General features: G+C 68.2%; 60 protein-coding genes, 1 tRNA gene and 1 other RNA gene (1 of these 62 only partly in view). 28 read left to right on the plus strand and 34 right to left on the minus strand.

Annotated elements, in window-relative coordinates:
- Positions 1-1,011 (minus strand): SPFH domain-containing protein (locus tag EP28_RS10290; protein ID WP_049983951.1); only part of this gene is annotated, 1,011 nt, incomplete at its 3' end.
- Positions 1,012-1,147: 136 nt separating this feature from the next.
- On the opposite strand from EP28_RS10290, the gene EP28_RS10295 reads away from it, so the two are divergent.
- Positions 1,148-2,449 carry an O-acetylhomoserine aminocarboxypropyltransferase/cysteine synthase family protein gene (locus tag EP28_RS10295; protein ID WP_049983952.1) on the plus strand — a complete coding sequence of 434 codons (1,302 nt, stop codon included), beginning with the start codon at positions 1,148-1,150 and terminating at the stop codon, positions 2,447-2,449.
- 150 nt (positions 2,450-2,599) lie between these two features.
- On the opposite strand, the gene mdh is transcribed toward EP28_RS10295, so the two are convergent.
- Positions 2,600-3,514, minus strand: a complete 915-nt coding sequence (mdh, locus tag EP28_RS10300; protein ID WP_049983953.1) for a malate dehydrogenase — start codon at positions 3,512-3,514, stop codon at positions 2,600-2,602.
- 221 nt (positions 3,515-3,735) lie between these two features.
- Here mdh and EP28_RS10305 point away from each other — a divergent pair, with 221 nt between their 5' ends.
- Both EP28_RS10305 and EP28_RS10310 read left to right on the plus strand, forming a co-directional pair.
- Positions 3,736-4,329, plus strand: coding sequence for a DUF7474 family protein (locus tag EP28_RS10305; RefSeq protein WP_049983954.1), 594 nt, complete (start codon positions 3,736-3,738; stop codon positions 4,327-4,329).
- 119 nt (positions 4,330-4,448) lie between these two features.
- Entirely contained in the window at positions 4,449-6,221 is a 1,773-nt protein-coding gene (locus EP28_RS10310) for a sensor histidine kinase (protein WP_049983955.1), read from the plus strand.
- A 10-nt stretch (positions 6,222-6,231) separates the two neighbouring features.
- On the opposite strand, the gene larB is transcribed toward EP28_RS10310, so the two are convergent.
- Positions 6,232-7,017: a nickel pincer cofactor biosynthesis protein LarB gene (larB, locus tag EP28_RS10315; protein WP_049983956.1), complete on the minus strand. Its 786-nt coding sequence runs from the start codon at positions 7,015-7,017 to the stop codon at positions 6,232-6,234.
- A gap of 183 nt (positions 7,018-7,200) precedes the next feature.
- On the opposite strand from larB, the gene EP28_RS10320 reads away from it, so the two are divergent.
- Entirely contained in the window at positions 7,201-7,368 is a 168-nt protein-coding gene (locus EP28_RS10320; protein ID WP_004047560.1) for a DUF1931 family protein, read from the plus strand.
- A 121-nt stretch (positions 7,369-7,489) separates the two neighbouring features.
- Here EP28_RS10320 and rpiA read toward each other — a convergent pair whose 3' ends face one another.
- The 3 genes from rpiA to EP28_RS10335 all read right to left on the minus strand — a co-directional run bounded on the left by rpiA (position 7,490) and on the right by EP28_RS10335 (position 10,789).
- Entirely contained in the window at positions 7,490-8,254 is a 765-nt protein-coding gene (gene rpiA / locus EP28_RS10325; protein ID WP_049983957.1) for a ribose-5-phosphate isomerase RpiA, read from the minus strand.
- Between the two features lie 150 nt (positions 8,255-8,404).
- Positions 8,405-9,532, minus strand: a complete 1,128-nt coding sequence (locus EP28_RS10330) for an ORC1-type DNA replication protein (RefSeq protein ID WP_049983958.1) — start codon at positions 9,530-9,532, stop codon at positions 8,405-8,407.
- A gap of 147 nt (positions 9,533-9,679) precedes the next feature.
- On the minus strand, positions 9,680-10,789 hold the full coding sequence (locus EP28_RS10335; protein WP_049983959.1) for a THUMP domain-containing protein: 1,110 nt from the start codon (positions 10,787-10,789) through the stop codon (positions 9,680-9,682).
- Between the two features lie 87 nt (positions 10,790-10,876).
- Between EP28_RS10335 and EP28_RS10340 the strand changes: the two genes are divergently transcribed.
- Complete coding sequence (locus EP28_RS10340) at positions 10,877-11,434, plus strand: TATA-box-binding protein (RefSeq protein ID WP_049983960.1); 558 nt, start codon at positions 10,877-10,879, stop codon at positions 11,432-11,434.
- Positions 11,435-11,528: 94 nt separating this feature from the next.
- Positions 11,529-11,903, plus strand: coding sequence for a DUF7473 family protein (locus tag EP28_RS10345; protein WP_049983961.1), 375 nt, complete (start codon positions 11,529-11,531; stop codon positions 11,901-11,903).
- Positions 11,904-11,979: 76 nt separating this feature from the next.
- On the opposite strand, the gene EP28_RS10350 is transcribed toward EP28_RS10345, so the two are convergent.
- Positions 11,980-14,196, minus strand: a complete 2,217-nt coding sequence (locus tag EP28_RS10350; protein ID WP_049983962.1) for an ATP-dependent DNA helicase — start codon at positions 14,194-14,196, stop codon at positions 11,980-11,982.
- 181 nt (positions 14,197-14,377) lie between these two features.
- Here EP28_RS10350 and EP28_RS10355 point away from each other — a divergent pair, with 181 nt between their 5' ends.
- From EP28_RS10355 to EP28_RS10380, 6 genes are all read left to right on the plus strand, one after another.
- On the plus strand, positions 14,378-14,878 hold the full coding sequence (locus EP28_RS10355) for a TrpY family transcription regulator (RefSeq protein WP_049983963.1): 501 nt from the start codon (positions 14,378-14,380) through the stop codon (positions 14,876-14,878).
- A gap of 237 nt (positions 14,879-15,115) precedes the next feature.
- Entirely contained in the window at positions 15,116-16,147 is a 1,032-nt protein-coding gene (gene radA / locus EP28_RS10360; protein ID WP_049983964.1) for a DNA repair and recombination protein RadA, read from the plus strand.
- A 524-nt stretch (positions 16,148-16,671) separates the two neighbouring features.
- On the plus strand, positions 16,672-18,390 hold the full coding sequence (locus EP28_RS10365) for an ammonium transporter (protein WP_155118469.1): 1,719 nt from the start codon (positions 16,672-16,674) through the stop codon (positions 18,388-18,390).
- 143 nt (positions 18,391-18,533) lie between these two features.
- A complete protein-coding gene (locus EP28_RS10370; protein WP_049983965.1) occupies positions 18,534-19,871 on the plus strand; it encodes a glutamate-1-semialdehyde 2,1-aminomutase in 1,338 nt (445 codons plus the stop codon).
- 185 nt (positions 19,872-20,056) lie between these two features.
- Positions 20,057-21,706 carry a thermosome subunit alpha gene (gene thsA, locus EP28_RS10375; RefSeq protein ID WP_080506137.1) on the plus strand — a complete coding sequence of 550 codons (1,650 nt, stop codon included), beginning with the start codon at positions 20,057-20,059 and terminating at the stop codon, positions 21,704-21,706.
- 314 nt (positions 21,707-22,020) lie between these two features.
- On the plus strand, positions 22,021-22,677 hold the full coding sequence (locus EP28_RS10380) for a lactate utilization protein (protein ID WP_049983966.1): 657 nt from the start codon (positions 22,021-22,023) through the stop codon (positions 22,675-22,677).
- Positions 22,678-22,698: 21 nt separating this feature from the next.
- Here the strand turns inward: EP28_RS10380 and EP28_RS10385 are convergent, their stop codons facing one another.
- From EP28_RS10385 to EP28_RS10400, 4 genes are all read right to left on the minus strand, one after another.
- Positions 22,699-23,241 (minus strand): KH domain-containing protein, encoded by a 543-nt coding sequence (locus EP28_RS10385; protein ID WP_049983967.1) that lies wholly within the window; start codon positions 23,239-23,241, stop codon positions 22,699-22,701.
- A gap of 110 nt (positions 23,242-23,351) precedes the next feature.
- Positions 23,352-24,305 (minus strand): serine/threonine-protein kinase Rio1, encoded by a 954-nt coding sequence (gene rio1, locus EP28_RS10390; RefSeq protein WP_049983968.1) that lies wholly within the window; start codon positions 24,303-24,305, stop codon positions 23,352-23,354.
- An 88-nt stretch (positions 24,306-24,393) separates the two neighbouring features.
- Positions 24,394-24,942, minus strand: a complete 549-nt coding sequence (gene hjc / locus EP28_RS10395) for a Holliday junction resolvase Hjc (RefSeq protein WP_049983969.1) — start codon at positions 24,940-24,942, stop codon at positions 24,394-24,396.
- 93 nt (positions 24,943-25,035) lie between these two features.
- Positions 25,036-25,587 (minus strand): NADPH-dependent FMN reductase, encoded by a 552-nt coding sequence (locus EP28_RS10400; protein WP_049983970.1) that lies wholly within the window; start codon positions 25,585-25,587, stop codon positions 25,036-25,038.
- Positions 25,588-25,678: 91 nt separating this feature from the next.
- On the opposite strand from EP28_RS10400, the gene EP28_RS10405 reads away from it, so the two are divergent.
- The 3 genes from EP28_RS10405 to EP28_RS10415 all read left to right on the plus strand — a co-directional run bounded on the left by EP28_RS10405 (position 25,679) and on the right by EP28_RS10415 (position 28,281).
- Complete coding sequence (locus EP28_RS10405) at positions 25,679-27,082, plus strand: phosphohexomutase domain-containing protein (RefSeq protein ID WP_049983971.1); 1,404 nt, start codon at positions 25,679-25,681, stop codon at positions 27,080-27,082.
- Between the two features lie 119 nt (positions 27,083-27,201).
- On the plus strand, positions 27,202-27,945 hold the full coding sequence (locus EP28_RS10410) for a DNA polymerase sliding clamp (RefSeq protein WP_049983972.1): 744 nt from the start codon (positions 27,202-27,204) through the stop codon (positions 27,943-27,945).
- A 72-nt stretch (positions 27,946-28,017) separates the two neighbouring features.
- A complete protein-coding gene (locus EP28_RS10415) occupies positions 28,018-28,281 on the plus strand; it encodes a GIY-YIG nuclease family protein (protein WP_049983973.1) in 264 nt (87 codons plus the stop codon).
- A 65-nt stretch (positions 28,282-28,346) separates the two neighbouring features.
- On the opposite strand, the gene hisG is transcribed toward EP28_RS10415, so the two are convergent.
- The 7 genes from hisG to EP28_RS10450 form a co-directional block, all read right to left on the minus strand.
- Positions 28,347-29,237, minus strand: coding sequence for an ATP phosphoribosyltransferase (gene hisG, locus EP28_RS10420; RefSeq protein WP_049983974.1), 891 nt, complete (start codon positions 29,235-29,237; stop codon positions 28,347-28,349).
- Between the two features lie 233 nt (positions 29,238-29,470).
- Positions 29,471-29,544, minus strand: a tRNA-Lys gene (locus EP28_RS10425).
- A gap of 48 nt (positions 29,545-29,592) precedes the next feature.
- Positions 29,593-30,273, minus strand: a complete 681-nt coding sequence (locus EP28_RS10430; protein WP_049983975.1) for a DUF7119 family protein — start codon at positions 30,271-30,273, stop codon at positions 29,593-29,595.
- A 105-nt stretch (positions 30,274-30,378) separates the two neighbouring features.
- A complete protein-coding gene (locus EP28_RS10435) occupies positions 30,379-30,579 on the minus strand; it encodes a dodecin (protein ID WP_049983976.1) in 201 nt (66 codons plus the stop codon).
- A gap of 174 nt (positions 30,580-30,753) precedes the next feature.
- The gene (locus tag EP28_RS10440) at positions 30,754-31,092 is read right to left on the minus strand and encodes a DUF7116 family protein (RefSeq protein ID WP_049983977.1); all 339 of its coding nucleotides are present in this window, start codon (positions 31,090-31,092) and stop codon (positions 30,754-30,756) included.
- Positions 31,093-31,204: 112 nt separating this feature from the next.
- Positions 31,205-31,450, minus strand: a complete 246-nt coding sequence (locus EP28_RS10445; protein ID WP_049983978.1) for a DUF5816 domain-containing protein — start codon at positions 31,448-31,450, stop codon at positions 31,205-31,207.
- A 105-nt stretch (positions 31,451-31,555) separates the two neighbouring features.
- On the minus strand, positions 31,556-31,930 hold the full coding sequence (locus tag EP28_RS10450; protein ID WP_049983979.1) for a HesB/IscA family protein: 375 nt from the start codon (positions 31,928-31,930) through the stop codon (positions 31,556-31,558).
- 125 nt (positions 31,931-32,055) lie between these two features.
- On the opposite strand from EP28_RS10450, the gene EP28_RS10455 reads away from it, so the two are divergent.
- On the plus strand, positions 32,056-32,775 hold the full coding sequence (locus tag EP28_RS10455) for a DUF8054 domain-containing protein (RefSeq protein ID WP_049983980.1): 720 nt from the start codon (positions 32,056-32,058) through the stop codon (positions 32,773-32,775).
- Between the two features lie 143 nt (positions 32,776-32,918).
- On the opposite strand, the gene hisD is transcribed toward EP28_RS10455, so the two are convergent.
- The 3 genes from hisD to EP28_RS10470 form a co-directional block, all read right to left on the minus strand.
- Complete coding sequence (hisD, locus tag EP28_RS10460) at positions 32,919-34,196, minus strand: histidinol dehydrogenase (protein WP_049983981.1); 1,278 nt, start codon at positions 34,194-34,196, stop codon at positions 32,919-32,921.
- Positions 34,197-34,266: 70 nt separating this feature from the next.
- Entirely contained in the window at positions 34,267-34,476 is a 210-nt protein-coding gene (locus tag EP28_RS10465) for a hypothetical protein (RefSeq protein WP_049983982.1), read from the minus strand.
- 4 nt (positions 34,477-34,480) lie between these two features.
- Positions 34,481-35,446, minus strand: coding sequence for a phytoene/squalene synthase family protein (locus EP28_RS10470; RefSeq protein WP_049983983.1), 966 nt, complete (start codon positions 35,444-35,446; stop codon positions 34,481-34,483).
- 277 nt (positions 35,447-35,723) lie between these two features.
- On the opposite strand from EP28_RS10470, the gene EP28_RS10475 reads away from it, so the two are divergent.
- Positions 35,724-36,137, plus strand: coding sequence for an EamA family transporter (locus EP28_RS10475; protein ID WP_155118470.1), 414 nt, complete (start codon positions 35,724-35,726; stop codon positions 36,135-36,137).
- 83 nt (positions 36,138-36,220) lie between these two features.
- On the opposite strand, the gene EP28_RS14675 is transcribed toward EP28_RS10475, so the two are convergent.
- The 3 genes from EP28_RS14675 to EP28_RS10485 all read right to left on the minus strand — a co-directional run bounded on the left by EP28_RS14675 (position 36,221) and on the right by EP28_RS10485 (position 37,672).
- Positions 36,221-36,349: an HVO_2523 family zinc finger protein gene (locus tag EP28_RS14675; RefSeq protein WP_255358276.1), complete on the minus strand. Its 129-nt coding sequence runs from the start codon at positions 36,347-36,349 to the stop codon at positions 36,221-36,223.
- A 96-nt stretch (positions 36,350-36,445) separates the two neighbouring features.
- Positions 36,446-37,003, minus strand: coding sequence for a hypothetical protein (locus tag EP28_RS10480; RefSeq protein ID WP_049983985.1), 558 nt, complete (start codon positions 37,001-37,003; stop codon positions 36,446-36,448).
- A gap of 93 nt (positions 37,004-37,096) precedes the next feature.
- A complete protein-coding gene (locus tag EP28_RS10485; RefSeq protein ID WP_049983986.1) occupies positions 37,097-37,672 on the minus strand; it encodes a cysteine hydrolase family protein in 576 nt (191 codons plus the stop codon).
- 74 nt (positions 37,673-37,746) lie between these two features.
- On the opposite strand from EP28_RS10485, the gene EP28_RS10490 reads away from it, so the two are divergent.
- Positions 37,747-39,582, plus strand: a complete 1,836-nt coding sequence (locus tag EP28_RS10490) for an Hvo_1808 family surface protein (RefSeq protein WP_049983987.1) — start codon at positions 37,747-37,749, stop codon at positions 39,580-39,582.
- A 64-nt stretch (positions 39,583-39,646) separates the two neighbouring features.
- Positions 39,647-40,813: a nicotinate phosphoribosyltransferase gene (locus EP28_RS10495; RefSeq protein WP_049983988.1), complete on the plus strand. Its 1,167-nt coding sequence runs from the start codon at positions 39,647-39,649 to the stop codon at positions 40,811-40,813.
- Positions 40,814-40,819: 6 nt separating this feature from the next.
- On the opposite strand, the gene EP28_RS10500 is transcribed toward EP28_RS10495, so the two are convergent.
- Complete coding sequence (locus EP28_RS10500; RefSeq protein ID WP_049983989.1) at positions 40,820-42,340, minus strand: phytoene desaturase family protein; 1,521 nt, start codon at positions 42,338-42,340, stop codon at positions 40,820-40,822.
- Positions 42,341-42,442: 102 nt separating this feature from the next.
- On the opposite strand from EP28_RS10500, the gene EP28_RS10505 reads away from it, so the two are divergent.
- Positions 42,443-43,507 carry a Brp/Blh family beta-carotene 15,15'-dioxygenase gene (locus EP28_RS10505; RefSeq protein WP_049983990.1) on the plus strand — a complete coding sequence of 355 codons (1,065 nt, stop codon included), beginning with the start codon at positions 42,443-42,445 and terminating at the stop codon, positions 43,505-43,507.
- A gap of 122 nt (positions 43,508-43,629) precedes the next feature.
- Here the strand turns inward: EP28_RS10505 and EP28_RS10510 are convergent, their stop codons facing one another.
- Positions 43,630-44,232, minus strand: a complete 603-nt coding sequence (locus EP28_RS10510) for a TIGR00296 family protein (RefSeq protein WP_049983991.1) — start codon at positions 44,230-44,232, stop codon at positions 43,630-43,632.
- A 196-nt stretch (positions 44,233-44,428) separates the two neighbouring features.
- On the opposite strand from EP28_RS10510, the gene rnpB reads away from it, so the two are divergent.
- Positions 44,429-44,791, plus strand: an RNA gene (gene rnpB, locus EP28_RS10665) — RNase P RNA component.
- Positions 44,792-44,858: 67 nt separating this feature from the next.
- Here the strand turns inward: rnpB and EP28_RS10515 are convergent.
- Positions 44,859-45,113: a DUF7967 family protein gene (locus EP28_RS10515; RefSeq protein WP_049983992.1), complete on the minus strand. Its 255-nt coding sequence runs from the start codon at positions 45,111-45,113 to the stop codon at positions 44,859-44,861.
- Between the two features lie 176 nt (positions 45,114-45,289).
- Here EP28_RS10515 and EP28_RS10520 point away from each other — a divergent pair, with 176 nt between their 5' ends.
- Positions 45,290-45,532, plus strand: coding sequence for a ferredoxin (locus tag EP28_RS10520; protein ID WP_049983993.1), 243 nt, complete (start codon positions 45,290-45,292; stop codon positions 45,530-45,532).
- Positions 45,533-45,829: 297 nt separating this feature from the next.
- Here the strand turns inward: EP28_RS10520 and hemB are convergent, their stop codons facing one another.
- The 3 genes from hemB to EP28_RS10530 form a co-directional block, all read right to left on the minus strand.
- Positions 45,830-46,810, minus strand: coding sequence for a porphobilinogen synthase (hemB, locus tag EP28_RS10525; RefSeq protein WP_049983994.1), 981 nt, complete (start codon positions 46,808-46,810; stop codon positions 45,830-45,832).
- 139 nt (positions 46,811-46,949) lie between these two features.
- Positions 46,950-47,114 carry a DUF6757 family protein gene (locus EP28_RS14420; RefSeq protein WP_196219635.1) on the minus strand — a complete coding sequence of 55 codons (165 nt, stop codon included), beginning with the start codon at positions 47,112-47,114 and terminating at the stop codon, positions 46,950-46,952.
- A gap of 102 nt (positions 47,115-47,216) precedes the next feature.
- Positions 47,217-48,014, minus strand: coding sequence for a PHP domain-containing protein (locus tag EP28_RS10530; protein WP_049983995.1), 798 nt, complete (start codon positions 48,012-48,014; stop codon positions 47,217-47,219).
- Positions 48,015-48,157: 143 nt separating this feature from the next.
- Here EP28_RS10530 and EP28_RS10535 point away from each other — a divergent pair, with 143 nt between their 5' ends.
- Positions 48,158-48,442, plus strand: coding sequence for a DUF5789 family protein (locus tag EP28_RS10535; protein WP_049983996.1), 285 nt, complete (start codon positions 48,158-48,160; stop codon positions 48,440-48,442).
- 59 nt (positions 48,443-48,501) lie between these two features.
- On the opposite strand, the gene EP28_RS10540 is transcribed toward EP28_RS10535, so the two are convergent.
- A complete protein-coding gene (locus tag EP28_RS10540) occupies positions 48,502-49,551 on the minus strand; it encodes a DUF5784 family protein (RefSeq protein WP_049984022.1) in 1,050 nt (349 codons plus the stop codon).
- Positions 49,552-49,745: 194 nt separating this feature from the next.
- On the opposite strand from EP28_RS10540, the gene EP28_RS14200 reads away from it, so the two are divergent.
- Positions 49,746-49,913, plus strand: coding sequence for a DUF5786 family protein (locus EP28_RS14200; protein WP_230455336.1), 168 nt, complete (start codon positions 49,746-49,748; stop codon positions 49,911-49,913).
- 139 nt (positions 49,914-50,052) lie between these two features.
- Here the strand turns inward: EP28_RS14200 and EP28_RS10545 are convergent, their stop codons facing one another.
- Together EP28_RS10545 and EP28_RS10550 are read right to left on the minus strand one after the other, a co-directional pair.
- Positions 50,053-50,721, minus strand: coding sequence for a DUF7530 family protein (locus tag EP28_RS10545; RefSeq protein ID WP_049984023.1), 669 nt, complete (start codon positions 50,719-50,721; stop codon positions 50,053-50,055).
- On the minus strand, positions 50,718-51,677 hold the full coding sequence (locus EP28_RS10550) for an NAD(P)H-binding protein (protein WP_049983997.1): 960 nt from the start codon (positions 51,675-51,677) through the stop codon (positions 50,718-50,720). The genes EP28_RS10545 and EP28_RS10550 overlap by 4 nt, the downstream gene beginning before the upstream one ends.
- A 142-nt stretch (positions 51,678-51,819) precedes the next feature.
- Here EP28_RS10550 and EP28_RS10555 point away from each other — a divergent pair, with 142 nt between their 5' ends.
- From EP28_RS10555 to EP28_RS10570, 4 genes are all read left to right on the plus strand, one after another.
- A complete protein-coding gene (locus tag EP28_RS10555) occupies positions 51,820-52,734 on the plus strand; it encodes an MBL fold metallo-hydrolase (protein WP_049983998.1) in 915 nt (304 codons plus the stop codon).
- A gap of 99 nt (positions 52,735-52,833) precedes the next feature.
- The gene (locus EP28_RS10560) at positions 52,834-53,439 is read left to right on the plus strand and encodes a PspA-associated protein PspAB (protein WP_049983999.1); all 606 of its coding nucleotides are present in this window, start codon (positions 52,834-52,836) and stop codon (positions 53,437-53,439) included.
- A gap of 40 nt (positions 53,440-53,479) precedes the next feature.
- Complete coding sequence (locus EP28_RS10565; RefSeq protein ID WP_049984000.1) at positions 53,480-53,971, plus strand: hypothetical protein; 492 nt, start codon at positions 53,480-53,482, stop codon at positions 53,969-53,971.
- The gene (locus tag EP28_RS10570) at positions 53,968-54,600 is read left to right on the plus strand and encodes an IMPACT family protein (protein WP_049984001.1); all 633 of its coding nucleotides are present in this window, start codon (positions 53,968-53,970) and stop codon (positions 54,598-54,600) included. Before EP28_RS10565 ends, EP28_RS10570 begins: the two co-directional genes overlap by 4 nt.
- A gap of 173 nt (positions 54,601-54,773) precedes the next feature.
- Here the strand turns inward: EP28_RS10570 and EP28_RS10575 are convergent, their stop codons facing one another.
- On the minus strand, positions 54,774-54,996 hold the final stretch of the coding sequence (locus EP28_RS10575) for a DNA-directed DNA polymerase II small subunit (RefSeq protein ID WP_049984002.1). It continues 1,337 nt past the right edge of the window; only the last 223 of its 1,560 coding nucleotides appear in the window; its start codon lies off the right edge, out of view; it ends in the stop codon at positions 54,774-54,776.

A 54,996-nucleotide genomic window follows, 5' to 3' on the forward strand; every position in this document is an offset into this window, starting at 1 on the left:
GCTCTCTAATCCCTCCATCTGTTGGACGTCGGAGCCGGAGAGGGCCTTGCCGTAGCGGCCCACCAGGCTGGTGAGTTCCTGCGGGAGGACGAACGTGGTGGACTCGCCCTTGCCGATCTCCTCTAGGGTCTCCATCCCGCGCTCGATGATGGCGCGTTCGCCCATCGACTCCGCGGAGCGAGCCCGGAGGACGGTCGATATCGCGTCACCCTGCGCTTCGAGGATCTGCGACTGCTTTTCGCCCTGCGCCCGGATGATGTTCGACTGCTTGTCACCCTCCGCCTGCTCGACCGCGGAGCGACGCTCTCCCTGCGCCTCCAAGATCATCGCGCGGCGGCGGCGCTCCGCGCCGGTCTGTTGTTCCATGGCGCGTTGGACCTCCTGTGAGGGACTTACCTCGCGGACCTCGACGGCCTCGACGCGGATCCCCCACTCGTCGGTCGGCTCGTCTAACTCCTCGTTGATCCGGTCGTTTATTTGGTCGCGCCGCGAGAGCGTGTCGTCGAGTTCCATGTCGCCGAGGACCGCGCGCAGCGTGGTCTGTGCCAGGTTCGAGACGGCCCGCTTGTAGTCGTCCACTTCGAGAAACGCCTTCTTCGCGTCCATCACCTTGATGTAGACGACCGCGTCCGCGGTGACCGGCGAGTTGTCCCGCGTGATCGCCGACTGGCTCGGCACGTCGATCGTCTGCGTCCGCATGTCGAACGGGTACGTGCGGGAGACGAACGGCGGGATGACGTGGACGCCCGGTTCGAGCAGCTTCCGGTACTCGCCGAACACCGTGAGCGCCTCCTTCTCGTAGGCGTCGACGATCTCGACGGCGCTGACGACGGTGACGACCGCGAGAAGCAGCGCGAGCGCGGCGACCCCGAAGGCGAGGCTCTGATTGAGGAGGGCGAACCCGACGACGACCGCGACTCCGAGCGCGAGGTACTGCCAGACGGCGTCGGGGATCGCCCCGACCGCGTCCGACATGTCGACGGCGTCGCCGCGCGGACCGTTGGTTCCCATGCGCGACGTTACGGCCGGACGCTGTTAACCGTTGGCACGAGACGCGGAGACCGCTCACACTGCGAGCCGATCCGAGATAGCGGAAACACCGGCGACTGCGGGCGGATTTAAGAAGTCGGCGCGTGCAGGTGAGGTTATGCCGACAGACGACGACTCCCCCCGCGAGTTCCGCACCCGAAGCGTCCACGCCGGTTCCGCTCCCGACCCGGCCACCGGCGCGCGAGCGACGCCGATCTACCAGACGACCTCCTACGAGTTCGAGGACGCGGAGCACGCCGCCCGGCTGTTCGCGCTAGAGGAGGCGGGCAACGTCTACTCGCGGATCATGAACCCGACGAACGCCGCCTTAGAAGAGCGGATCGCCTCGCTCGAAGGCGGTGTCGGCGCGGTCGCGACCTCGTCGGGCATGGCCGCGCTCGACCTGGCGACGTTCATGCTCGCGTCCGCCGGCGACAACGTGGTTTCCTCGTCGGCGTTGTACGGCGGCACCTACACCTACCTCACGCACTCCGTCGAGCGGCGAGGGATCACGACGCGGTTCGTCGATCCGCTCGACTACGAGGGGTACGCCGATGCCATCGACGAGGACACCGCGTACGTCCACATCGAAACGATCGGCAACCCTGCACTCGTCACGCCCGACATCGAGCGGATCGCCGACGTCGCTCACGACCACGGCGTTCCGCTGTTTGTCGACAACACGTTCGCGACGCCGTACCTCTGTCAGCCGTTGGAGCACGGCGCGGACCTCGTCTGGGAGTCGACGACGAAATGGCTCACCGGCAACGGCACCACAGTCGGCGGAATCTTAGTCGACGGCGGCTCGTTCCCGTGGGCGGAGTACCCCGAGAAGTTTCCGGAGATCGCGAAGGACAACCCCGCCTATCACGGGATCAACTACGTCGACGCCTTCGGCGAGGCGGCGTTCACCTTCGCGGCGGTCACCCGCGGGCTGCGCGACCTAGGCGACCAGCAGTCGCCGTTCGACGCGTGGAACACGCTCCAGCAGACGGAGTCGTTCCCGCTGCGGATGGACAGACACTGCGAGAACGCCGGAATCGTCGCGGAGTACCTCGACGAGCACGACGACGTGGCGTGGGTGAATTACCCCGGCTTGGAGAGCCACGAGACCCACGCGGAGGCGACGAAGTACCTCGAGGGAGGGTACGGCGGCATGATCACCTTCGGGCTGGAGGGCGGCTACGAGGCCGCGAAGGGGACCGTCGAGAACGCCGATCTGGCCTCGCTGCTCGCGAACGTCGGCGACGCGAAGACGCTCGTCATCCACCCCGCCTCGACGACCCATCAGCAACTGACCGAAGAGGAACAGGAGGCCGCCGGCGTCACCGGCGACATGGTGCGGCTCTCGGTCGGCATCGAAGATCCGGCCGACATCGTCGCTGACCTCGAAGCGGCGATCGAGCGCGCGACCGCCTGATCGCCCGAGAGCCTGAACGGGCGGTCACGCGCCGGGAAGAGAATCAGGCAAAAACGGAGTCAGATAAAAACGGAACCGGACAAAAACGGAGTCAGATAAAAACGGAACCGGACAAAAACGGAACCAGAACCGAACGTCTCGTGCTCCGGCTTACGCGATCGTCTCGTACTGCTCGGAGAGCTTCTCTGCGGCGTCGTCGAGCAGGTCGGACTCATACTCGTCGAGGTCCCACTCGACGACCTCCTCGACGCCGTTCGATCCGAGCTTCGCGGGGACGCCGATCGCGGTGTCGTCGTAGCCGTACTCGCCGTCCAGCACGACGGAGCAGGGGAGCACCTCGCCGGTGTCGCGCAGGATGGCCTCGACGGTGTGGGCGACGCCGGTTGCGGGACCCCACTGGGTCGCGCCCTTCCGGCTGATCACGTCCATCGCCGACTCCTGGAGGTCTTCGAGGATCGCCTCTTTCTCGTCGGCGTCGAATGCGGGGTCGCGACCGTTCACGCGAACCTTCGAGAACACCGGTGCCTGCGCGTCGCCGTGCTCGCCGAGGATCGTCGCTTCCACGTTCTTGACGGGCGCGTCGAACCGCTCGGAGAGGACGTAGCGGAAGCGCGCGGAGTCGAGCCGACCGCCGAAGCCGACCACCTTGTGGCGGTCGCGGTCGCCCGCCTCGTAGAGGTGGCGGTTCAGGAGATCGACCGGGTTGGAGGTGGTGACGGTGACGAAGTCGTCGTTGTGCTCGGCGAGCGAGGAGCCGATGTCCGCCATTATCGGCGCGTTGTCGCCGGCGAGATCGATCCGCGTCTGCCCCTCCTTGCGCGGGATGCCGGCCGTGATCACGACGACGTCCGAGCCGGCGGTGTCCGCGTACTCGCCCTGCCGGACGGTCGTGTTCGAGTCGTAAGCGATCCCGTGGTTGGTGTCGGCCGCCTGCCCGATGGTCGTCTCGCGCTGGTCCGGAATGTCGACGAAGACGAGCTCGTCGACCACGTCGCGCAACGCGAGGTTGTATCCGGCCGCCGCTCCGACGGTCCCCGCCGCACCAACAACGCTGACTTTTGTCATACGGTGTATAATCGCGTCTGGCTGTCGAGTAAACGTTTCGGAACCGTGGGCGCGCGCCGGCGCGGACGCACTCGGGTGCCGGCGTGGATGCGTCTCAGAATGCCGGCGCAGACGCACTCGGATGCCGGCACGGACGCATTCGTGACGCTTGTCCGCGCACGGCGGTCCTAGCGGACCGTCGTCGCGAAACCACTAACTTCGGCGGCGTCCCAGTTGCGCTCGTGCCGACGTTCCGCTACCCGTGTCCCGGCTGCCGAACGACCAACAGCCTCCACGACGTCGACTGCGATTTCGAGGGGGTGAACTGGCCGACCATCGAGAAGGCGTACACGGATCTCCTGACGGTGCTCACGGCCGAGCGCGAGGGGCTGACCGAGTCGGCCCTGCGCGAGGCGGTCCACGGCGAGTGGGGCGGACTCCACAAGGCCGCACTGGGTGCGCTCGAACGCGACCAGCGAGTCGTCGAGGACGGCGACAGGCTCCGGCTGCTCACCGCCGCGGAGTTCAAAGAGCGCGTCTCGGAGCCGACCCGCGATCCGATGCGGACCGTCTACGAGCACGGCTCCGTTCCGGGCTGTCACGACAACGCCGTCTTCGCGATGGTCGCGTGGTACGAGATGGTCGGGCTCTCGTGGCCGGAGACCCGCGAGAACGTGATCGAGTGGCTCCGCGAGTCGGGGGCGTGGGACCGGGGCGGCTTCGAGGAGTCGACGCCGGAGGAGTTGGTCGACGGGAAGCGCCACGTATACGACGAGGGATACGGCTGGAAAGAGAAGGGACAGGCCGCGAAACGCGTCATCGAGCGCCACCGCTGAGACCTGCCAGCGAGCGTCGCCACCGAGTCCCGCCGTCGCGTGTCCTCGGCGAGGGCGTCACCGTCCGACCACGCGCGGCCGCGATAGCTTTACCCGCCGCGTCGCACTCGTAATCGACCATGCTTGACGCCGTCCCCGCGTGGCCTGCAGTCGGGTCCGTCGCCGGCGGCGCGGGGGCGCTCTGGCTCGCGTGGGCGATCCGCGAACACCGCGGTCGGCCCGGGGTCGACTGGTTCCTCGGCGTGTTCCTCGCGCAGGCGGTCTGGTGTCTCTCCTACGGGGTCGGGCTGCTCGTCGCGGCCCCCCTGCTCCGGATCGCGCTGGAGACGGCGATGTGGCTCGGGATCGTCTGGACGGGCGTCGGCTTCCTCGGCTTCGCGCTGGAGTACACGGGCCGAAGCGACGTCGTCCGCGGCCGGCTGTTCGGGAGCGTCGTCGCCTTCGGCGGCCTCTCCACGCTCGCGCTCCTCACGAATCCGCTCCACGGCTGGTTCTGGACCGAGTTCCGCGCCGCACCGGTCTTCGGCGTCGAGACCGTCGCGTACGCGCTCGGCCCGTGGGGGTACCTCGTCGTCGCCGTCGAGACCGTGCTCGTCGCGAGCGCCGTGTTCCTGCTCGTCGACACGCTGCTCAGCTACGGACCCCTGTACCGCCGCGAGACCGCGGCCGTCGCGCTGAGTTCGCTGCCGCCCGGCTTCGCGCTTGTCGCGTGGGCGCTGGAGGTCGGCCCGGTCCCGCAACTGCAGTTCGCGCCGATCCTGTTCGTCCCGCACGTCCTGCTCGACGCGTACGCGTTCGACCGCGCGGAGATGTTCGACCGCAACCCGACGACCAGCCGCGCCGCGGAGCGGACCGCGGTCGACGACCTCGCGGATCCGATCGTCGCGCTCGCGCCCGACGGCCACATCGTCCGGCTCAACCCGGCGGCGGAGTCGCTGCTCGGCGTTGACGCCGCGACGGCCCGCGATGCCCCGCTCGACGCGTTCCTCGACACCTCGATATCGATCGGGGGGGACGGGGGCGAGGTCGAGTCCGTCGTCGACGGACGCCGCCGCACGTACGCGGTGTCGACCGCGCCGCTCGCCGACCCGAACGGCACCCGCGTCGGGCACACAGTCGTCTTCTCGGACGTGACCGAACGGGAGCGGCGTCGCCAGCAGCTGACGGTGCTCAACCGCGTGCTCAGGCATAACCTCCGGAACGACGCTGGCATCGTCCACGGGTACGGCGAACTGCTCGCGGAGCGACTCGACGACCCCGAACTCGCTCGCATGGCGGACGCGATAGAGCGGCGCGCCGGGGCGCTCGCCGCCCTCGGAGAGAAGGCAGGGACCATCGAAGACGTGCTCGACGACGGGGAGGCGACCGAGGTGAGCGTCGGCGACGTCGTCGCGTCGGTCGTCGCCGACGCCCGCGACCGCGACCACGACGCCGCGATCGAGTTCGCGAGGAAAGCCGACGAGGATGACGGCGACGATCGGACGGTTCGACTCAGACGGGACGCGCTCCGCGCGATCGCAGAGAACGCCGTCGAGAACGCCGTCGACCATCACGACGGGGAGGGCGTCGAACGTGACGACGGGGGGCCGTGGGTCCGAGTGTCGCTCCGACGAGAGGGATCGAGGGACTGCTCGGGTGTGGAATCCAGCGGAGGAGGTGGCGGCGGACGGTGGGTGCTCACCGTCGAAGACGACGGACCGGGAATCCCGGGTCACGAGGTCAGCGCGGTCGAATCGGGACGAGAGACGGCGCTCGAACACGGCTCGGGGCTCGGGCTCTGGGTCGTGGCGTGGGCGGCCGACGCGATCGGGGCCGACGTCGACTACGCCGACCGCGACCCGCGCGGGACGACGGTGACGGTGACGATCCCGGTCGGCGAGACGGAGCGGTGAATGCGAGGGGTCACGCGTCGCGGGCCGCGTCGACAGCCCGTGCGATGAGGCCGGCCTGCGCGCCGGCGACGAAGCCCGCGTCGACGTTCACCGTCGTGAGCACCGAACAGGACTGGAGCGCGCCGGACAGCGCCGCGATCCCCTCGCCGCCGAGCCCGTAGCCGGTCGAGACCGGCAGCGCGATCACCGGCGCGTCCACGAGGCCCGCGACGACGGTCGGTAACGCTCCCTCGCGACCGGCGGCGACGACGACGACGTCGGCCTCGCGGATGCGGTCGCGCTGGTCGAGGACTCGGTCGAGGTTCGCGACACCGACGTCGTCCACGCGATCGACGGTCGCGCCGACCTCGCGGGCGACCACGGCCGCCTCGCCGGCGACCGCGGCGTCGGCCGTTCCGGCGGCGACGACGGCGACGGTCGCGGCGAGCGACGGCAGGTCGAAGTCGGCCGCGTGGACGACGACGGTCCCCGTCCGCTCGTCGTGGTCGACGCTCGGTGGGGCCTCCGTCGACCGCCCGATGAGACCTCCGTCGACCTCGGTCCGGATCGCGGCGGCGTCGGCGTCGGCCGCTCGGGTCACGAGCGCCCGCCCGGTGGTCTCGACCGCTGTCGCAGCCAGCGCCGCGACCTCTGCGGGCGTCTTCCCCTCTGCGAGGATCGCCTCCGGAATCCCGCGACGGCGCTCGCGGGCGGCGTCGAACCGTCCGGCCCTCGTGGTCGCGTAGCCCGCCAGCCGCGATTCGGCCTCCGAAACGCCGATCTCGCCGGCGTCGAGCGCTTCTAGCGTGTCGCGCATACCGTCCGTCGGTGACGAACGGTGTCGAAGCTATCGATCGGGACCGAACCGCCGCTCGCCGTCGCGCCTCTCACAAGGTTTATCAGTGTTCAGTTATGGATATCGCCGCGAACCGCCCGCACGGCGTCCCTCGCGGGCGAATTCAGGAACGCTTATTAACGGTCGACGGATAGCGTCGAGCGCATGGCAGACCTTATTGTCAAAGCGGCCGTCAAGGAAGCCCTGGACGACAAGAACGTCGCTTCGGACTTCTACGACGCGCTGGACGACGAAGTGGACGAGCTGCTCGAAGACGCTGCACGCCGCGCCGAGGCTAACGACCGGAAGACGGTCCAGCCTCGCGACCTCTAAGACGGACGCGTTTGCGGTCCGTCGATTATTTTGTCGTGCCGATCCGCACCCGCGAGCGACGCGAGCGGCGCGACCGTCCGCGTACGGGGCCGGTCGCGTCTGGTAATCACGCGGCGGCCGATCACCGCGTCACGACCCGCACGCCCGACTCGGTCCCGACGTGGATCTCGTCTGCGAGGTCGACGAAGAGGCCGTGTTCGACGACCCCCGGCGTCTCGGAGAGCGTCGCCGACAGCGCACCGGGGTCCGCGATGTCGCCGAACGCGCAGTCGACCACGAGGTTTCCGTTGTCGGTGACGACTGGCCCGTCCTTCCGCTCCGCCGCGCGAAGCTCCGGGTCGCCGCCGGCCGACCGTACCGCCTCGGCGACGACCGACCGGGCGGCCGGGAGCACTTCGACCGGAACGGGCCGATCCAGCACCGCCGTCTCCTTCGAGGGATCGGCGACGACGAGAAACCGGTCTGCGGCCGCGTCGACGAGTTTCTCGCGGGCGTGAGCGGCACCGCCGCCCTTCACGAGCGCGTTCGCCGAACCGAGGGGGCCGGTGCCGTCGGCGTTTTCGCCGGCGCTGTTGCCGGTCTCGGCGGGGGTGAGCACCTGATCTGCGCCGTCTATCGCGAGGTCGATCCCGGTGGCGTCCGGACCGACCGCCCGGTCGAGTTCCACGAGCGGGATCCCCTGGTCGGCCGCGAGTTCGCGGCTCGCGAAGGAGGTCGGGACGCCGCGCACGTCGAGACCGGCGTCGACGCGCTCTCCGAGCCGCCGGATCGCGTGCGCGGCCGTCGAGCCGGTTCCGAGCCCGACCACGTCGCCGTCGTCGACCGCCGCCGCCGCCGACTCGCCGGCTCGGCGCTTCGCCGCGTCGCTCCCGCCGCTCGTCTTCATGAGTCCAGAGTCGGCGGGGGTGATTGAAAAGGCGTCGGCGCGCGGCGGAGCGGAACCGGGCGGGCAGAGCGGAGCGGGGCAGGGCGGGGCGGAACAGAGCGGGACAGGGCGGGGCGGAACAGAGCGGGACAGGGCGGAGAGGCGAGCGAATCACTCCAGCCGGTCTACCACCGCCTCGGCGTCGTACGCGAGCGAGATCTCGCGGGAGCGTCCGCGGCCGTCCACGTCGGCGTACTCGGCGTCTATCACGCCGAGCTGATCGAGCTTGTTGACGATCTCGGAGTAGCGGGTGTATCCGAGGCCGGTCGCGTCGTGGAACGCCTCGTACACCTCACCGGCGCATTTCCCGTCGTGTTCGGCGAGCACGCGGACGAGGTCGCGTTCGGACTCGGAGATACCCCGAAGCGACCGCGAGAGGTGGACGTGCTTCGATTTGTCGTACGCCGACTCGACGTCGTCCGTGGAGATGGTCTTCGAGGCTCGCATCTCGGCGTTGAGTCCGGCCCGGCGGAGCAGGTCGATCCCGACGCGGAGGTCGCCGCTGTCGGCGGTGAGATCGGCGACGCGCTCCAGTTCGCCGTCGCCGATGACGCCGTCGTGGAAGCCGCGTTTGGCGCGCTCGGAGAGGATGTCGTAGATCTCCGCCGCGCCGTACACTGGGAAATACACCTCCTCGGGGCGGAACACCGACTGCACGCGGGTGTCGAGGCCGTCGATTACGTCGAGACCGAGATCGGAGGACACGACGATGACGCCGATCTTCGCGCCGGAGTGCGCCTCGTGGGCGCGCAAAAGCGAGTAGAGCGTGTCCGAGGCCTCGTTCTCATAAAAGAGATAGTTCACGTCGTCTAAGGCGACGACGAGGACGTCGTCTTCCTCGACGAGCCGGTCCGTAATCTGGCCGAACAGCTTCTTGAAGGAGATCCCGGAGGAGGGGGGCTCATAGTCGAATATGCCCTCGAAAAGCCGCGAGAAGACGGCGTAGCGGGTCGAGTCGACCTGACAGTTGACCCGAACGGTCCGGACGTCGGTGCGGGTGCCGAGCTCGCCGAACAGCTTCTGGACGGCGGTGGTCTTGCCCGTCCCGGGCGGGCCGCGCACCACCGTGTTGAGCGGGCGGGAACCCCGGACCGCGGGGCGGAGCGCGTATTTCAAACTCTCCAGTTGGCTCTCGCGGTGCCGGAACGTCTCGGGGACGTGATCGATCTCGAAGACGGACTCGTCGCGGAACACCGACTCGTCCCACGACAGCATGTCGCCGCCGGCGTCCCCGGTCATGCCCACACCACGTCAGGCCGTCTACTTAATCGTTGCCCGCAGGGACGGTGAAACTGAAGCGGGCCGTCTGGAGGACTCATCGTCGGGTTTCCGGCGGGGTGACGTTCACTCTCGGGACGGTCTCACGGCCCGGAATCCCCGGGCAGTTCACTCGCGGTCGAGCGCGAGCACGTGCCGGGTCAGCGACCGGTGAACTCGGCGTTCGAAGGCGGCGTCGACCGTCCAGCCGGCCGCGCGCGCCTCGGCGCGCCAGTCCCTGTCTGCGATCACGACCGCGCGGGGAGCGACCCGCGCGGCCTCCGCGAGCGCGCCGGAGACGAGGTCTGCGAGCTCGTGGCGAGCGATCTTCGACTGCCGGCCGTACGGCGCGTCGAAGGCGACCCCGTCGACGGCGTCGGCGCGCACCGGCAGATCGGTGGCGTCGCCGCGCGCGACGTGCCACGCGGGATGGTCAGCCCCGTCGTCGGGCGCTCGTGTGCCACCTCGGTCGCGCTCGTCACCTCGGAGACCGGCGGACGCGCCGAGGTACTCGCGGAAGTTCCGACGCGTCCCGCGGACCATCTTCGACTGCGCGTCGCAGGCGACGACGTCGGCACCGACGAGTCCGGCCTCAAGCGGCAGCCCGCCCGTCCCGCACATCGGATCGAGGAGGGTGCGCCCGGATGCTGCACCCGCGAGGTTGGCGTACGCCCGGGCGTCCGCCGGGGCCATGCTCCCCGGCTGAAAGAACGGTCTGTCGGTCGGTTTCGGGGCGAAGTCGCGGTCGGCCTCGGTCGCCACCCATCCCAGCGCACAGACGGACGCGTCGCCGCCATCCGCACCCGCGACCGCCGCGTGGTCGGCGCGCTCGCCGGCGGCGAACAGCGCGCGGAGGACGTGGTCTGGGTCGTCGAGGTCGACCGCGAAGCCGCGGTCGACGAGGACGCCGCCGAGCGCGCGTTCGGCCGCGCCCGTCGAGACGCCGGTCGTGTTCCTGACGTTCCGAGCCCTGACGGCCACCGTCCCGGTCCGGTCGATCGGCGCGGCCTCCAGCGCGGCGACCGCCGCGTCGAGGTCGGCGTCGGTTCGGGCGACCGCCTCGTGGGCCGCGCGCGTGTACGCGAGCCGCCGAACCGGCGACGCGTTCGCCCCCCCGGCGCTGCCGAGGCTCCCCGCGCTCGCGATTCCCGGCGCGAGGAGGTCGACGCCGGCGGCCGCGGTCGACGCCTCGTACGCGGCGAACGCGTCCTCCTCGCCCGCGAGTTCGAGCCAGTACACGCCACGGCGTCCGGCGGCCGGTCGCAAGAGCGTAGCGGTTCAGACTAGCCACCTTTTTATTCATTTCGAGCGTTCGTCGAACCAGTGATGGCCGACCCGAAGGAGACGATCACGATCGAGAACGTCGTTGCCTCCACGGGGATCGATCAGGAACTCGATCTCCAGCGCGTCGCGATGGATCTCGAAGGTGCCGACTACGACCCCGAGCAGTTCCCCGGGCTCGTCTACCGGACGACCGATCCGAAGTCGGCCGCGCTCATCTTCCGGTCCGGCAAGATCGTCTGTACCGGGGCGAACTCCATCGACGCCGTCCACGAGAGCCTCGACATCGTCTTCGAGGAGCTCCGCGCGCTACAGATCCCCGTCGGCGACCCCGAGATAACGGTACAGAACATCGTCACCTCCGCCGACCTCGGCGAGGACCTCAACCTGAACGCGATCGCGATCGGCCTCGGACTCGAACACATCGAGTACGAGCCGGAGCAGTTCCCCGGTCTCGTCTATCGGATCGACGACCCGGACGTCGTAGCGCTGCTCTTCGGCAGCGGGAAGCTGGTCATCACCGGGGGGACGAGCCCCGACGACGCGGCCGCCGCCGTCGACGTGATCACCGAGGAACTGGACGGACTCGGCCTGCTCGGCTGAACGCGCCGCGGGAGACACCCGAGTCAGCGGTCACGTCGAGACCGAGGCCGCGTTGAGACCGAGATCACTTTTAGTGGTGGTGCGTACACCGGCCATGAGCCTTCAGGCGGTTCCGCTTCAGGCGGTCACGCCGATATCGGTGTTGGGCACGACGCTCGTGTTCGCCGCGTTCCTCTCGGTCACCGCACACCTCGCCGCGCGGAACGTCCTCGGCGACGTCGACCCCCGGCGAGCGCTCTACATCGGCCCCCTTCCGGCGGTGATCGGCGTCGTGGGCGGGGCGTTCTCGATCACCGAGGCGCTTCTCGTCCCCCTCGCGCTCCTCGTCGACGGCGGTATGTTCGCGTGGAGCTACGACCAACCCCGCCGCGCGGTCGTCATGATGACGGTGATCCACGCGGTGATCACGACCCTCCTCGGAATCATCGTGCTCGGGATCGGCGTGCTTCTGGCGTCGATGCCCGGGTGAGACGGTGCCGGTGCGGTCGCAGCGTCGGCGCGGTCGCGGCCTCGGCGCGGTCACACCAGATGGCCGGCCCGTCGTCTCACGGCTCCGGCGGCGGCCCGTCGTACGCGTCGTGGTCGCCGTAGAAGTTCAGCATCGCGAACTTCAGCTTCGTCGGATCGACGTCGATCAGTTCCTCGCGTTCTTCGGGCGGGAACGACCCGCGGACCGAGTACTTCCCCATGTCCGCCGTCGTGTAGCGGCGGTCGGCGAGAATCCGGACCCCGAAGTCGTCGGGGCCGCGGACGACCCGTCCGAGCGCCTGTCTCGTCTTGCGGATCGTCGGGACCTCGACCGCGTACGTCCATCCCGGATCGCGGCTGCGGCCGCGGTCGGCGAACGCCCTGCCGTACGCCGCCTGAACCGCCTCCATCCGGTCCGAGAGATGGGGATAAGGAACGCCGACGACGGCGACCGTCCGGGCGTCGTCGCCGTCGAAGCTCACTCCCTCGGCGAGCGTTCCCCAAAGCGAGGTGAAAAGCGTCGCGTTCTCGCTCGAAACGAACCGCTTGCGGAGCTGCTCTTCGTTCTCGCCGGGACCGTCGAGGTGGAGGTCGCCGAGGGCGACGGTCTCGGGCGTGCCGCCGCCTCCGCCGCCGGCTCCGCCACCCCCGCCACTGAGGCGCTCGTAGTACCGCTCCGCCTCGGCGTACGAGGGGAAGAAAGCGAGCGTGTTTCCCGGCGTGAACCGGATCGCGTCCCGGAGGAGGGCGGCCACGGTCGCCTGCGTCTCGGGATCGTTGCGCTCCGAAGAGAACAGCGGCGGTACGTCCACCGCGAAGGTCCGACGGTTCGCCGCGGGATACGCCATCCCGTACGCGATAGAGGCGGCATCGGACAGCCCGAGCACCTCCTCTGTGACGTCGAAGGGGCGGAGCGTCGCGCTCATCAGCACCGACGCGGCGACCTCGTCGAACAGCTGTTCGGTGACCCGGCGGGGGATACAGGTGTACAGTTCCGCGCGGCCGTACACCTCCTCCGTCGCCCCGTCGCGGCGAACCGAAACGACTGGGTACTGTCCGAGCTCCGTTCCCTCGTCCATCCACGTCGAGACGAACCGAGCGGCCTGCAGCGTCTGTGACTCGCTGCGCGTCGTCGTCTCGCCGTCGCGGTAGCGCCGCTCGTACTCCTCGTCTATCGCCTGCCCGAGCTGGACCGCGAGCTCGGTCTCGGTGTCGATCCCCGCGCCCTCGTACCGGTGGAGGAAGGCGAGCGTGAGGTCGTCGCGGCGGTCGTCGTTCGCTATCGACACGTCCTCCCACCCCTCGCCGACGGACTCGCGGTCGCCGAACCCGAGCGCCTCGTCGTAGGTCTCTGCGAGCGCGTCGCGGAACGCGCGGACCACGTGCTCGGCCGCCTCGGCGCGCGAGTCGTCGCTCTCCGCGAGTTCGTCGAGGGCGGCGTCGAGGGTGTTCTCGGTCAGCGTCCGGGTCGCGTGATCGCGCGCGGCGTCCTCGACGTTGTGCGCCTCGTCGAACACCGTCACGATCTCCGAGGGGTCGCGGTCGATCCACCGGAAAAACTGCTCTCTGATCTGCGGATCGAGCAGGTGATGGTAGTTACAGACGACCAGATCAACGCCCTCCATCCCCTCTTTCAGCAGCTCGTAGCCGCACAGTTCGCGCTCGTCAGCGTACGCGTACACGTCCTCGGGCGTGCGCACGTCGTCGAAGAGCCACGCGAAGAACTCCTCGGTGTCGCGCGTGAGGTTGTTGCGATAGTGCGCACAGACGTTCGCGGTCTCGTACTCGTCGATTTCGTCTTCCAGCTCGTCGAGCGCCTCCATGACCGACTCGCGCGCCTCGGCCGCGCTCGCGTCGCCCTCGCGGCTCTCGGCCAACAGTTCGCGCTGGCGGGCCTCCAGCTCGCGGACCTCGCTTTCGGTCTCGACGAGGTCCCGAGTGGTGTCTCTGAGCGTCTGACACTCCTGATAGTCGACGTCGATGTGACACATCGAGGACTTCCCCTTGAACACGACCGCGCGAATAGGCTCCTCGCGCGTGATAGCGCGAGCGTCTTCGACGAACTGGCGCATCTGCTGGTGGACGTTGGTGGTGATGACCACGGTACGATCGTGCTCGCGTGCGTGTTCGAGCGCGGGGACGAGCGCGGAGAGGGTCTTTCCCGTCCCGGGCGCGCCCTCGAACAGCACGTCTTGTCCGCGGTCTAGCGCGTTGGCGACCCTGTCCATCGCCTCGCGCTGATTCGGGTACGGCTCCTCGTACGGGAAGAACCGCAGATGCGCCGACTCTGACACGAGACTGAGTTCGGCGGCATCGGCTAAAAACGGTCGGGTGGCGGGGTGAAAGTGGTCGTGGGAGTCACCGCAGTAGGCACGGCGGGATCGAAGCCGAGCCGGTCCGGCACCCGTGTGAGCCGCCGAACGCGGCCGCGCACCCGACGGTTTAACACCGAGCGGGGACCAGCCGGAGTAACGAATGTTCGACGAGATCCTCGAAAAGTTCGAGGGGTCACCCAGCCAGCAGGCCGTCATCCGCCTCTTCTTGGAGCGCGGCTTCTCGGTCAACGAGGAGGGGCGGGTGGTCTCCGGCGGCATCGAGATCCCGTACACAGGGATCGCGCGCGAACTCGACGTCGATCGGCGCGTGGTCGACTCGACGACGGACGCGATCTTGGACGATCCCGAACTGAAGCGCATCTTCACGAACATCTCGTCAGTGCCGAGCCTGATGGATCTGGCACCGGTGCTTGATCTCACGGTGCTCACGATCGAGGTCGCGGCCGCCGACGAGGCCGGCATCGTCGCCGAGGTCACCGGCATCCTGGCCGATCACGGCGTCTCGATCCGGCAGGTGCTGAGCGAGGATCCCGAGTTCACCGACGATCCGAAGCTGTACGTCATAACGGACGCCGACGTACCCGGCGAACTGCTGGTCGAGATCCGTGAGCTCGGCTACGTCCGTCGGGTCGGGTTCTGAGGAAGGCGGACGGGCCACGAGGAGGTGAGCGGTGGGTCACGGGGAAAGCGGTGGGTCACGGGGAGGAGGGATCGCGGTTCGACGCGTGACCAGTTTCGCCAGCGAGTCTCGCCACGCGCCCACCGCAAAGGCGTTCGATAGCTGTCACACCGACGAGCGATGACCACGCGCGGGATTTTTACTTTCACTAGGGTGTAAACCAGTCTTTATACCCGATGGCGAGCAAGGGAGGCGTACATGCCTGAAGACGAACTCGAAGATCTCCCCGGTGTTGGCCCCGCGACCGCAGACAAGCTCGTCGAGAACGGGTTCGAGAGCTATCAGTCGATCGCCGTCGCGAGCCCCGGTGAGATGTCCAACACCGCCGACATCGGCGAGTCCTCGGCGGCCGACATCATCAACGCCGCCCGCGACGCGGCCGACGTCGGCGGGTTCGAGACGGGAGCGACCGTGCTGGAGCGCCGACAGGAGATCGGGAAGCTCTCGTGGCAGATAGACGAGGTCGACGACCTGCTCGGCGGGGGAATAGAGACCCAGTCGATCACCGAGGTGTACGGCGAGTTCGGGTCCGGCAAGTCGCAGGTCACACATCAGATGGCCGTCAACGTGCAGCTTCCGCCGGAGAACGGCGGACTCGACGGCGGCTGTATCTTCGTCGACTCCGAGGACACGTTCCGGCCGGAGCGGATCGACGACATGGTTCGCGGGCTCGACGACGAGATCCTCGCCGAAGAGATGGAGCGACGCGAGATCGAAGGCACGCCCGGAAACGAGGAGGCGATGGAGGAGCTCATCGAGGCGTTCCTAGACCAGATCCACGTCGCGAAGGCGTTCAACTCCAACCACCAGATCCTGCTGGCGGAGAAGGCCAAGGAACTCGCGGGCGAACACGAGGAGGGCGAGTGGCCCATTCGGATCGTCTGTGTCGACTCGCTCACCGCGCACTTCCGCGCCGAGTACGTCGGCCGGGGGGAACTGGCCGAGCGCCAGCAAAAGCTCAACAAACACTTACACGACCTGATGCGACTCGGCGACCTGTACAACACCGCCATCCTCGTCACCAACCAAGTCGCGTCGAATCCGGACTCGTACTTCGGCGATCCGACCCAAGCTATCGGGGGAAACATCCTCGGACACGCCTCGACGTTCCGGATCTACCTCCGGAAGTCGAAGGGTAACAAGCGGATCGTCCGTCTCGTCGACGCGCCGAACCTCGCCGACGGCGAGGCCGTGATGCGCGTGCAGGGCGAAGGGCTGAAGCCGGAGTAGCCGGATATCGTCTAACACGCGGGATCTGTGGCTGAACAGGTATCTTTCTGACGCTTCGGATGAACGCATTGGTTCTTGTTCCGTTGTCGGGTTGACAAACGTCTAATTCCGTAGTCGGCGCATGAATCGGCCGATATCGGCCGATTCGGGCGGATACACGCCGATCCGGCCGCACGCAGCGCCGATCGGCGGCAGATGCGGTCGGCAATACTCGCCGATAGCGGCCGCGCACCTCGTCGTGAGCCCCTCGATCGGTGAAACTGCGCGTTCATGTGTGATTTTAAACAATACGTTCGTCAGCAGAGAGCGCAAGAATTACCGAACAATCTCGCGATTTACGTCCTTATATACAATTGATTCTGCAATAGATCGGACATCACCTGCATTATTTCAGATATTTCTTTAGTATTTCAACTCTAGCATTTATATAATTCCCATTCCCCGGATGGAAATGTGATTCAGCACATGAACACGAACGAAGCGCGTGACTCAACGGACGAACGGGCAGTAGGGGTGGTCGCCTCGTGACGACCGGCGTCCTCGCGAGCGTCGATCCGAGCACGTTCGCGTCCGCGATGAACGGGACGTGGATACTGGTCGTGACGTTCCTCATCTTCTTCATGCACGCCGGCTTCGCCATGCTCGAAGCGGGGCAGGTGCGCTCGAAGAACGTCGCCAACCAGCTGACGAAGAACCTCCTGACGTGGAGCGTGGGCGTAACGGTGTTTTTCCTCATCGGAACGGCGTTCACCAGCGTGATGAGCGGCTCCGGCGGTCCGGTGTCCGCGGCGGGGACGCTGTTCTCCGGCGGCGAACTCGCCGTCGACGCCGGCTCGATCGGCCCGTACGTCAACTGGCTCTACGGTGCTGTCTTCGCGATGACGGCGGCGACCATCGTCTCCGGCGCGGTCGCCGGCCGCGCGAAGCTCCGCGCGTACGTCACCTACACCGTCCTCTTGGCCGCGGTGATCTACCCGATGGTCATCGCGTTCACGTGGTCGGCCTCCGGTGACGGGCTCGTCGCGCAGCTGACCGGGACCGCGTTCCACGATTTCGCCGGCGGCATGATCGTCCACGGTATGGGCGGTATCGCCGGGCTCACAGCCGCCGCCGTGCTCGGCCCGCGGATGGATCGCTACGCTGAGGACGGCTCGACGAACGTCATTCCCGGCCACTCGCTGACGTTCGCGGTGCTCGGGACGCTCGTCCTCGCGTTCGGATGGTACGGTTTCAACGTCGGCACGGCCTCGGTCGTCAGCGGGGGCGTGTTCAACACGCTGACGCTCAACCTCGTCGCGATGGGGACGACGATCGCGATGGCGGCCGGCGGGATCGGCGCTGCGCTCGTCGTGTGGCTGAAGACCGGCAAGGTCGACACGCTCTACGTCGCGAACGGCCTGCTAGCGGGACTGGTCGGCATCACCGCCATTCCGGACACCACGGCGTGGTGGGGCGCACTGGTCGTCGGTCTCCTCGCCGGCGGGCAGCTCCCGATCGTCTTCGAGTTCGTCTCGGACACGCTCAAGATCGACGACGTCTGTGCGGTGTTCCCCGTCCACGGTAGCGCCGGCGTGCTGGGAACCCTGCTGTTCCCGTTCGTCGCCGCACCCGGACAGCTCAGCGCCAGCGTCGGTGCACACTTCATCGCTCAACTGGTCGGCGTCGTCATCATCGGCGGCTGGACGCTCACCGCGACCGGCGTCGTCTGGTACGCGCTCAAGGTGAGCGGTGCGGCACGCGTCACCGCCGAGCACGAACAGGAGGGCCTCGACATCTCCGAACACGGCGTCGAGACCTACCCCGAGTTCGGCGGCGACCGCGTTGCGACGGACGGCGGCCCCTCCGTCGTCGATACTACGAACGACTCGCCGCGCGCTGACGGCGGCGAAGAAGCCGGGTCGCAGATCAAGATGGTCACGGCGGTCGTCCGCCCCGACAAACTCGGTGACATAAAACAGGCGCTCGCGGAGATCAACGCGCCCTCGCTCACGGTCACAAACGTCTCCGGTCGCGGCAGCCAACCCGCCAAGAAGGGCCAGTGGCGCGGCGAGGAGTTCACGGTCGACCTCCACCAGAAGGTAAAAATCGACGTCGTCGTCGCCGACATCCCGGCCGACGAGGTCGCCGACGCGGTCGCCGACGCGGCCAAGACCGGCGAGCCGGGCGACGGCAAGGTGTTCATCATGCCGGTCGAGGACGCACTGCAAGTCCGGACCGGGACGACCGGTCCGGAGGCCGTGTAAACCGGGACCGGACGCGACTCCCGGCGTGACTCGGTGCGGACGGATCGGCGGGCGAACTGACGGCGGTCCGTTCACCAATTGCTCTCGACCCGCGGCGGGACGGGTCGGCAACTACTTTCACCCTCCCAACCCAACCGCGGGACATGAACCACGAGCGCTCACGGGAACTGTACGACCGCGCGCTGTCGGTCTCGCCCGGCGGGGTCAACTCGTCGGTCCGCGCGACGATGCCACACCCCTTCTTCGTCGAACGCGGGGACGGCGGCCACGTCATCGACGCCGACGGCAACCGGTACGTCGACTGGGTGATGGGGTACGGACCGCTCCTGTACGGCCACGACCTCCCGGACCCGGTCGAGTCGGCGATCCAGTCGCACGCGGCGGCGGGACCGATGTACGGTGCGCCCACGGAGGTCGAAGTGGAACACGCCGAGTTCGTGGCGCGCCACGTCCCGAGTGTCGAGTCGATCCGGTTCGTCAACTCGGGGACGGAGGCGACGGTGTCCGCGGTCCGGCTGGCGCGGGGCCACACCGACCGCGACAAGATCGTCGTGATGCAGGGCGGGTACCACGGCGCACAGGAGTCGACGCTCGTCGACGGAACCCCCGAGAACCCGCATCCGTCGACGAAGGGGGTTCCGGCGGCGTTCGCGAAACACACGCTCCCGATCCCGTTCAACGATCCGCAGGCCGCAACGGAGGTGTTCGCCGAACACGGCGACGACATCGCCGCGGTGCTCGTGGAGCCGATCTTGGCGAACAAAGGGATCGTGATGCCCGTCGACGGCTACCACGAGACGCTTCGGGACCTGTGTGACGACCACGGCGCGCTTCTGATCTTCGACGAGGTGATCACCGGGTTCCGCGTCGGCGGCCTCGGCTGTGCGCAGTCGAAGTTCGGCGTCACGCCCGACGTCACCACCTTCGGGAAGATCGTCGGCGGGGGGTTCCCCGTCGGCGCGATCGGCGGGAAAGCGGAGATAATCGAGGGGTTCACGCCCGCGGGCGACGTGTTCCAGTCCGGCACCTTCTCCGGGCATCCCGTGACGATGGCCGCGGGCAAGGCCACGCTGGAGTACGCGGCCGAAAACGACGTGTACGAGCACGTCAACCGCCTCGGCCGGAAGCTCCGCGAGGGAATAGCCGAGATCTGTGCCGATCGGGCACCCGAGTACACGGTCGTCGGGACCGACTCGATGTTCAAGACGGTATTCACCCGAGAGCCGCCCGCCGACACCGCAGACGGCTGTGCGGACGGCTGTCGGCAGGACCCCGACTGCGGGCGCTACGGCACCTGTCCGAAGACCGGCGCGGACGTGGGGAAAGCGGAGACCGACCGTTGGGAGCGGGTGTTCTGGCAGGAGATGAAAGACCGCGGCGTGTTCCTTACCGCCAACCAGTTCGAGTGTCAGTTCACCTCCTACGCGCACACGGAGGCGGACGTCGAGAAGACGCTTGCAGCGTACCGGGAAGCGATCTGACCGTCGGCTGCGGCGATGCTGACTGTCTGTCGTTCTATATAAACACCCGTGATAACGAGCCACACACCAGCATCGTCGACGCCCCCGTGTGGCGATTTCGCACGGCATGTGCGGAAGGTTTATATAGAATCACAAACAATCAATGGGTGATTATGTCCCAGCGACAGCGGATGGGTAACCAGCCGATGATCGTACTTTCCGAGGAGTCGCAGCGCACCTCCGGAAAGGACGCCCAGAACATGAACATCACGGCCGGCAAGGCGGTCGCGGAGTCCGTCCGCACCACGCTCGGTCCGAAAGGGATGGACAAGATGCTCGTCGACTCCGGCGGGTCCGTCGTCGTCACGAACGACGGCGTCACCATCCTCAAAGAGATGGATATCGACCACCCGGCGGCCAACATGATTGTCGAGGTCTCGGAGACGCAGGAGGAGGAGGTCGGCGACGGGACCACCTCCGCCGTCGTCGTCGCCGGTGAACTCCTCGATCAGGCCGAGGAGCTTCTCGATCAGGACATCCACGCGACCACGCTCGCACAGGGGTACCGTCAGGCCGCAGAGAAGGCCAAGGAAATCCTCGACGAGGAGGCCATCGACGTCTCCGAGGACGACTACGACACGCTCGTCGAGATCGCCCAGACGGCGATGACGGGCAAGGGCGCGGAGAACTCCAAGGACCTGCTCGCCGAACTCGTCGTCGACGCCGTGCTCGCGGTCGCCGACGACGACGACATCGACACGGAGAACGTCTCCGTCGAGAAGGTCGTCGGCAGCTCGATCGACCAGTCCGAGCTCGTCGAGGGCGTCATCGTCGACAAAGAGCGCGTCGACGAGAACATGCCCTTCGCCGTCGAGGACGCTGACGTCGCGCTGTTCGACGGCGCAATCGAAGTGAAGGAGACGGAGATCGACGCCGAGGTCAACGTCACCGACCCCGACCAGCTCCAGCAGTTCCTCGACCAGGAGGAAGAACAGCTGCGCGAGATGGTCGATCACCTCGTCGACATCGGCGCTGACGTCGTCTTCGTCGGCGACGGCATCGACGACATGGCCCAGCACTACCTCGCACAGGAGGGCATCCTGGCGGTCCGCCGCGCGAAGTCCGGCGACCTCAAACGCCTCGCCCGCGCGACGGGCGGCCGCGTCGTCTCCAACCTCGACGACATCGAGTCGGACGACCTCGGCTTCGCCGGCTCCGTCGCCCAGAAGGACATCGGCGGCGACGAGCGCATCTTCGTCGAGGACGTCGAAGAGGCGAAGTCCGTCACCCTCATCCTCCGCGGCGGCACCGAGCACGTCGTCGACGAGGTCGAGCGCGCCATCGAGGACTCGCTCGGCGTCGTCCGCACCACGCTTCTCGACGGGCAGGTCCTGCCCGGCGGCGGTGCGCCCGAGGCCGAGCTGGCCCTCCAGCTCCGCGACTTCGCCGACTCCGTCGGCGGCCGCGAGCAGCTCGCGGTCGAAGCGTTCGCCGACGCGTTAGAAGTCGTCCCGCGCACGCTCGCCGAGAACGCGGGTCTCGACCCCATCGACTCGCTCGTCGACCTCCGCGCCCGCCACGACGGCGGCGAGTTCGGCGCGGGTCTCGACGCCTACACGGGCGACGTGATCGACATGGAGGCCGAGGGCGTCGTGGAGCCGCTCCGCGTCAAGACCCAAGCCATCGAGTCCGCCACCGAGGCGGCCGTCATGATCCTCCGCATCGACGACGTCATCGCGGCCGGCGACCTCAAGGGCGGCGGCTCCGACGACGACGGCGACGAGGGCGGCCCCGGCGGCGCGCCCGGCGGCATGGGCGGCATGGGCGGCATGGGCGGCATGGGCGGTGCGATGTGAAGTTCGGCGAGAACTCACACGCTCCCTGACTCCGACCGCAGCCGTTCCGCCGAACCGCCTTCCGACCGACCGTCGCGCCCACTGCGGGCTCCGACGACACGCGATTTTTATCGACGACGCGACGAGCGACCACAGAGCCACCGGCTCGTCGGTCGGTGGACGAGCGACCGGTTTCACCCCGACAGCGATAACATCGATGTAACCACCCGACACGGGTGTTCGCGAGCGGTTAAGTGGCGTCCGCGCCTTCGATCGATCCACGAGACGGGCTCGCCGTGAGCGGCGCGGCGCGGTCCGTTCGATTTACCCCTACCATGTCACAGCAAAAAGCCGACTACGTGGACGAGACGGAGATCGACGAGACACTGGACGCGGTCGCCGATGACGAGACGGTCGAGGCCACGGTCGAAAGCCTCGAAGAGCGCGGCTTCGACGTCGTCGTCGTCGACGACGCCGAGGAGGCGCTCGCGGCGGTCACGGAGCAGATCCCCGCGGGCGCGTCGGTGATGAACGGACACTCGACGACGCTCGAAGAGATCGGCTTCGACGAGTTCCTCAGCGAGGGCGACCACGAGTGGGAGAGTCTCCCCGATGAGATCTGGAGCATCGGCGACGACGCGGAGCGACAGACCGCACGGCGCGAGTCACAGACGGCCGACTACTTCCTCGGCGGGATCAACGCGATCGCGGAGACGGGCGAGTTGGTCGCAGCCGACCTCTCCGGCAGCCGGATCGGCGCGTATCCCTTCGCCGCCGGCAACGTGGTGATCGTCAGCGGCACGAACAAGATCGTCCCGACGCTCTCGGACGCGTTCGACCGGCTGGAATCGGTCGCGTACCCGCTGGAGAACGAGCGCGCACAGGAGGCGTACGGCGTCGAGTCGGCGATCGCCAAACAGCTCGTCTACCGTCGCGAGACGGAGGAGGGCCGGACGACGGTCGTCCTCGTGCGCGAGCGGCTCGGGTACTAACGGCGCTGTACCCTCGACACCCTACTGCGGCGCGTTGAAGCTCACGTCGTCGTCGAGCTCGTTCGACATCCGTTCGAGGTACGAGTACACCGCGCCGTGCGGCGCGCCGTCGAGGAGCATTCCGACCGCCCGGCGGACGACCTCGAGTTCCTCCGGCTGGCCGACCGCACCGACGGTAGAGCCGTAAACGACGACGTTCGCGCCGGACAGCTCTTCGAGTAGCTCCCGCGTCCGGCCGTTCTCGCCGATTATCCGCCCCTTCTTCCGCTGGAGGTCGTTGTCGTTGCGGGTGTGCTCGGACAGGTCGATCAGATCGAGCGTTCGGAGGTCGTGGTCGAGGATCGACAGCGCCGTCTCCGGCGTGAAGCCGCGCCCGATCGCTTTGATCACATCGGGTGCCACCATCGCGGCGACGGGGTCGTCTCGCTCTTCGATGGCGACGCTACCCGACTCCGAATCGACGTCGAGTCGCACGTTCGCCCGCTCTTCGATCTCCCGCATCGTCTCGCCACCAGCGCCGATGACGACGCCGATCCGGTCCTGCGGAACCGTCACGTGTTGCATAGAAGTGAATACCCGGCCGAGCCTTTTAAGCGTGTTCCGCTGCGGGCGGCATGCGGCCGTGTGGCGCGCTCTTCGGCGGAGTTCGCGTGGATCGCGGTGTACTCGCTGGCCTACTCGTCGGAGTGAGCCGTCGACTCCGGATCCCGCGATCCGCTCGGATCGGGTTCCGGTTCGGTCACGTACGCGCGGAGATCGTCCGGATCGACGTCGATCCCCTGTCTGGTGAAAAAGGCTGCCACGTTCTCGCAGTCGCGGTCGAGGAACTCGCCGGCGTTCGGGTGATGGACGGTCACCGCCTGACCCATGTCGATGACCACCAGCTCGCCCTCGTGGATGATCATGTTGTACTCGGAGAGGTCGCCGTGGATCAGCCCGGCGCGATAGAGCCGTCGCATGTACTCGCGGACGACCTCGTAGGCGGTCGCAGGGTTCTCGACGTCGACCTCGCTCAGTCGACGCGCGCGGTCGTCGGCGTGACCGACGAGCTCCATCACGAGGACGTTCCGCTGGACCGCGATCGGTTCCGGGACTCGCACACCCGCCGTGCGGGCGCGTTCGAGGTTGGCGAACTCCTTGCGGGTCCACGCCAACACGACCGCCTTCTTGTCGTTCGCGATCCCCTCGAACCGCGGGTCGCCCTCCAGGTACTCGCGCATCTGCCGGAAGTTCGAGGAGTTGATCCGGTACACCTTCACGGCGACCTCTCGCTCCGGGTGGACGCCATCGGGGCCGCCGCCGGCCGCGGCCGACCCCGGTTCCGGTCGCTCGCCGGCCTGCCCGCCGAGCGCCTCGAAGACGCTCGCCTCCTTGCCGGTCGACACCGGGCCGCCGAAGGCGTCGACGTAGCCGTCCTGTACGAGCTTGTAGACGGCCGCGAGCGTCGCGTCGTCGAACACCGACTCCTGCAGTTTGAACTGCTCCGTGTCCTTGATCCGCTTGCGGAACTCGTCGAACTCGCGGTCCTGCCGGCGCGCGATCCGGTCGGCCTCGGTGTCGGAGACGTCGAGCTGTTCCCACTCGTCGCCGGGGTCGTCAGCGGGCTCCAACAGGCCGAAATCGCTCATTCGCGTGGACGTTCGACATCGCGAGGGATAAGCGAGAGGGTCCGGACCGACCCGCTCTCGGTGTCGCGTCGACCGCGCCACAGAGGCGTCACAACACGTCGAGCGCGTCCGCGACCGACATGTGGTCGTCTCTGACGGCCTCCAATATCGCCCGCCGCTCTTCCGTCTCGGGGTCCGTATCGTCCCCGCCGTCGCGTCCGCCGCCGACCTCGTCGAGCGTCACCTTTCGCGTCTCGCCGGCGAACTCGGCGAAGTCCGTCCCGTCCGCGAGCGCCGTCTCCTTTTTGACGCGATACGAGCCCGCGTCCGTGGTATACAGGTCGCCGGGATGGAAAAAATACCAGTCCTCGCGGTCGAATCGGACCGCGATCCGCGCCTTCGCACCGAAGTTTCGGGCGAAAAACAGCAGCGCCTCGACCTCTTCGCCGGTGAGGTAGATCGGGTTTCCCGCGCTCGATTTCGCCTCGATCGCGTAGAACGTCTCGCCGTCGCCGGCGAGCACGTCGGGTAGCTCCCGCTCCGTCGACGAGCCGCTGGCCGGCGCACGCATCACGGCGAACCCGGCGTCGTCCAGCGCGTTCACTAACTCCCGCTCGCGGCGGTCGCCCTTCCGGTTAGCGGCCACGGTCGTCGTCACCCGATTCGGTCATGCCCGCCGTAGGCGCGAGACGCTCAAAAGGGCGGCGGGTCACAGCCCCCCGCGAGGCGGACGCGACTGTCCCGACGGCCGTCATCCCCGCATCCGTTCCGCGTGCTCGACGACGACTCGACCCAGTCGCTCGGTGCGTCGGCGAAGGTCCGCGTCCGCAATCCGCGGGTGGCCGTCCGGATCTCCGCCCGTCGCGACCTTCGAGGAGGCGCGCTCTATCCCCACCTCGTCGGGAACCGTCCACGCGTGGACGTTCCGGAACGTCGACCGGAGGTGTTCGAGCGTCCCGCCGTAGGAGCCGCCACCCGCGGTCGCGAGCAGTCCTACGGTGGTGTCCTCGTACTCGTCGGAGCCGCAGAAGTCGTGGAAGTTCTTGAACGTCGACGAGTAGGAGCCGCGGTAGACGGGAGTGCCAGCGAGCACGCCGTCGGCCTCGCGCACACGCCGCGTGAGCGCCTCGCTGTCGCCCTGTGCGTCCTCGTTCGGGTGATACAAAGGGAGGTCGACCGCGCCGAGATCGATCAGGTCCGTCTCCGCGCCGGCGTCGCCCGCGGCGTCGAGGGCGACGCGGAGCGCCGCGCGCGTCGTGCTCGCCTTCCGGCGGCTCCCGGAGATGGCGACGATTCGGGTCATACGTCAGGTTCGGACCCCGGCGACAAAAGCGAGCGTGTTCGCCGTCCAGACGACACCGGGCCTTATTGTTCCCGCCTACGACGTGACGGGCATGGATCAGATTGCCTTCGGCACGGACGGGTGGCGAGCCACCCTCGACGTCTTCACAGACGAGCGCGTGCGGATCGTCGGACAGGCGGTCGCAGACCACCTGAAAGCGGCGGGCCACGACGAGCCGGTCGCGGTCGGCTACGACGCGCGCGAAACCTCTGAAGGGTTCGCAGAGAGTCTCGCGGAAGTTCTCGCCGGCAACGGCTTCGACGTGCTCCTTCCCGAACGCGACGTCCCCACCCCGGTCATCGCTCACGCCATCGTCGACCGCGGGCTCGCCGGCGCGTGCATGGTCACCGCCTCGCATAACCCGCCCGAGTACAACGGCGTGAAGTTCATCCCACACGACGGCGCGCCCGCGCTCCCCGACGTGACCGAGGACGTGGTCGACCGGCTCGCGGAGCCGGAGCTGCTGCCCGCAGCCGAGCGCGGCGACGTCTCGCGCGTCGACCTCGTGACCAGCCACGCCGAGTCGGCTCGCTCGGTGGTCGGCGTCGTCGCCGGAGATGGTGGCGGAGTCGATCTTTCCGGTATCACGGTCGCGTACGACGCCATGCACGGGAGCGGCCGCGGGGTAACGGACGCGCTCCTCGAATCCGCCGGCGCGGAGGTTGTCCGACTGCGCTGTGACCGCGACGTGACGTTCGGCGGCGACTCCCCCGAGCCCTCCGCGGAACACCTCGGCGAGCTGGCAGACCGCGTCACGGACCCGGAGAGCGACATCGATCTCGGCGTCGCCAACGACGGCGACGCGGACCGTATCGCGGTCGTCACCCCCGACCGCGGCGTGCTCGACGCCAACTTATTTTACGCCGCCTGCTACGACCGGCTGCTCGAAACCGACGCCGGCCCGGCGGTCCGAACCGTCTCGACGACGTTCCTCGTCGACCGGATCGCGGAGGCACACGGCGAGGAGGTGTACGAGACGCCGGTCGGCTTCAAGTGGGTCGCCGAGGCGATGGGCGACCACGACGCGCTATTCGGCGGCGAGGAGTCCGGCGGGTTCACCCTCCGGGGACACGTCCGGGAGAAGGACGGCGTGTTGATGGCGCTTCTCGCCGCGAGCGCACACGCCGCGGAGCCGTTCGACGACCGGGTCGACCGGCTGCTCGACGAACACGGACACATCGCCGCCGGGAAGGTGTCGCTCGATTGTCCCGACGACCGGAAGGAAGCGGTCCTCGCCGAACTCGAAGACCACATCCCCGAGTCGGTGCGCGGCTCCCCGGTCGCGAAGGTCGTCACCCTCGACGGGTTCAAGCTCCTCTTAGAGAACGGGTCGTGGCTGCTCGTCCGCCCCTCGGGAACCGAGCCGAAGCTCCGTGTGTACGCCGAAGCCGACAGCGACGAGGCAGTGGCGGCCCTCCTCGACGAGGGGCGCGAGATCGTTGAGCCGCTGATCTGAGACGGGAGCGGCCTGCCGATTCAGTCGCCGTCGGCGGCCACCTGCCCGCGTGGCTCGTGCGTTCTCGTCCCGCTCCGATCGGGTGCCTTTTTAGGTGATACCGCCCTAGCCGAACGTATATGTTCAAGGCCATCGTGGGCGCGTCGACGTTTCAGGACGCGCTCGACTCGGTGAGCGTGTTGGTCGACGAGTGCAAGATCCGCCTGAACGAGGAGGAACTCTCGATCCGGGCGGTCGATCCCGCCAACGTCGGGATGGTCGACCTCACCCTCGAAGCCGCCGCGTTCGAGTCCTACGAAGCCGACGGCGGCGTTATCGGCGTCAACCTCGCCCGGCTCGAAGACATCGCCGGGATGGCCAACTCCGGCGACCTGATCCACCTCGAACTCGACGAGGAGACCCGCAAACTCCACATCGAGATCGACGGACTGAGTTACACCCTCGCGCTCATCGACCCCGACTCGATCCGTCAGGAGCCGGATATCCCCGACCTCGATCTCGCCGCCGAGATCGTCGTCGAGGGCGCACAGATCGGTCGCGGCATCACGGCCGCCGACATGGTCTCCGACCACATCCGACTCCGCGTCAACGAGGCCGACGAGGCCTTCTTCATCGAGGCGGAAGGCGACACCGACGACGTCGACTTGGAACTCACCCGCGAGGACCTCATCGCGCTCACCGCCGGCCCCGCAGACTCGCTTTTCAGCCTGGACTACCTCAAAGACATGAACAAGGCGATCCCCTCCGACGCCGAGGTGACCATCGAACTCGGCGAGGAGTTCCCCGTCAAGCTCCACTACGGCTTCGCCGAGGGACTCGGTACCGTGACGTTCATGCTCGCACCGCGGATCCAGAGCGACTGAGCCGACCGAACGGCTCTGTCCGCGACCCCGACGGCCGTCCCCCCACGACATCGACGAGACCCATACACTCCCGTGACAGACCACTACGTGTACGTGATCGAGTGTGCCGACGGGACGCTGTACACCGGGTACACCACCGACGTCGAGCGGCGGGTCGCCGAACACGACGCCGGAGCGGGCGCGAAGTACACCCGCGGGCGAACACCCGTGACGCTCCGGCACGTCGAGTCGTTCGACTCGAAGTCGGCGGCGATGTCGAGAGAACACGCGATCAAGTCGCTCACGCGCCCGGAGAAAGACCGACTGATCGAGACGGAATCGCAGCCGGACACCTGATCGAAACGGGACTCAACCAGACGCCCGATCGAAACGGGACCGCGAGCGGACGCGGGCCGGTCCGATCACTCCACCAGGCGTTCTATCTCCGTGACGAGGATGCCGCTCGCGCCGACGTCCTTGAGCTCCGAGATAGTCGCGAACACGTCGCGCTCCTCGACGACGGCGTGGACCGCGACCATCCCGTTGCCGTTCTCGTCTGCCTCCACGTTCATCACGGTCGGGCCGCCCAACCCCGGGATCACGTCTTTCACCTCGTCGAGGCGGTCTTTCGGCGCGTTCATCATCAGGTAACGGCGCCCGTCGGCGGCGAGGACGGACTCGAAGGCCGTCCGCACCTGCTCGACTTTGGGGTCGTCCGCGACGTCGGCGCGGGCGAACAGCCGCACGGACGAGGCGAGCACCTCGTCGATCACGGCGAGGCGGTTCACCTGCAGCGTCGTTCCCGTCGAGGTGATGTCGACGATGGCGTCCGCCATGTCGACGTGCGGGGTCAGTTCGGTCGCGCCCGTGACCGTGACCACGTCGGCGTCCACTCCCTTTCGGTCGAGGTACTCCCGGGTGACCGTCGGAAACTCGGTTGCGATCGTCGCGCCCGCCAGATCCTCGACAGTCGCGACGTCGCCGTCTTCCGGCGCGGCGAGCACCAAGCGACAGGAGCCGTAGCCGAGATCGAGGAGGTCGACCAGATCGTCGTCGCCGGCCGTCGTGCGGTCGTCGGCGACCCCGCCGGACTCCGCGGCCTGATCGAGGCCGGTGACGCCGAGGTCGGCCGCGCCGTCGCGGACGTATTCGGGGATGTCGGCCGCGCGTGCGTAAAGCACCGTCACCTCGGGATCGACCGTGTCCGCGTACAGCTGGCGGTCCGCGGTCTCCTCGACGTGGAGGCCGGCGCGTTCTAAAAGCGAGAGCGTCGGATCGTGTAAGCGGCCCTTGTTGGGGACGGCGATGCGCATACTCGACGACTCGCAGGGCGCGCGGGAAACGTTTTCGTCCGGGCGAGCGCGGTCGGCGGAGTGATGCCCTCTCATCGACGGCCTCGCGGCTCGCGAACTGCTCGCCGCGAAAAGTACGGGCCGGGAGGGATTCGAACCACGTCCAGACGTGCTCGCTCACTTCGTTCGCTGTGCGCGACTGGCCTCTTCGAATCCCTCTGGCGTTTTCACTGCTCCCGTTGGTCGCAGGAAAACGGGCCGGGAGGGATTCGAACCCCCGACCGTCCGGTTAAAAGCCGGACGCTCTCCCTAACTGAGCTACCGGCCCAGACGGACGCGACTACGAGCACACCACGGATAAACGTTTAGAAACGCGCTACGGCGACCGGGGCGCGCCGCCCTCGTCGCCGAAGTAGTCGTCGAGCGCGGTCGCGACGATGTCGCCGGGGTCGCGGCCCTCGTTCGAGGCCCGCCGCCGGAGTTCGACGTACGTGTCGAGGGGGAGGTCGACGCCGACGTGCCCGAGCTGCACGCCCGTCTCGCGGACCGCGCTTTCGACGTCGCGGCCGTCGTTGACCGCCGAGGCGATGGAGCGGACCTCGCGGACCGTCAGGTCGCCGTCGATGGTCGCCCACGCGAGCAGGTACCGGTCGGTGCCGCCGAGCCGCGCGATGTGTTTGGCCGCACTCGGCGCTATCTGCCCGCTCGCGACCTGCCGGCGGATCGCCTGCGGGAGGTCGTGGACGCGCGCCCACTTGCGGATGAACGCCACGCTCACGTCGTCGCCGGCGCGTTCGGCCGCCGTCTTGTACGACCCGACGCCGCGGACGAGCGCCGCGCACGCGGCCGCACCCCGAAGCATCAACACATGGTCGTCGTCGCCGACGTCGCCGGCCGCGAAGCGCGCCACCGTCTCGGCCGCCTCGGCGACGCTTTCGGGATCGTCGGGGTCGAAGCCGACCGCCTCGGCGGCGCGCTCGCCCGTGACGGACGGATCCGATCGGACGACCGGCTCGCCGACGGGCGAGCGCCGGTCCGCGCGTGAATCCTCGGTCATGTCGTATTCCTTCGCGGCCGTCTACATAAGCGACCGGCACTCTGGCAGGTTTCGCTCCCGACTGGGACGCGGGAACCGTGACGTCCGTGCCGCCCGGACCACGGCTCAGTCGGCCAGTTCGAAGGCGATCTCGACTTCGGCCTGATACTCCCTGTCGGCCGCGTCCCGGAGCTCGACGCCGAACTCCTGTACCTCCGCCCAATAGACGTTTTCGAGCGTATCCTCGGCGCGGTCTATCGCGTCGTCGGCCGCGGCCTCGAAGCTCTCCTCGCTCGTGCCGATCATCGTGATCTTCTTAAATACCATGTCATGTGCTGGTTCGGCACACGGGGGCTTGAATGTATCCCCGACCGCGATCGAGGGGATCCGGACGGGCGGTGGAAAAGGGTGCTCGGCCGTAGTCCGGCGAGAACTGGTAGAGCGCAGTCCGGCGAGAACTGGTAGAGCACAGTCCGGCGAGAACTGGCGGGTCGCGTCGGACTACGGACTGCCCGGCGCGCCTTCCATCACGGCGAAGTCCGCGCCGTCGTCCTCGATGCCGATGACCGCCCAGTCGTACGGCGGCTTCTTCGAGACGAGTCGGTCCCGGAGATCGCCGGCGTTCTCGCGCCATGTGACGAAACATCGCAGCCGAGGGGTGTCGCCGCCGTCCGCGAGATACGGGTCGAGGTCGTCGTCGTCGAGACACAACACCGTCACGAGGACGCGTCGCCACTTCCGCTCTGCGACGAACTCGCGTCCGTCTTCGCTGACGGTGTATCCGAGTTCACGAAAGACGTCTCTGGCCTCCGTCGTCGGGGGGATGCTCGCAGGGGCCATCTACTTCGACGTTGGCCACCATCCGTGATAAAGTTTCTCACGATTCTGGCGGGCCGCGAGTACGCGTCGTTCGTGGGAGAGGAGTGGGAGATGACGCCGGATGTCCAGCGGGTCACTCGTGGGCCGCGTCCCACTCGTCGGGCTTTTTGATGTTCCCGCAGTCGGTACACTGGATCCGGCCCATCGTGTCCATCGCGGTGCCGAAGGAGTCGCAGTTGCCACACCGGAACCCCCAGCGCGACGATCCGTCGGCGTCTTCGAACACGACGTAGAAAGGGCCGTCCGCGCCGCGTTCGGCCAGCGTCCGGTCTGTGTACACTCGCTCACCGTCGGTGGTCGTCGAGGCGTCGAGACTCATACGACCCGGTACCGTCCGGACGGGCTTAAAAACGCGACTCGGAGACGGACGCGACACGTCGAGGTATGGAGCGACTGCGAGCGCCGGGCGCGGAACCGCTGACAGTCACGTCCGGAACGACTCACCGCAGCCGCACTCGGAGACGACGTTCGGGTTCTCGACCTCGAAGCCGGCGGCCTGGAGACCGTGTTCGTAATCGAGCGTGCTCCCGCCGATGTAGTTCTGGCTCGCGGGGTCGACGAACACGCGGAGCCCGTGGTGTTCGACGACGAGATCGTCGGCTTCCGGTTCCGTGTCGAACCGCATCCCGTAGGAGAGACCCGCACAGCCGCCCTGCTGGACGAACAACCGCAGTCCGGCTTCGTCGGTGTCGAGGCCTTCGCCCTCCAGAAGAGAGAGCGCCTCCGACGCGGCGTCGGGGGTCACCTCGATCGCCGGCTCGCTCCCGCCGCCGTCTGTATCGGCCGTCTCGGTACTCATGCTCGCCTGTTCCGTCCGCGTGGCCAAAACCCTGCCGGCGAGTGCGCGGTCGGCGTGACCCTGAGTGGTTACGTCGACGCGATGCTCCGAGCGTGACGCGACGGTGACGCACCGATGACGCGACGGTGACGCGACGCTCGATTGACCTCGGCGCGGGAGCGACCGCGGCCGCCAGACCTACCTCGTTCGACGACGACCGGCAAGGCGTGACCGATCCACACGCCGACACCGCGGACGCCGCAGACGGAGAGTCCGGAGACAGCGACGCGACCATCCGCGACGCCGCAGACGCGCCGTCAGAGGCCGAATCGCCCCCGGAATCCGACGCCGTGGCCGCCGGCGGCGTCGGCGACGGCGACGCGATCGATCCGGAGATCGTGATGTCGCGGCTCATCGAGGTCGACGCGCTAATCGAAGACGGAGAGACGCTCGCGCTCACGGCGTCGTTCCGCGAGGCGCTCGACGCACGGATCGGGTCGCTCCGTGAGGAGTCCGATACGACCCTCGCCGAGCGGGCGGCCGCGATCGCCGGGGAGGGCGTCACTGGATACGCTCATGAGGGGCGGATCATGCTCGCCGGAACGCCCGGCGTGTGGCTCCCCCGGGCGATAGCGCTCGCCGAGGTCGCGGCCGCGTCGGAACTTCGCGAGCGAGGCGTCGGCGACGCGCTCTCCCGTGAAGCGGCCCGTCCCATCCGGATGCTTCTCGACGCCTGTCCTGTCTGTGACGGGGCGATAGCGGAGACGACGCTCGGGCAGTGCCTCGACGATCCGAACGGCGACCCGGACCTGTCCGTCCGCGCCTGTACCGACTGCGACGCGATCGTCTTCGGCGACCAACGCTGACGGGCCGGCGCCCGCCGCGGCACCGAAATCGGGATGATCTCGATTCCCCAGCGCCACAACAGCAAGCTGGCGCTCCCGACGAGTGGCGGGCGGAGCGAGCCGGCGTCGAAAGCCGAGCGCGGCGCGTGACGCCTGCAGTGTGGCTACTCGAACCGCTTGCGGACGCTCTCGGCGTGCGCCTCCAACCCCTCCGCGTCCGCGAGCGTCGTGATCGTCTCGGAGAGGCCCGAGAGCGCGTCGCGGTCGAGCCGCTGGACCGTCGACGACCGGAGGAACGTGTCGACGGAGAGGCCGCCGTAGCGCTTCGCACCCCCGTTCGTCGGGAGCACGTGGTTCGTCCCGGTCGCGTAGTCGCCGGCGGCGACGGGCGAGTACGGACCGAGGAAGACGGAGCCGGCGTTCGAGATCCGGGCGAGCAGCGCCTCGTCGTCGTCGGCCACGATCGAGAGGTGCTCGGCGGCGTACTCCTCGGCGAACAGCACGGCTTCGGGCATCGAGCGCGCGTGGAGGACGCCGGAAGCCTCGTTGTCGAGGGCGGCTCGGATCGTCTCTTCGCGCTCGCGGCCCGCTACCTGCTCTTCGACCGCGTCCGCGACCGCGTCGGCGACGGCGGCGTCGTCGGTGACGGCCACGACGGAGGCGTTCGGGTCGTGTTCGGCCTGCGCCACGAGGTCTGCCGCCACGAGGTCGGGATCCGCGGTGCCGTCGGCGAGCACGAGCACCTCGCTCGGGCCGGCGAGGAAGTCGATCTCGACGTCGCCCTGCACGACCGACTTCGCGGCGGTGACCCACTTGTTACCGGGCCCCACGATCTTCTGCGTGTTCGTCACCGTCTCCGTCCCGTACGCGAGCGCGGCGATCGCCTGTGCGCCGCCGACCTGATACACCGCGTCCGCGCCGGCCTCGTGTATCGCCGCGAGCGTGACGGGGTTGAGGTCGTCGGCGGGCGGGGTGGCGACCGCGACGTGGTCGACGCCGGCCACGGTCGCGGGGATCACGCCCATCAGCGCGCTGGAGGGGTACGCCGCCGCGCCGCCGGGGACGTACACGCCGGCGCGGTCGATCGGGCGGAACCGACGGCCGAGTTCGCGGTCGCCGAACTCCTCGCGCCAGTCTTCGGGCCGCTGTCGCTCGTGGAACTCGCGGATGTTTGCGGCGGCGTCGCGGACCGCATCCAAGACGGGGTCGGTCGCGTCGTCGAGTTCCGTGTGCGCGCGCTCCGCGTCGTCGGTGACATCGATGTTGCCGACGGCCACGCCGTCGAACTCCTCCGAGAACTCGCGCAGCGCGGCGTCGCCCTCCTCGCGCACCCGGCCGACGATGTCGCTCACGTCGTCGCGCACCGCCTCGACGCCGGCGTCGCGCTCGAAGAAGGCGCGGCGCTCGGCCGGCGAGAGGTCGGCGACGGTTCGTACGTTCATACGGCCGTCTCCGGGCCGCGGCGGGAAGGAGATTCCGACTCGGGAACCCCAGGGGCTGGGAACAGCACCGTCACTCAAGCGGACGAACGCCCGTCACGTCGAGCGCCGCGCGGACCGAAAGCCCCGCGAGGAGCGCGACGGCGGCGAACAGGACGGGGGCGGACACCGCAACGGCGAGGTCATACGAGCCGAGCGTCCGAGCCAGACCGCGGAGGATGAACGCCGCGAATCCGAGGCCGAACGCGAGCAGCGTGAGAGAGACGAATCGGGATCGGTCCATCGGTTCAGTCGGTCTGGGCGACGCTCGGGCCGTGCGGTCCGTGCTCGCGGTGGTCGCGGGAGGCGTCGAAGCCGCCACACATCTCGTAGAAGACCGCCTCCGGGTCGCGCGTCCACTGCCACTTCCAGCGAGTCCGGACGAGAAGCGAGAGCTTCCGAGACAAAGCGAGTTCCGGCGTCGTCGAGACGGTGTCGTACCCGAGGTTCCGGATGAGCCGATGGTGGTCGGCGTACAGGACCGACGCGAGAAGCACCGCGAACTGGCAGTCCTCGGGGAGGTACTTGATCCCCGCGACGCCCTCCTCGTAGAGCCGCTCGGTGCGGGCGAGCTCCGAGCGGATCGCGGCCGCGACGCGGTCGTCGAACTCCAACTCGAGGATCTGGCGTTCGCTCACGCCGTGCGCTTCGAGGGTTTCGAGCGGGAGGTAGATCCGGTCGCGCTCGACGACGTCCTCGCGGACGTCGCGGATGAAGTTCGTCATCTGGAACGCCTCGCCGAGCTTCGTCGCGTGCGGAAGCGCCCGCGCTTCCGTCTCCGGATCCAAGTCCATGATCGCCGTCATCATCCGACCGACCGCCGCCGCCGACCCGTTCATGTACGTCTCCAGTTCCTCGTAGGTCTCGTATCGGTCGGTGTCGATATCGCTCTCCATCGCGTCGACGAACGCGTGGACGTCGGCGTCGTCGATGCCGCGTTCCGCACAGACGGTCGCGAACGCGTCCAACACCGGGTCGTCGGTCTGTTCCTCGCCGAGGGCGGCTCGACGGAGCCGTTCGAGTTCCGCGCGCTGTTCGTCCGGAGGCCCGGTGTCGGGGGCGTCGACGATCTCGTCTGCGATCCGGAAGAAGCCGTACAGCACGTACGTCGGACGGCGGATCCGTTTCGGGAGCACCCGCGTCGCGACGTGGAAGGTCGTGCCGGTGCGGCGTTGGATCCGCTTGCTCCGGGCGACCTGTGTCTTCTCTACCATGCTGCCCTCTGCGGGCCGGCAGGGCGGATCGATAGCGGGTCGCCAGTCATGCAAAATGACTGGGACTCCACGAACATAACAGTTCGCCCGGTGTCGATTTCGGAGGGAGCACCGGCGTCGACAGCGGCCGACGCGACTGCAAACCGCGTCCTGCAGACTGACTCATCGGCGGTGCGACGGTCGCGTTTGGACGTGGTTTTTTTACGGCCGCCAGATGTGGAGGGAAACAGATGGCCCACCGACACGTAAAAACCGATGATCCGGAGGGGGCGCTCCCGTGAGCTACGTGTTGTGGGCACTGCTGGCGATGGGCTGTTATTCGTTCGCGTTCCTGTTCATGAAAATTGCGCTTCAGGACCTGCCGACGTTCACCGTCATGCCGATCGCCGTCGGCACCCTGGCCGCGGGAGCGGTGGCCGTGGCGGCCGTGTTCGGCGAGTGGTCGGTCCCGTCGGTGACGAGCCGACCGATCGGGTTTGCACTCGCAGCAGGGCTCTGTCTCACCGGGGCCGTCGTGGGGTATTTCCGCGCCCTCTCGACCGGTCCGGTCAGTGTCGTCGTGCCGATCTTCGGGATGTTCCTCGTCGGTGGTGCGCTCCTCGGAATCGTCGTATTGGGTGAGGCGCTTACGGTCAAGAAGGCCGTCGGCATCGCGTTCGGGGCCGTTGCAGTCGTCCTCATCGCCACGTGATACGGCGGTCTGTACACGCGGATTCATCCGTTTCACGATCGGTTTGGATGCGTTTCCTCTGGGTCGGGCGCTTCCGATGTTGCCTAATAGAACGTGTCGCTACAGTCGTAGACGACGCCGTGGGCCGGGCAGACGTACTTGCAGTGTCGGTGGTACATCGGCGTCTCACAGATCGGACACGGCCGCCCGCCGGACTCCGCTGAGTCGTCCATGCGATCAGGTGTCACCGGAAGGGCCATAGTCGTCTCGCTCGCCGGCCGCGCTCGTCCACGCGCCGATCAACTCGCGCACCCGCCTCACCGCTCTGATCACTCGCTCGCCAGCGACTCGTAGACCTCGACTGCGACCGGTTTCTGGCCGAATGGGAGCGTCAGGACGCCGCTCCACTCGTCGTCCGTGAGCGCCGTGACGCGGGGCTCGTCCAGTTCGACGCGTCGCACTTCGGTCCCGTCGAGGGTCATAGAGACGACGAACCGGTTCGGCTCGTCGGTCGCGCCCGCCTCGGCGAGCCGGTCCTGTACCGCCCCGATACCGGCCTCGGAGAGAGCCACGTACACGAGGTGTTCGCTCTCCTCTGAGATCACGCCCTGCACGCGGGACAGGTCGGCCGCGTCGAACAGCGTGCCGGCGTCGTCGCCGTCGGCGAGCAGCGCGGCCTCGAACGGCGCGGACCGGTCGGCGGCGACGGAGTCGGCCTCGCCGTCACCCGCGGCCCCGTCGCCGTCGGGGCCGAGGCCGGGAGCGCTCCCCGCGTTGGTCGAGGCGCTTCCCTCGTCGGTCACGGTGGTCGCCCCGGCGAAGCCGATCGCGCCGATCGCGAACGCGGACGCGACCCCGCCGAGTACGCCGCGTCGACTGAGTTCCATGTCCGAAGGTCTGACTCGGGGGTGAAAAGCGTTTCACGCCGATTCACGCGGCTGATAACCACCGGGAAGACGACGAACGGGGATGGACCGACCTCACTCGGCGAACGACACGGCGTCTCGCGTCGTCGTCTCGCCGAACAGCCAGTCCGCGTGGTCGACGGCGTAGTCGCGGTGCTCCGCGGTGATGTACCCGAGCGCGTCCTCGACGACGACGGGGCGGTAATCGCGCAGTCCGGCGCTGCCGGCGGTGTGGAGCACGCAGACGTTCGCGAGCGTTCCGCAGATCAGGAGGTCTGCGATGCCGTGGGCGTCGAGGTAGCCGTCGAGATCCGTCCGGTAGAAGGCGTCGTAGGTGTGCTTCTCGACGACGTGGTCCCCGTCGCGGACGTCGAGGTCGCCGACGAGTTCGGCGTCCCACGACCCCTCGACGACGTGTTCGCCCCACCGGTCGAACTCGTCGTAGTAGTGCGTTTCGTCGAACTGCTCTGGCGGGTGGACATCGCGGGTGTACACCACGCTCGCGCCGGCGTCTCGCGCGCGCTCGACGAGCGACGAGACGGGCGCGACCGCCGCCTCGCTCGGCTCCGCGTAGAGGCTCCCGTCGGGATGACAGAAACCGTTCTGCATGTCGACGACGATCACTGCGGTCTCGGTCGGATCGTACGGCATGGACGGGTGTTACGCGGCGCGACTCAAAAAACCGGACCGGCAAACTACTTACCCGGTCGGCTGCAATCGGCCATATGCGACGGGTTCACACCCTCTCGTTCGTTCTCGCCGCGATCGCCCTCCTCGCGGTCGGCGGCGTCGCCGGGGGCGCTGTCGGCGACGTCGCAGACGCTTCCTCGCCGACGCTCGCGTCCGAGCCGCCGACGCCGACCGCGGCGTCCGTGTCGGGTCCGGAGGCCGTGGCGAGCGCGACGCCGGCGACGTGCGACACCGACGATAACACGGCGGTGGTCGGCTGCTGGAACGGGACCCACTACGAGGACGAGCTGTCGTTCGATCAGGACGACGGACTCACCGAGGCGGAGCTGGAGGCGCTGACGCACCTGACGATGGCGCGGGTCGAACACATCCGCCAGCGGCCCTTCCGCGAGGGCGTGCCGGTCGAGACGGTCACGCGCGCGGAGTTCACGAACGGGTCGATGGGGGGCGATGGAGCCGACGAGACGAACGGATCGGTCGCGGCGTCGCAGCGGTGGAACGACCAGGTGTGGGAAGCGCTGTTCGTCGTCGGCGAGGACACGACGGCGGCGGAGGAGATAGACACCGTCTTCGGCGGCGCAGTCTCGGGGTTTTACTCGCCGACACAAGACAGTATCGTCCTCGTGGTATCCGAGGGCGAGGCGGTCCAAATCGACCCGTCGACGCTCGCACACGAGCTCGTCCACGGGATGCAAGACCAGTATCACGACCTCACGCGGGCCCGATACGTCGGTGCGACGCAGGACCGTGACCTCGCGGTCGACGGAATCGTCGAGGGCGAGGCCGTCCACATCGAAGAGCGATACGCCGCGCGCTGTGCCGACAACTGGACCTGTATCGACGGCCCGTCTAGCGGCGGTGGGGGCGGCGGGTCGGCCAGCGAGTACAACTTCGGCATCCTCCAGACCGTCCTCCAGCCGTACGCCGAGGGAGCGTTCTACGTCGAGTCGCTCGTCGAGGCGGAGGGCTGGTCGGCCGTCAACGAGACGATGACGACCCCGCCGGAGTCGACCGCCGAGGTCATCCACGAACGACCGGGGTACGAAACTCGCGCGGTCGAGTTCGAGGACACGGCGACCGACGGGTGGGAAACGTACCCGGATCAGGGAGTCGACGGCGCGGAGACCGCCGGGGAGGCCTCGATGTTCGTCATGTTCTGGTACCAGAGCTTCGAGTACGGGTACCCGGTCCTCGAACCGACGGGGAGCCGGGCGTCGAACGTCCGGATCCACACGCGGCCCGAGGCGAGCCTCCGGACACGCGTCAACTACAATTACGCGCACGAGGCGACGGCCGGCTGGGCCGGCGACGAGCTGTACCCGTATCGGAACGACGACGGCGGCGAGACGCGCGACGGCTACATCTGGGTGACCGAGTGGCAGACGCGGGCGGACGCGACCGCGTTCTACGAGACGTACCGCACGATGCTCGAGGCCCACGGCGACGACCCCTACGTGACGGGCGACGTGTACGCGATCGACGACGGCGATTTCCCCGGTGCCTACGGCGTGAGCCGCGAGAACACCACGGTGACCATCGTGCACGCGCCGGAGCCCGGCGGCGTGCTCGAACTCCGGCCCGGTATCGGGCTCGATCTCCCCGGGAGCACCGACGGACCTGTCGGCGAACCGGATGACGACGAGACCGACGGCGGCGTCGGCAGCGGAAACGACGGGGGGAGCGGCTTCGACGGAGCCGACCGCGGCGACGGAAGCGGTCCCGACTCCGAGACCGGCGGAGGAGCCGGCGAGGGAGAGTCGAACGACGCTGGAGAGTCGAGCACCGCCGAGGAGACGCCCGGATTCGGCGTCGCAGCCGCCCTGGCCGCGGTGGTCGCGACGGTCGCCGTCTTGGCTCGTCGCCGACGCTGAGGGGGCCGGCGGTGGACTCGATCGACTCGGATGGCTTTTCCTCCCCGGCGGACCTACGCCCGGTATGACCGAGTTCGACATCGTCGACGCGGACGCGATCCGCGATGGGCGGGCGACGGACGCGTACTTCGATCGGACTGAGACGGCCCTGCGGCGAGCGGACCGAAACCCCCGAGTCGTCGCCGAGGTGACGGCAGACCAGTTCCCCGACGGGGAGTTCGAGGCGGTCGCCGGCCTGAAAGACGCCGTCGCGCTGCTCGCCGGTCGCGACGTCGACGTCGACGCGATCCCTGAGGGACGCCTGTTCGACGGCGGGCCGGTGATGCGGATCGAGGGACCGTACCTCGCGTTCGCCCGACTCGAAACGTCGCTTCTGGGGTTCCTCTCGCACGCGTCCGGAATCGCGACCGCCGCGCTCGACTGTCGGATGGCTGCGCCCGATGCGCAGGTGCTCTCGTTCGGCGCGCGACACGTTCACCCCTCGATGGCCGCAGTCGTCGAACGCGCCGCGCTCGTGGGGGGGCTCGACGGGTTCTCGCACGTCGCCGCGGGCGAGCTGATCGGCCGAGAGGCGTCGGGGACGATGCCGCACGCACTCGCGATCTGCTTCGGCCGCGGCGAGCAGGAGGCGGCGTGGCGCGCCTTCGACGAGGCCGTTGACGAATCCGTCCCGCGGATCGCGCTCTGTGACACCTACTCCGACGAGGTCGACGAGGTCCTCCGCGCGGTCGAGACGCTCGGCGATCGGCTCGACGGCGTGCGGCTCGACACCACCGGGTCGCGGCGTGGGGACTTCAGACACATCGTCAGGGAAGTGCAGTGGGAACTCGACGCACGCGGGCACACGGACGTCGACGTGTACGTCTCCGGCGGGCTGGGTCCCGCAGACCTCCGGGAACTCCGCGACGTGGTCGACGGGTTCGGCGTCGGCGGCTACGTCTCGAACGCGGAACCGGTGGACTTCGCGCTCGATCTGGTCAGCGTCGACGGCGAGCCAGCCGCGAAGCGCGGGAAACTCTCGGGCGCGAAAGACGCGTATCGGACCGCCGACGGCGCGCACGCGGTCGGGCTCGCCGACCGACCGGGACCCGCCGACGCCGAGTCGCTCATGGTGCCGGTGATCCGCGACGGCGACGTCGTCGACGACGATCCGTTCGACCTCGACGCCGCGGCGGAGCGCGCGCTCGCAGACGCGGAGGCGGTGGGATACGCGGAGCGACGCGCCGAATAGGCAGCGTCAGTCCGCCGTTGCTGTCTCTCGGCCGTGGAGGGCCTCGGGGTAGTCGTCTCGGAGGGCCGCCGCCGCGTGCTCGCCGCTGATGAGACACATCGGCATTCCGATACCGGGAGCGGTGAACGAGCCGACGTAATAGAGCCCGTCGACTCCGGCTCGGTGACCGGGGCGAAGCGGTCCCGTCTGAAAGAGCGTGTGCGCGAGCCCGAGCGCCGTCCCCTCCGGGTCGCCGTAGCGCTCCGCGAAGTCGCTGACGCAGGCGGTCGTCTCGGAGACGATCCGTCCCCGAAGGTCCACCCCGGTGTGCTCGGCGAGGTCGGCCAACACCGTCTCGCGGTACCGCTCGCGCACGTCCGATCCGTCGTCGAGTCCGGGGGCGATCGGGACCAGCGCGACGACGGCGCTGTGGCCGTCCGGCGCGACCGAATCGTCCGTCTTGGAGGCGACGGAGAGATAGTACGCGGGGTCATCGGGCCAGCGCGGGTCCTCGAAGATGGCCTCGAAGTGGTCGGACCAGTCGGTCGGGAGGACGAGCGAGTGGTGCGCGAGCGGGTCGACGTCTCCCTCGACCCCGAGATACAGCATATACGCGGAGGGAGCGTACGTTCGCTCGTTCCAGTAGCTCGGATCGTGGTCGCGGTCGCTCGGGTCGAGCAGTTCCCGCTCGACGTACGCCGGGTTGGCGTTGCTAACCACGAGGTCGGTTCGTCGCGTCTCCGCCTCGGTTCCGAGTTCGAACTCGCCAGCGCTGCCGTCGATCGACTGCACCTCGACTCCGGTCTCGATCGTGGCCCCCCGTTCGCGGGCGAGATCCGCCAGCGCGTCGACGACGCCGGCGATACCGCCCTCGGGATAGAAGACGTTCATGTTCAAGTCGACGTGACTCATGATGCTGTACAGCGCCGGGGTGTTGTACGGCGACCCGCCGAGAAACACGAGCGTGTACTCCAAGAGCTGTTTGAGCTTCGGATGAGCGACGTACCGGCTCACGTAGTCGTCCATCGTCCCGAACAGGCGATACCGCGGGACGAGCGGGAGCAAGTCCGCGTCCAGATAGTCGCGCACTCGGTCGCGCCCCTCGTAGACGACCCGGTCCATCGCCAGCTCGTAGTTGCGCTCGGCGCGGTCGAGGTACGTCGCGAGCGCGTCTCCGGCACCGGGCTCATACGAGTCGAACACGTCGTGGACGTTCTCGCGATTCGGCCGGACGGTGACGCGGTCGCCGTCCTTCCAGAACACGCGGTACTGCGGGTCGAGCCGCTCCAGCTCGTAGTAGTCCTCGGGGACGCGGTCGAAGTGCCCGAAAAAGCGCTCGAACACGTCCGGCATTAGGTACCACGACGGCCCCGCGTCGAACCGGAACCCATCCCGCTCTATGACCCCCGCGTGGCCGCCGACCCGGTCATGCCGTTCGAGCAGTTCCACGTCACCCCCGGCGTCGGCGAGGTACGCGGCCGCCGCGAGCCCGCCGAACCCGCCGCCGACGACGGTGATCGTCGGGTCGTCACGCAGCTGGTCTGGCATACGCGATCGTACGGACGCCCGAATCATGACAACTGGTACCGTTCCCGTGTCGTGGGATACCCCCCAAATCGGTTTTTTTACGGAATCCGTACGTGTAACGGGATGTCACTGACCGTTCAAAAACGCGTGTGGCGGTCGGTCGGCGGGGCGGACACCCATCCGTCGATCGGGCTCTCGCGGGCGGCGCTCGGAGCGCTCATCGGCGGGTTCGGTGCGCTCGCGCTCGCCGGGATCGCCGTCCCGATCGAAGCGCAAATGGTGATCTACCTCGTGGGAATGATCGCGTTGAACCTCCCGCACGGGGGGTACGAGCACTTCGAGAACCTTCGGCGGCGGCGGCCGTCGTTCCGCTGGCGATACGTCGTCGCCTACCTGACCGCGATCGCCGGGTTCGTCGGACTGTTCCTGATCGCGCCGGTCGCCGGACTCGCGCTCGCGCTGGTCGTCGCGATGGCGAAAGGCGGAATCGGTGGCCTCCGCGTTCTTGAGTCGACCGTCGGAAGCGATCACCTGCGGACGCGACCGCAGCGGGCGCTCGCCGCCGCGGTGCGCGGCGGGGCCGTCATGCTCGTGCCCATGGCGTTTCACACCGATACGTTCTACGCGTTCAGTACGCTCATGGTCGGTATCGTGGAACCGGGGGCGCTCGGGAGTGCGGCCGGACGCGTCGACGCGGTCCGGACGACGATCGTCGTCGGCTACGGTGCCGCGCTCGTCGCGCACGTCGCGCTGGGGTACGTCCGGGGCGGCGGACGGTCGTGGCTCGTCGACGCGAGCGAGACCGTCCTCCTCGCCGCGTACTTCGCCGTCGTCCCGGTGCTCGTCGCCGTCGGGCTCTACTTCCCCTTCTGGTACTCCGCCAGACAGGTCGCCCGGACGGCGACCGTCGAAGCAGAACCCGCCGGCGACGACAAGTGGGACCTCATCGGCGGTGACTCCGTCTCGGCTGCCGCACTGCGGGCGTGGACGCTGATGGCGGTCGGTGCGCTCGCGACCTTCACCGTCATCGCCGCGTTCTACTGGGCGTTTCCGAATCCGTTCGCGGGGTCGGGACTGCTCCCCGGCGCGGTGGCGTTCTGGAGCGTCGCGATCAGTATCATCGCACTCCCGCACGTCGTCGTCGGCGACCTACTCGACACCGAACGAGGGATCTGGTACGTGCCGTGACGTGAGTGCACCCCCGTCTGGGGCGTCGTCTGCGGGTGCGCGAGCGGACACCGCCTGCGCGAGCCGCGTTCGCCGCCGCGTCATCGAACGAAAAGACCCGAGTCTGGTGGGAGAGGCGACCGCTACAGCTCCTCGACTGCGCCGCCGTCGGCGCGCTCTCGGAACACCTGTCCCTCGATGAGCGTCACCATCGTCTCCTCGTCTTCCCACGCGTTCGGCGCGAGCTTGGCCTTCCGGCAGGCGCGCGAGAGGAACTCGGCACCCGACCAGTCGTTCTCTACGGGCACCGTCGGATAGAGCCAGCCGTGGGCGTTGCCGCCGTCGACGGCGATACCGTGGGTGCCGATATCGAGATCCGCGAGGGGATCGTTGGTGAGCACCGTGTTCGAGACGACGAACACGGAGACGGTGAGGTTGTCGAGCTCTTTGGGCTCGACCTCGGACCCGCAGGAGTCGCCGGAGGCGGCCTTGATCGCGGCCTCGACTATCGCGTGGCCGAGCTGGTCGGACGTCTTCCACGCACCGGCACAGCCACGGAGCCGGCCTCGACCGCGCGTGGATTCCAGCCTGACGAACGCGCCAGTTCGGGCGTAAAATGCTTCGCGCATGCTGCCCGGTTGTTCTCGTTGTCCGTGTCGGACGAACGACTCGACCGCCTCCCGCGCGAGTTCGACCGCTCGTGCACCGTCGTCGTACGACAGCTGAACGGTCTGAGCCTCGGACATGAGAGTCCATTACGTTCCTGACGACTTGAACGCTTCCCTTGCCAGCCGGTGTCTCACTTCCGCTCACACGGGCTGTGCGACCGGACCGTCGTCGACGAGCGGATGACAGTAACGAGCGGATGACAGTTATCGGCGAGGGGACGCCGAGTGTCGACGACCGAACCGCTTATTCGCGGCCGACGAAAACGGAGGGACGGACAGAGGGAGCCCGACTCCCGTGCCTCTGGCATGAGGAAAGTCCCCCCACCGGCCGGACAGGCGACCGGGCACACGCCCGGAGTCGGAGACGGCTGGCTCTGGAACAGCAACGACACCCCCCGCCCCGACCGATGATCCGCGTTCGGTCGCTTCGGCGACCGGCGGCGTTCGCGGGGCTACCCGCGAACGAGCGAACCGACCCGCAAGGGAAGGGAGTTAACCCGGTGAGGGCAGACGGGTGGGAACGGATGGAACGGCGAATCCTCGCCGGTGCAAGTCCGCGCCACAAGGTAGTCCGGCCACGGCGCGGACGCTCAGCCGAATGTCGGGACGAACCGAAGGGGGCTTACTCCCCTCAGTCCGCTCGCACGCCGAGCGGCGCGACCGGGGAGACGCACCCGACATCCAACCGAGGTTCGGACGCGCGTTCACACCACGTCGTCGGGGTCGTGTTCGGCAGCCATCCGCGACGCCTCCGCGGCGAACCGCTCGCGCTCGTCGGCCGGCGTCTCGCCGAGGGCGCTCTCGTCGACGTCGCGCCCGGCCGTGATCCCGTCGCCCGTGACGAGCCGCTGTTCGGCCAGTTCCTTCGTGTGCATGCGCTCGCCGTCCTCAGTGGCGTAGGTGAGCCGGACGAGTCCCTTCGAGTCGAACTGGCGGTCGACGAGCCAGACGGTGGTCATACGCGCCCGTGGGTCCCACCGATGGTTAAACGGGACGGTCGGATAGCGGGTCGTCGGGGACGGCCCGTCTCCGTCGAGTCGTCACTCTCTGTCGCTCGGCGTCACTCTCTGTCGCTCGGCGTCACTCTCTGTCGCTCGTCGCCATCGCTTTGTACCGCCTCGCCGAAGCGGTGGACATGTACGTGGAGTTCGACCGCGACACCTGCGTCGGGATGTACCAGTGCGTGGCCGAGTGGGACGCCTTCGAGAAGGACATGACCGACGGGAAAGCCGACCTGCGAGGGAGCGAGGAGCGAGACGAGGACCTGTTCGTCCTCGACGTGCCGGACGGCGAGGAACTCGACGCGAAGTTCGCGGCGCGGACCTGCCCCGTCGACGCGATCGAAGTGTACGACGACGACGGCGAACAGGTCGTCTGATAGGGGGCGAGGCGGCGGCGCGGGCGGCGAGGGCGGCGGGGCAGCGGGGCAGCGGGGCGGCGCGGGCGGCGATGGAGGCGCGGGCGGGAAGGTCCGATCGGCTGGGCTGTCGGCGATCGCCGACCTCACGCCTCCCCAGCCTCGCCGCGGCGGCGCTCACGAACGCCGCCGCGGGCTCCCTCGCGGACGGTCTCGCGGTCGCCGGTGGCGACCGCTCGCCGGCGCGCCGGGGCGGACAGCCCGGCTCCGGTGTTCCGGGTCGTCGTCGGTGCCCGCGCTACGTCGTCGGTATCCGTGCTACAGCCGCTCGGCCAAGTCCTCGGCGAAGTACGTCACGATGAGGTCCGCGCCGGCGCGCTTGATCGACAGCAGCGACTCGTGGGCGGTCTCGGTCAGGTCGAGCCAACCCTTCTCCGCGGCCGCGTGGATCATCGCGTACTCGCCGGAGACGTTGTACGCGGCGATCGGGTGGTCGAACTCCCGGCGGAGGTCGGCGACGATATCGAGGGAGGGGAGCCCGGGTTTTACCATCAGCACGTCCGCGCCCTCCTCGGCGTCGATCCGAGCCTCCCGGAGCGCCTCGCGGCGGTTCGCGGGATCCATCTGGTAGTGCCGGCGGTCGCCGAACGCGGGCGCGCCGTCGGCGGCGTCGCGGAACGGCCCGTAGAAGGCCGACTCGTACTTGACCGCGTAGCTCATGAGCGCCACGTCCTCGTGACCGGCCGCGTCGAGCGCCTCGCGGATCGCCCGGACCTGTCCGTCAGTCATCGCGGAGGGGGCGACCATGTCCGCGCCCGCGTCCGCCTGCGACACCGCGGTACGGGCGAGCAACTCCAGCGTCTCGTCGTTTTTGACGGTGAGCGTCGGGTCCGTCTCCGCCGACGCCTCTATCACGCCGCAGTGGCCGTGATCGGTGTACTCACAGAGGCAGACGTCGCCGATCACGTAGGCGTCGGTCTCAGCGTCGATCCGACGGATCGCGCGCTGGACGACGCCGTCGTCGGCGTGCGCGCGGCTCCCCTCGGCGTCTTTCGACTCGGGGATTCCGAAGACGATGACCGCTTCGACTCCCGTCTCCAGAATCTCTTCGACGCGGGCGGCCGCCTCGTCGACGGGGACGCGCTCGTGGCCGGGCATGGTCTCGATCGGAACGCGCTCGTCGGTCGTCGCGTCGACGAACACGGGCGCGACGAGGTCGGCGGCCGAAAGCGAAGTCTCGCTGACGAGCGGGCGGACGCCGTCGGTCCGGAGCCGCCGCGGCCGGTCGGTCGGGTGCATGGCCGGGGATTGGCCCCGGGCGTCCTTTTATGCTCCGTCCCCGGCGAGCGCGCCAAAAGGAGCGGTCGGACGGTGGATAGAGGGTAGGAGATGGCGTGCGGGAGCAGCGGGCGGGTCCGGCGACGGCGTGAGACGGGAACTACTCCTGTGATTCGATGTCGATCCGGTCGCGGAGCGAGGCGAGTTCGTCGGACTCCGCGAGTTCTTCGACGCGGGCTTTGAAGTGCTCCTCACAGAGTCCGACGACCACGCCGCTCTGTTCGGCCTCGTACGTGGCCTCTCGTTCACAGTAGTGACACCGCATGTCGTCACCTCTATCGGCGTCGGGCTTAACCTTGTTCGTCGATCCGGAGGGTTCGGAACTCGGAGGGAGCGACGAGGCACGGATAGCAGCCGAGTGCGTCGGTTACCGCGGCTCTGGGAAGCGGTCCCGCACCGGCGCGAACGCCTCGGCGGTCAGTCCCGCCTCGCCGAGCGTTCGGGCGTGGGCGTCGCTCCCGCCGGTCAAGAGGAGGGAAGATTCCGCAGCGACCCGCTCAACGCGAGTGTCGTCGACGGGGCGGCCGTACGGATAGAACCGCTCGACTGCGTCCAAGTCGCGGGCGATATCGAGCGCCGCGTCGACGTCGTCGTAGCGGAAGGGATGTGCAAGTCCGACGACCGCGGCCGCCTCGGACAGGAGGTCGACGCCGCGGTCGAGGTCCGTCACCTCGCGGGCGACGTAGCAGGGGCCGTCGTCGCCGATCAGTTCGTCGAAGGCCGCGGCGTAGTCGTACGGAGCGGCCGACTCGTCGATGGCGCGAGCGATGTGCGGGCGGCCGAGCCCGGGACGCGGGTCGAGCCCGAGGTCGATCCCCAACTGCGCCTCGACCGCGTCGCAGATCGCGGCTCCGCGTCGCTTCCGGTCGGTCTGGAGTCGCTCGATCTCCGCGTCGAGCGCCGGCGTGTGTTCGACGCCGTAGCCGAGGAGGTCGACCCGCTCGTCGCCGGCGTCGACGCGCAGTTCGATACCCCGAACGACGTGGACGCCGTCGCGCTCGACCACCGGGGCACCGAGGGCCGGATGGATCCGGTCGTGGTCGGTGACCGCTACCCAGTCCAGCGCCGACTCCCGCGCCGTCGCTACGAGTTCCGCGACGGTCATCGTGCCGTCGGAGACCGTCGTGTGCGCGTGGAGATCCGCGACGATCCGGTCCGTGACCATGGACCGAGTTCGCCGGCGGCGTACTAATCGACGGCGATTGGATCACGGTAACGCGAACCAATATAAGGAACTATAATCGGATTCCCCGAACTAAGGTTATACATGGACAATCATTAAGAACCATCGGCGATTTGGAGTAGTTGATGCGCTTGAACGGCGTCGACGACCGACTCGAACGGCACCAATATCCGACGACCTCGGAAGAACTGATCGCGGCCCACGGGAACGCGACCGTAGAGCTCGCCGACGGCTCCGAGCGTCTCGGAGACGTGCTGGAGCGGTTCGGTGAGCAGACCTTCGACGACGCGGAGGACGTGTTCACGACGCTCCGCGCCGGTGTCTGTCACCGCGGGATCGGTCGGCGGTTCTACTCGGACCGCGACCCGACGACCGACGCCGAAGACGGACCCGCTCCGGTCTCGTTTTGAACAGATAGACAGCCGCTCGTTCCGTTTTTTGCCGATTCCGTCGATACGCTAAGCGACTGCTAGGACAGCCAGTCGATCGCCGGGGAGAGATCTATCGGCAGCGACCCCTTTCGGTATCCCTCCACATGGCCGTCGGGACGCGCGCGGAGCACGACGGCGGGTTTGTGCCGGACGTCCGGTCGCGCCTCGCGGATCCGCGTCCAATCGGACGCGGGAAACGACGAACAGTCGACGAGGAGCGTGACCCCGCCGCCGTGGGCCTCCAGCTGTCCGCTCGTCTTCGTTTCCGCGGTGTCGCGGACCGCTGCGACCGGGTCGCTCGCTGCCCGGGACGACACCGGTTGCGGACGCGTCACCTCGACGAGCGAAGCGCGGCCGGTGTCCGGCTCCGTCGCCCGGAAGTCGAGCGAGTGGCCCGTAGTCACCTCGATCTCGGGCGTGACCTCGTACCCGGAGTCAGAAAGGAGCCACGCGGCGGTGAACTCGGCGATGGCGGCGCTCATCCGGACGACATCGGGCGAGACGGAGGTCCCGAGCTTTCCGGCCATCGTTTCGCGATACGGGTCGAGCGTGCCGGGCCGGAGCGTCCGTTCGACGAAGCCGGTCCCCTCCTCGCGGGTCGCGTCGGGGAATCCGGCGGCGTGGTCGCGGAAGAACGCGCGGGTCGTCTCCGCACCGTCCTTTGAACAGAACACCGGGAGAAAGTACCACGAGACGTGAGGATACGCGGCGAGCCACGGCTCGTCGTCGTGAAGCGCAGCGAGCAGCTCGCGTTGGGTCCACCGCGAGACGGGGTACGGAACCGCGTCGAAACCGTACTTGTCCGTCCGCCAGAGTTCGCTCGGCGTCTCGGTGTTGCCGATCCAGTACCCCGCCGGTCCGCCGGAGACGCCGGGCGGCGGATCACCGTCGTCGTCGGTCCAACAGAACAGCGCGAACGAGCCGTCGTCCATGTCGAACCGGCGGGCGTCGTACCCCGGGGGCGAGCCGAACCACGGGCTCCCGGCGGTCGCTCCGAGATTTTCGTCGAGCGGCCGTTCGAGCGTCGAGCGAACGCGGTCGGCGTCCCAGCGGCCCGGGGCGCGCCTGAATCGGAGCGGTTGTGCCACGGCGAGTATACCGCGGCCCGTGATTAATTCGTTCCGGTGAGGCGAGACGCGTGTGGGTGGAAAAGCGCACTCCGACGGCGTCCACGCCGTCGCGTTCCGTCGAGAGATCGTCACGCGGTCGTTCGTTTCAGCACCGAGGTAGTTCACCGATACATATTTACCAGACAGCTTCCAAGTGAAGTTGTACCATGTCAATGGGTGCCTATGACGAGGCCGAGCACGAGCGTCGCGAGAAGAAGACCAGCGAAGTCGACGCCGATTTCGACGCCGAGCGCCCGGAGTATTCCGGGTCGCTCACGTACGACTCCGGCGATTCCGCGGAGGCACTCCTCGACAAGTTTCAAGAGCTGAACGGCGCGTGACCGGAGCGGACGGAGTCTTTTGCAGTTTGATCGGTGAGACGGCCCCGCGCCGTCCGGCTCGATCGGGTCGCGACTGCCACCTGATCGCCGCACTCGACACTGCGATCGATGCCGTACTCACAGCACACCGGCACCGTACTCACGACAGCACGATCGCCGCCGTACAGACGATCGCGACCGCGAGAACGTGACCGACGACCGCGCCGAGCAGTATCGGTTCGGTGAGCAGAAACGGGACGAGAACGAGCTGCAGCGCGGAGAATCCGATGTTTTCGGCGTCGAGCCGGCGAACCGTCGCGGTCGCGTCGGAATCTAAATCGATGTGGACCGCGCGCCACAGCGCGACGACGGCGCTCCACCACGAAGTGCCGATCCGGTACGTCAGGTCCCACAAGATGAGAAGCGTGAGGTAGACGACCGGAACCGGAGGGTCCGCCCCGAACAGCCGGTCGATGAGAGTTCCGTCCCAGGCGAACAGATACGTCATGAGCGCGATGAACGCCAGCACGCCCAACACGATCTCGATGCTCGACCCGAACAGGAGGCGTTTGTGCGACGGGGGAGTCGGAAGCAGTCGGTTCCGCTCGCCCAGCCGGTGCATCTCGACGCTCCCGGCGGCCGCGACGACCACCGCGACCGTCCCGGCGGCGACCGCGTTCCAGACGCCGTAGTACCACCCGAGCGTCAGGACGCCGATCTGAAACAGGACGAACTGGACCGCGACCGCGAGCGTTCGGGAGAGGCCCAGTCCCGGGATGCCGCCGACGAGACTCTCGTACACCCACGTTTCGCCGTACTCACGCGTCATGACGACAGCGCTCCCTCGTCGGCGTCGCGGTCGCGATCCGACGACGGCTCGCCCGTTCGACACTCGTCGATAGCGCGCGCCACGGCGACGGAAAACGGGGTCAACTCGACCGGAACGATCTCTCGAATTCGATCGTCCTCGACGATCACGGTGTTCCGGAGTCCCTCCACCAGCGAGCGGGCCAAGTAGGGGTTCACGTCGGTGACGAACCGGAGCCACGCCGCGGAAAGATCCGGACTCAACACCGGTGCCCTGAGAATTCGCAGGCGATGTCCGAGCTGTCGGCGTGTCGTCCGGAGTATCTCGGCGTACGTCAGCACGTCCGGCCCGCCGATCTCGAAGGTGTCGTCCGCCGTCTCCGGTGCCGTGAGAGCGCCGAGGAGGTACGCAATCACGTCGTCGATCGCGATCGGTTGGCACAGGGTGTCGACCCACTTCGGCGTGATCATCACCGGAAGCCGCCGCGAGAGGTCGTAGATCACCTCGAAGCTGGCGCTTCCGGCACCGACGATGATGGCCGCCCGGAGGGTCGTGAGCGCCGGTTCGCCGTCGGCGAGAATGCGCTCGACCGCGCGCCGGGACCGGAGGTGGTCGGAGAGTTCCGTGCGGTCCTCGCCGAGGCCGCCGAGGTAGAGAATTCGTTCGACGCCTTCGTTCGACGCCGCGTCGACGAAGTGACGCGCGCACCGCTGGTCTCGTTCGGCGTACCCGGGACCACCGTCCATCGAGTGGACGAGGTAGTAGGCCGCGTCGACGGGGACGCCGTCGTCGGTCCTGAAGGCGGGCGGGAGCGTCTCCGGTTCGAGGAGGTCGCCCTCGACGACGCGGACGCCATCGGGCGGCGCGTACGCGGAAGCGTTCCGGACGAGAGCGGTCACCTCGTGACCCCTGTCGAGCAGCGCCGGAACGAGTCGGCTCCCTACGAAGCCGGTCGCGCCGGTGACGAGCACTCGCATAGATATCCATCGGACCGGCGGACAATAATCCCCCACCCCCGGACGGACGCGATGAGGACCGTACGAGACGGCGAGGTCGACGAGCGAGCGGCCGGGAGGGGAGACCGATTGCTAAAAGAGGTCCCGGAGCGGTGGTGTCGGCATGCACGCTGGAGCGTTCGAACCGGTCCGCGGCGTCGACGACCTGTACGTCCACGACACCGGGATGTTCGACACGGACGAGTACGGGGCGGTGTACGTGTACGACACGGAGCGACCGATCGTCGTCGATACCGGAACCGGCGGGAACCGAGAGGCGCTGTTCGAGACCATAGCGGAGATCGGGATCGGTCGGGACGACCTCGCCTGGATACTGGCGACCCACGCGCACCTCGACCACGCGGGCGGTGCGGGCCACCTCGCCGAACGCTATCCCGACGCGGAGGTTCTCGTCCCGGAGAAAGGCGTCAGACACCTCGTCGACCCGGCGGCGCTCGTTGAGGGGACGAAGTCCGCGGTCGGAGACCAGTGGAGGTACTACGACGACCCCGCGCCGGTCCCGGAAGATCGGATCTCGGGACTCGCCGAGGGAGACCGGATCGATCTCGGTGAGCGAGAACTGGTCGTCTACGAAGCGCCCGGACACGCACCACACCACGCGGTGTACCACGACCCGGACGCAGACGTCGTCTTCGCGGCCGACGGTGCCGGGATATACGTCCCCGAAGTCGACGAGATCGTCGCGACGAGTCCGCCGCCGCAGTTCGACCTCGATCAGTGTCTCGACGACATCCAGACGATCGACGACCTCGATCCCGAGTACGTCTGTTTCGGCCACTTCGGTCCCCGTGAGTACGATCCGGTGCTGGCCGGCGAGGCCAAGCGCGCGTACGTGGAGTGGGTCGAAGCCGTCCGGGCGAAACGCGAGGAACTGAGCGACGACGACGCGGTCGTCGAACACTTCGAGACCGCGAGCCGAGACGCCGACTACTGGAATCCGGAACGTGCGCGCGCGAACGCCAGTCTGAACACGCGTGGCGTCCTCGCGTACCTCGATTACGTCGATGACGGAAAGTGATCGAACCGATCCGGTCTCCGTAACACCGACGTGACGAGGTCGCTGATAGGAGCGCCGACGGAAACGTCCTAAACCCTCGGCCACTACACGCCGAAGTAGATGGGCATCTTCGACACGATCCGCGCCGTGTTCGGGACGAGCGCCGAGACGGACGCGACGCGAGAGGCCGACCCCGAGGACCTCTTCGGAATGTCGACCGCGTACATGACGATGGAAGCCGACCTCGGCTACGACCACTGCGGTGAGGCAGCGCTGTGTTTCTCCGGCGTCGATAGTACCCGCTTCGACGACGCCGTCGAGACGGTTGAGGCGATCCTCGAAGCGGGAGAGATCGACACCGGGACCGGATTCCACCGCCACGAGGACGACCACGGCTACGAGTGGTTCGTGCTCGAAGACGACGACCCGGAGGACCTCGTGACGAGCATCCACTTCGCCGCCGACCAGTTCATCGAGGAGGGGTTCGGTTCGCGGCTGCTCGCTGCGATCTTCGGCTTCGAGAGCGGCGACGGCCCAGCCTACTGGATCTACTCGTTCCGCCGCGGCGCGTACTACCCGTTCGCCCCGCGGGGGACGAACGACCGGAACCAGCGGATCGAGTTCAAGCTCCAGTCGGTCCTCGACGGCGAACTCGGCCTCGAAGACGACGAGTCGTACTGGTACCCACTGTGGCCGGACGAACCGGGGGACCACCCGTGGGAGTGAGTCGACATGTGGCTGCGAACCGACCCATGGGTGCGGACCGATGAGCGACGAAACGGACTCACCGACCGTGAGACGCGATACCCGACGAAAGCGAATTCTCCGAGGTGTCGCCGTCCAGACCGCGGTCGCCGCCGCGGCGATCCACCTGCTGTGGGCGTGGCCGCGGCTCGCGGCGCCGCCCGACGCGCGCCCGTACCTCTTCGTCGCCGGGAGCGCGCTGGCCGTGGCGGTCGCCGCCGCGACCCTCCGGGGCGGGGAGTACCGCCGGCTGTACGCGCTCGGCGCGGGGACGCTCGGGACCTTCCTCGTCGGCTACCTCGCGTGGCACGGCGCAGACGCCCTCGCGACGCTCTCTGCGGACGCCATCGCTATCGCCGCGGCGGTCGTCGAACTCGGCGGGCTCGGAGCTTACCTCGCGCTGTATCGGCTCGCGCCGCCGACGAGCGTCGCGGTCGAGCGGCGACGAGGCGGAGACGAGACCGACCGTGGAGACGAATCCGAGCACGACGGCCGCGAGGAGGCCGTCCCGTGACAGAGGCGTATCGAACGGTCGCCGAACGCGCGACCGCGCGGTTCGACGTTCAGGGCTCGGAGTTCTTCGGGCACGTCGCGCCGGTCGACGCGGTCGACGAGGCGGAGGCGTTCATCGAGGCGGTCGCCCACGAGTACGACGACGCGACTCATAACGTGCCGGCCTATCGGGTGCCCGCCAGCGAGCCCTCCGGGCGCGTTTCCGAGGCCGAGGTGATGCTCAGAGAGTACTCGTCGGACGACGGCGAGCCGACCGGCTCGGCCGGAAAGCCGGCGCTGAACGTGCTCCAGCAGCGGGAGATCCGAAACGTCGTTGCGGTGGTAACGCGGTACCACGGTGGACCGAACCTCGGCGTCGGCGGTCTCGCACGCGCCTACTCGCGCGCGGTGAAGGACGGCGTCGACGCGGCCGGAGTGATCGAGGAGCGGCCGCACCGCACTCTCGGCGTCGGGACCGAGTACGACGACTCGGGGACGGTCCGAGGCGTGATCGAGTCGACGGGAGTGGAGTTCGACGCCGACTACGGCGAGCGGGTGCGATTCGAGCTTCGGGTGCCGGTCGATGAAGTGACCGAACTGGTCGAGCGGCTCAACGACGCGACGAGCGGTCGGGTGGAGATCGATCGATAGCCGACGGGATCGTCAGTGTGGCGAACAGGCGACGCCAGCGGAGTCTCCGCGGTGGTGCGTCGCACTCCCGCTCAGTGCACCGCAGACGGCTGTCAACTCACGGGGACGGTGGCCGCGGTATCCAAGTTGAACTGTCGGATCCGACGGAGGTGAATTCGAAGGAAACAGACGGCTTACGTGAACTTCCGGACCGTCATATCGAGGGTGTCGAGATCGAGAATGGGAGCGTACCCGGCGTCGGGGTCGATGTTGACGGACTTCTGGAAGTCAGTTTGAGCCTGCCAGCAGCCGGAGTTGACCGCGAGGACGTTGTGGTATTTTCCCCAGCCGAGCTTGTGAACGTGACCGGTGTGGAACACATCCGGAACGTCATCGATGACGAGGTAGTCCCGTTCT

It is taken from the genome of Halorubrum sp. BV1 (assembly GCF_000746205.1).
In the GTDB taxonomy this organism is placed as follows: domain Archaea; phylum Halobacteriota; class Halobacteria; order Halobacteriales; family Haloferacaceae; genus Halorubrum.

Coding starts and splice junctions, on each gene's coding strand:
- EP28_RS10295 (WP_049983952.1), top strand. CDS start 1,148: ATGCCGACAGACGACGACTCCCCCCGCGAGTTCCGCACCCGAAGCGTC.
- mdh (WP_049983953.1), bottom strand. CDS start 3,514: ATGACAAAAGTCAGCGTTGTTGGTGCGGCGGGGACCGTCGGAGCGGCG.
- EP28_RS10310 (WP_049983955.1), top strand. CDS start 4,449: ATGCTTGACGCCGTCCCCGCGTGGCCTGCAGTCGGGTCCGTCGCCGGC.
- larB (WP_049983956.1), bottom strand. CDS start 7,017: ATGCGCGACACGCTAGAAGCGCTCGACGCCGGCGAGATCGGCGTTTCG.
- EP28_RS10320 (WP_004047560.1), top strand. CDS start 7,201: ATGGCAGACCTTATTGTCAAAGCGGCCGTCAAGGAAGCCCTGGACGAC.
- rpiA (WP_049983957.1), bottom strand. CDS start 8,254: ATGAAGACGAGCGGCGGGAGCGACGCGGCGAAGCGCCGAGCCGGCGAG.
- EP28_RS10330 (WP_049983958.1), bottom strand. CDS start 9,532: ATGACCGGGGACGCCGGCGGCGACATGCTGTCGTGGGACGAGTCGGTG.
- EP28_RS10340 (WP_049983960.1), top strand. CDS start 10,877: ATGGCCGACCCGAAGGAGACGATCACGATCGAGAACGTCGTTGCCTCC.
- EP28_RS10345 (WP_049983961.1), top strand. CDS start 11,529: ATGAGCCTTCAGGCGGTTCCGCTTCAGGCGGTCACGCCGATATCGGTG.
- EP28_RS10355 (WP_049983963.1), top strand. CDS start 14,378: ATGTTCGACGAGATCCTCGAAAAGTTCGAGGGGTCACCCAGCCAGCAG.
- radA (WP_049983964.1), top strand. CDS start 15,116: ATGCCTGAAGACGAACTCGAAGATCTCCCCGGTGTTGGCCCCGCGACC.
- EP28_RS10370 (WP_049983965.1), top strand. CDS start 18,534: ATGAACCACGAGCGCTCACGGGAACTGTACGACCGCGCGCTGTCGGTC.
- thsA (WP_080506137.1), top strand. CDS start 20,057: ATGATCGTACTTTCCGAGGAGTCGCAGCGCACCTCCGGAAAGGACGCC.
- EP28_RS10380 (WP_049983966.1), top strand. CDS start 22,021: ATGTCACAGCAAAAAGCCGACTACGTGGACGAGACGGAGATCGACGAG.
- EP28_RS10385 (WP_049983967.1), bottom strand. CDS start 23,241: ATGCAACACGTGACGGTTCCGCAGGACCGGATCGGCGTCGTCATCGGC.
- rio1 (WP_049983968.1), bottom strand. CDS start 24,305: ATGAGCGATTTCGGCCTGTTGGAGCCCGCTGACGACCCCGGCGACGAG.
- EP28_RS10400 (WP_049983970.1), bottom strand. CDS start 25,587: ATGACCCGAATCGTCGCCATCTCCGGGAGCCGCCGGAAGGCGAGCACG.
- EP28_RS10405 (WP_049983971.1), top strand. CDS start 25,679: ATGGATCAGATTGCCTTCGGCACGGACGGGTGGCGAGCCACCCTCGAC.
- EP28_RS10410 (WP_049983972.1), top strand. CDS start 27,202: ATGTTCAAGGCCATCGTGGGCGCGTCGACGTTTCAGGACGCGCTCGAC.
- hisG (WP_049983974.1), bottom strand. CDS start 29,237: ATGCGCATCGCCGTCCCCAACAAGGGCCGCTTACACGATCCGACGCTC.
- EP28_RS10430 (WP_049983975.1), bottom strand. CDS start 30,273: ATGACCGAGGATTCACGCGCGGACCGGCGCTCGCCCGTCGGCGAGCCG.
- EP28_RS10435 (WP_049983976.1), bottom strand. CDS start 30,579: ATGGTATTTAAGAAGATCACGATGATCGGCACGAGCGAGGAGAGCTTC.
- EP28_RS10440 (WP_049983977.1), bottom strand. CDS start 31,092: ATGGCCCCTGCGAGCATCCCCCCGACGACGGAGGCCAGAGACGTCTTT.
- EP28_RS10445 (WP_049983978.1), bottom strand. CDS start 31,450: ATGAGTCTCGACGCCTCGACGACCACCGACGGTGAGCGAGTGTACACA.
- EP28_RS10450 (WP_049983979.1), bottom strand. CDS start 31,930: ATGAGTACCGAGACGGCCGATACAGACGGCGGCGGGAGCGAGCCGGCG.
- hisD (WP_049983981.1), bottom strand. CDS start 34,196: ATGAACGTACGAACCGTCGCCGACCTCTCGCCGGCCGAGCGCCGCGCC.
- EP28_RS10465 (WP_049983982.1), bottom strand. CDS start 34,476: ATGGACCGATCCCGATTCGTCTCTCTCACGCTGCTCGCGTTCGGCCTC.
- EP28_RS10470 (WP_049983983.1), bottom strand. CDS start 35,446: ATGGTAGAGAAGACACAGGTCGCCCGGAGCAAGCGGATCCAACGCCGC.
- EP28_RS14675 (WP_255358276.1), bottom strand. CDS start 36,349: ATGGACGACTCAGCGGAGTCCGGCGGGCGGCCGTGTCCGATCTGTGAG.
- EP28_RS10480 (WP_049983985.1), bottom strand. CDS start 37,003: ATGGAACTCAGTCGACGCGGCGTACTCGGCGGGGTCGCGTCCGCGTTC.
- EP28_RS10485 (WP_049983986.1), bottom strand. CDS start 37,672: ATGCCGTACGATCCGACCGAGACCGCAGTGATCGTCGTCGACATGCAG.
- EP28_RS10490 (WP_049983987.1), top strand. CDS start 37,747: ATGCGACGGGTTCACACCCTCTCGTTCGTTCTCGCCGCGATCGCCCTC.
- EP28_RS10495 (WP_049983988.1), top strand. CDS start 39,647: ATGACCGAGTTCGACATCGTCGACGCGGACGCGATCCGCGATGGGCGG.
- EP28_RS10500 (WP_049983989.1), bottom strand. CDS start 42,340: ATGCCAGACCAGCTGCGTGACGACCCGACGATCACCGTCGTCGGCGGC.
- EP28_RS10505 (WP_049983990.1), top strand. CDS start 42,443: ATGTCACTGACCGTTCAAAAACGCGTGTGGCGGTCGGTCGGCGGGGCG.
- EP28_RS10510 (WP_049983991.1), bottom strand. CDS start 44,232: ATGTCCGAGGCTCAGACCGTTCAGCTGTCGTACGACGACGGTGCACGA.
- EP28_RS10515 (WP_049983992.1), bottom strand. CDS start 45,113: ATGACCACCGTCTGGCTCGTCGACCGCCAGTTCGACTCGAAGGGACTC.
- EP28_RS10520 (WP_049983993.1), top strand. CDS start 45,290: ATGTACGTGGAGTTCGACCGCGACACCTGCGTCGGGATGTACCAGTGC.
- hemB (WP_049983994.1), bottom strand. CDS start 46,810: ATGCACCCGACCGACCGGCCGCGGCGGCTCCGGACCGACGGCGTCCGC.
- EP28_RS14420 (WP_196219635.1), bottom strand. CDS start 47,114: ATGCGGTGTCACTACTGTGAACGAGAGGCCACGTACGAGGCCGAACAG.
- EP28_RS10530 (WP_049983995.1), bottom strand. CDS start 48,014: ATGGTCACGGACCGGATCGTCGCGGATCTCCACGCGCACACGACGGTC.
- EP28_RS10535 (WP_049983996.1), top strand. CDS start 48,158: ATGCGCTTGAACGGCGTCGACGACCGACTCGAACGGCACCAATATCCG.
- EP28_RS14200 (WP_230455336.1), top strand. CDS start 49,746: ATGGGTGCCTATGACGAGGCCGAGCACGAGCGTCGCGAGAAGAAGACC.
- EP28_RS10545 (WP_049984023.1), bottom strand. CDS start 50,721: ATGACGCGTGAGTACGGCGAAACGTGGGTGTACGAGAGTCTCGTCGGC.
- EP28_RS10550 (WP_049983997.1), bottom strand. CDS start 51,677: ATGCGAGTGCTCGTCACCGGCGCGACCGGCTTCGTAGGGAGCCGACTC.
- EP28_RS10555 (WP_049983998.1), top strand. CDS start 51,820: ATGCACGCTGGAGCGTTCGAACCGGTCCGCGGCGTCGACGACCTGTAC.
- EP28_RS10560 (WP_049983999.1), top strand. CDS start 52,834: ATGGGCATCTTCGACACGATCCGCGCCGTGTTCGGGACGAGCGCCGAG.
- EP28_RS10565 (WP_049984000.1), top strand. CDS start 53,480: ATGAGCGACGAAACGGACTCACCGACCGTGAGACGCGATACCCGACGA.